58 protein-coding genes, 3 tRNA genes and 3 pseudogenes (2 of these 64 only partly in view) are annotated in these 56134 nt (G+C 51.7%); 23 read left to right on the plus strand and 41 right to left on the minus strand.

Annotation, left to right across the window (positions count from 1 at the left end):
* Positions 1–23: the 5' portion of an aspartate--tRNA ligase gene (gene aspS, locus CDA56_RS09250; protein WP_103814907.1), read on the minus strand. Its footprint begins 1765 nt before the window's first position; the window shows 23 of its 1788 coding nt (coding positions 1–23); the start codon lies at positions 21–23; the stop codon falls past the left edge of the window.
* Between the two features lie 268 nt (positions 24–291).
* Here aspS and CDA56_RS09255 point away from each other — a divergent pair, with 268 nt between their 5' ends.
* Complete coding sequence (locus CDA56_RS09255; RefSeq protein WP_049082802.1) at positions 292–858, plus strand: hydrolase; 567 nt, start codon at positions 292–294, stop codon at positions 856–858.
* A pseudogene (locus CDA56_RS09260) lies at positions 855–1349 on the plus strand (DUF72 domain-containing protein); the annotation flags it as partial. The gene CDA56_RS09255 and the pseudogene CDA56_RS09260, both read left to right, overlap by 4 nt.
* A 556-nt stretch (positions 1350–1905) precedes the next feature.
* On the opposite strand, the gene CDA56_RS09265 reads toward CDA56_RS09260, so the two are convergent.
* From CDA56_RS09265 to CDA56_RS09275, 3 genes are all read right to left on the minus strand, one after another.
* Positions 1906–2874, minus strand: a complete 969-nt coding sequence (locus CDA56_RS09265; protein ID WP_023279773.1) for an IS5 family transposase — start codon at positions 2872–2874, stop codon at positions 1906–1908.
* 99 nt (positions 2875–2973) lie between these two features.
* Positions 2974–3234, minus strand: coding sequence for a hypothetical protein (locus CDA56_RS09270; RefSeq protein ID WP_038421103.1), 261 nt, complete (start codon positions 3232–3234; stop codon positions 2974–2976).
* Entirely contained in the window at positions 3234–3809 is a 576-nt protein-coding gene (locus CDA56_RS09275; protein WP_038421102.1) for a hypothetical protein, read from the minus strand. The genes CDA56_RS09270 and CDA56_RS09275 overlap by 1 nt, the downstream gene beginning before the upstream one ends.
* 909 nt (positions 3810–4718) lie before the next feature.
* On the opposite strand from CDA56_RS09275, the gene CDA56_RS09280 reads away from it, so the two are divergent.
* Complete coding sequence (locus CDA56_RS09280) at positions 4719–5048, plus strand: hypothetical protein (RefSeq protein ID WP_004848053.1); 330 nt, start codon at positions 4719–4721, stop codon at positions 5046–5048.
* A gap of 212 nt (positions 5049–5260) precedes the next feature.
* Positions 5261–6055 (plus strand): annotated as a pseudogene (locus tag CDA56_RS31230) (Shedu immune nuclease family protein).
* A 376-nt stretch (positions 6056–6431) separates the two neighbouring features.
* On the opposite strand, the gene CDA56_RS09290 reads toward CDA56_RS31230, so the two are convergent.
* Complete coding sequence (locus CDA56_RS09290) at positions 6432–7016, minus strand: hypothetical protein (RefSeq protein ID WP_038421100.1); 585 nt, start codon at positions 7014–7016, stop codon at positions 6432–6434.
* A gap of 909 nt (positions 7017–7925) precedes the next feature.
* On the minus strand, positions 7926–8480 hold the full coding sequence (locus tag CDA56_RS09295; RefSeq protein ID WP_032667372.1) for a recombinase family protein: 555 nt from the start codon (positions 8478–8480) through the stop codon (positions 7926–7928).
* 229 nt (positions 8481–8709) lie between these two features.
* Between CDA56_RS09295 and CDA56_RS09300 the strand changes: the two genes are divergently transcribed.
* Positions 8710–9045, plus strand: coding sequence for a hypothetical protein (locus tag CDA56_RS09300; RefSeq protein ID WP_038421099.1), 336 nt, complete (start codon positions 8710–8712; stop codon positions 9043–9045).
* 291 nt (positions 9046–9336) lie between these two features.
* A complete protein-coding gene (locus tag CDA56_RS09305; RefSeq protein ID WP_024622760.1) occupies positions 9337–10260 on the plus strand; it encodes a hypothetical protein in 924 nt (307 codons plus the stop codon).
* Between the two features lie 78 nt (positions 10261–10338).
* On the opposite strand, the gene CDA56_RS09310 is transcribed toward CDA56_RS09305, so the two are convergent.
* Positions 10339–10662 (minus strand): hypothetical protein, encoded by a 324-nt coding sequence (locus CDA56_RS09310; protein WP_038421098.1) that lies wholly within the window; start codon positions 10660–10662, stop codon positions 10339–10341.
* 54 nt (positions 10663–10716) lie between these two features.
* Positions 10717–12273, minus strand: a complete 1557-nt coding sequence (locus CDA56_RS09315) for a recombinase family protein (protein WP_103814996.1) — start codon at positions 12271–12273, stop codon at positions 10717–10719.
* Positions 12274–12325: 52 nt separating this feature from the next.
* Here CDA56_RS09315 and CDA56_RS09320 point away from each other — a divergent pair.
* The 4 genes and pseudogenes from CDA56_RS09320 to cmoB form a co-directional block, all read left to right on the plus strand.
* Positions 12326–12673, plus strand: a pseudogene (locus CDA56_RS09320) (DUF72 domain-containing protein); the annotation flags it as partial.
* 53 nt (positions 12674–12726) lie between these two features.
* Positions 12727–13122: an MAPEG family protein gene (locus CDA56_RS09325; protein ID WP_025106117.1), complete on the plus strand. Its 396-nt coding sequence runs from the start codon at positions 12727–12729 to the stop codon at positions 13120–13122.
* Positions 13123–13161: 39 nt separating this feature from the next.
* Positions 13162–13905 carry a carboxy-S-adenosyl-L-methionine synthase CmoA gene (cmoA, locus tag CDA56_RS09330; protein WP_009652021.1) on the plus strand — a complete coding sequence of 248 codons (744 nt, stop codon included), beginning with the start codon at positions 13162–13164 and terminating at the stop codon, positions 13903–13905.
* A complete protein-coding gene (gene cmoB, locus CDA56_RS09335) occupies positions 13902–14924 on the plus strand; it encodes a tRNA 5-methoxyuridine(34)/uridine 5-oxyacetic acid(34) synthase CmoB (RefSeq protein WP_004852151.1) in 1023 nt (340 codons plus the stop codon). The genes cmoA and cmoB overlap by 4 nt, the downstream gene beginning before the upstream one ends.
* 223 nt (positions 14925–15147) lie before the next feature.
* Here cmoB and cutC read toward each other — a convergent pair whose 3' ends face one another.
* A complete protein-coding gene (cutC, locus tag CDA56_RS09340) occupies positions 15148–15891 on the minus strand; it encodes a copper homeostasis protein CutC (RefSeq protein WP_103814998.1) in 744 nt (247 codons plus the stop codon).
* Between the two features lie 76 nt (positions 15892–15967).
* Positions 15968–16537 (minus strand): VOC family protein, encoded by a 570-nt coding sequence (locus tag CDA56_RS09345; RefSeq protein ID WP_032720340.1) that lies wholly within the window; start codon positions 16535–16537, stop codon positions 15968–15970.
* Between the two features lie 229 nt (positions 16538–16766).
* Here CDA56_RS09345 and argS point away from each other — a divergent pair, with 229 nt between their 5' ends.
* Complete coding sequence (argS, locus tag CDA56_RS09350) at positions 16767–18500, plus strand: arginine--tRNA ligase (protein WP_025106115.1); 1734 nt, start codon at positions 16767–16769, stop codon at positions 18498–18500.
* A 120-nt stretch (positions 18501–18620) separates the two neighbouring features.
* Here the strand turns inward: argS and bglB are convergent, their stop codons facing one another.
* Both bglB and CDA56_RS09360 read right to left on the minus strand, forming a co-directional pair.
* The gene (bglB, locus tag CDA56_RS09355; RefSeq protein ID WP_014229860.1) at positions 18621–19760 is read right to left on the minus strand and encodes a beta-galactosidase BglB; all 1140 of its coding nucleotides are present in this window, start codon (positions 19758–19760) and stop codon (positions 18621–18623) included.
* Positions 19761–19764: 4 nt separating this feature from the next.
* Positions 19765–21348 carry an MFS transporter gene (locus CDA56_RS09360; protein WP_009652039.1) on the minus strand — a complete coding sequence of 528 codons (1584 nt, stop codon included), beginning with the start codon at positions 21346–21348 and terminating at the stop codon, positions 19765–19767.
* A gap of 76 nt (positions 21349–21424) precedes the next feature.
* Between CDA56_RS09360 and CDA56_RS30885 the strand changes: the two genes are divergently transcribed.
* Entirely contained in the window at positions 21425–21610 is a 186-nt protein-coding gene (locus CDA56_RS30885; protein WP_158413359.1) for a hypothetical protein, read from the plus strand.
* A gap of 102 nt (positions 21611–21712) precedes the next feature.
* Complete coding sequence (gene uspC / locus CDA56_RS09370) at positions 21713–22141, plus strand: universal stress protein UspC (protein WP_049079995.1); 429 nt, start codon at positions 21713–21715, stop codon at positions 22139–22141.
* A 26-nt stretch (positions 22142–22167) separates the two neighbouring features.
* Here uspC and otsA read toward each other — a convergent pair whose 3' ends face one another.
* The 6 genes from otsA to CDA56_RS09400 form a co-directional block, all read right to left on the minus strand.
* A complete protein-coding gene (gene otsA, locus CDA56_RS09375) occupies positions 22168–23592 on the minus strand; it encodes an alpha,alpha-trehalose-phosphate synthase (RefSeq protein ID WP_103815000.1) in 1425 nt (474 codons plus the stop codon).
* Positions 23567–24370, minus strand: coding sequence for a trehalose-phosphatase (gene otsB / locus CDA56_RS09380; protein WP_049069088.1), 804 nt, complete (start codon positions 24368–24370; stop codon positions 23567–23569). Before otsB ends, otsA begins: the two co-directional genes overlap by 26 nt.
* A 158-nt stretch (positions 24371–24528) precedes the next feature.
* Entirely contained in the window at positions 24529–25509 is a 981-nt protein-coding gene (gene araH / locus CDA56_RS09385; protein WP_025106114.1) for an L-arabinose ABC transporter permease AraH, read from the minus strand.
* Positions 25510–25523: 14 nt separating this feature from the next.
* Positions 25524–27038, minus strand: a complete 1515-nt coding sequence (araG, locus tag CDA56_RS09390; protein ID WP_025106113.1) for an L-arabinose ABC transporter ATP-binding protein AraG — start codon at positions 27036–27038, stop codon at positions 25524–25526.
* A gap of 62 nt (positions 27039–27100) precedes the next feature.
* On the minus strand, positions 27101–28081 hold the full coding sequence (locus CDA56_RS09395; protein ID WP_004852174.1) for an arabinose ABC transporter substrate-binding protein: 981 nt from the start codon (positions 28079–28081) through the stop codon (positions 27101–27103).
* A gap of 288 nt (positions 28082–28369) precedes the next feature.
* Entirely contained in the window at positions 28370–28927 is a 558-nt protein-coding gene (locus tag CDA56_RS09400) for a DJ-1/PfpI family protein (protein WP_032693589.1), read from the minus strand.
* 500 nt (positions 28928–29427) lie between these two features.
* On the opposite strand from CDA56_RS09400, the gene CDA56_RS09405 reads away from it, so the two are divergent.
* Positions 29428–29931, plus strand: a complete 504-nt coding sequence (locus CDA56_RS09405; protein ID WP_049079994.1) for a non-heme ferritin-like protein — start codon at positions 29428–29430, stop codon at positions 29929–29931.
* Between the two features lie 273 nt (positions 29932–30204).
* Positions 30205–31767, plus strand: coding sequence for an MFS transporter (locus CDA56_RS09410; protein WP_049082495.1), 1563 nt, complete (start codon positions 30205–30207; stop codon positions 31765–31767).
* Positions 31768–31813: 46 nt separating this feature from the next.
* Here the strand turns inward: CDA56_RS09410 and CDA56_RS09415 are convergent, their stop codons facing one another.
* Both CDA56_RS09415 and azuC read right to left on the minus strand, forming a co-directional pair.
* Positions 31814–32065 (minus strand): DUF2766 family protein, encoded by a 252-nt coding sequence (locus CDA56_RS09415; protein WP_014229868.1) that lies wholly within the window; start codon positions 32063–32065, stop codon positions 31814–31816.
* Positions 32066–32144: 79 nt separating this feature from the next.
* Positions 32145–32228 carry a stress response protein AzuC gene (gene azuC / locus CDA56_RS09420; RefSeq protein WP_014229869.1) on the minus strand — a complete coding sequence of 28 codons (84 nt, stop codon included), beginning with the start codon at positions 32226–32228 and terminating at the stop codon, positions 32145–32147.
* 207 nt (positions 32229–32435) lie between these two features.
* Between azuC and CDA56_RS09425 the strand changes: the two genes are divergently transcribed.
* On the plus strand, positions 32436–33857 hold the full coding sequence (locus CDA56_RS09425; protein WP_047723520.1) for an MFS transporter: 1422 nt from the start codon (positions 32436–32438) through the stop codon (positions 33855–33857).
* A 52-nt stretch (positions 33858–33909) separates the two neighbouring features.
* Here CDA56_RS09425 and CDA56_RS09430 read toward each other — a convergent pair whose 3' ends face one another.
* Positions 33910–34548, minus strand: coding sequence for an RpiB/LacA/LacB family sugar-phosphate isomerase (locus CDA56_RS09430; RefSeq protein ID WP_014229871.1), 639 nt, complete (start codon positions 34546–34548; stop codon positions 33910–33912).
* A 423-nt stretch (positions 34549–34971) separates the two neighbouring features.
* Here CDA56_RS09430 and ftnA point away from each other — a divergent pair, with 423 nt between their 5' ends.
* Positions 34972–35469, plus strand: coding sequence for a non-heme ferritin (ftnA, locus tag CDA56_RS09440; protein WP_004852185.1), 498 nt, complete (start codon positions 34972–34974; stop codon positions 35467–35469).
* Between the two features lie 42 nt (positions 35470–35511).
* On the opposite strand, the gene CDA56_RS09445 is transcribed toward ftnA, so the two are convergent.
* Positions 35512–35751: a YecH family metal-binding protein gene (locus tag CDA56_RS09445; RefSeq protein ID WP_004852186.1), complete on the minus strand. Its 240-nt coding sequence runs from the start codon at positions 35749–35751 to the stop codon at positions 35512–35514.
* Positions 35752–35945: 194 nt separating this feature from the next.
* Between CDA56_RS09445 and tyrP the strand changes: the two genes are divergently transcribed.
* Positions 35946–37157, plus strand: a complete 1212-nt coding sequence (tyrP, locus tag CDA56_RS09450; protein WP_025106109.1) for a tyrosine transporter TyrP — start codon at positions 35946–35948, stop codon at positions 37155–37157.
* Between the two features lie 28 nt (positions 37158–37185).
* Here the strand turns inward: tyrP and CDA56_RS09455 are convergent, their stop codons facing one another.
* From CDA56_RS09455 to uvrY, 8 genes are all read right to left on the minus strand, one after another.
* The gene (locus tag CDA56_RS09455) at positions 37186–37866 is read right to left on the minus strand and encodes a YecA/YgfB family protein (RefSeq protein WP_014838846.1); all 681 of its coding nucleotides are present in this window, start codon (positions 37864–37866) and stop codon (positions 37186–37188) included.
* A 54-nt stretch (positions 37867–37920) separates the two neighbouring features.
* Entirely contained in the window at positions 37921–38808 is an 888-nt protein-coding gene (locus tag CDA56_RS09460; protein ID WP_102803053.1) for a dihydrodipicolinate synthase family protein, read from the minus strand.
* A 196-nt stretch (positions 38809–39004) separates the two neighbouring features.
* Positions 39005–39091 (minus strand) — tRNA-Leu (locus CDA56_RS09465).
* Between the two features lie 13 nt (positions 39092–39104).
* Positions 39105–39178: transfer RNA gene (locus CDA56_RS09470), tRNA-Cys, on the minus strand.
* A 38-nt stretch (positions 39179–39216) separates the two neighbouring features.
* Positions 39217–39292 (minus strand) — tRNA-Gly (locus tag CDA56_RS09475).
* A gap of 151 nt (positions 39293–39443) precedes the next feature.
* The gene (pgsA, locus tag CDA56_RS09480; RefSeq protein WP_004122100.1) at positions 39444–39992 is read right to left on the minus strand and encodes a CDP-diacylglycerol--glycerol-3-phosphate 3-phosphatidyltransferase; all 549 of its coding nucleotides are present in this window, start codon (positions 39990–39992) and stop codon (positions 39444–39446) included.
* A gap of 57 nt (positions 39993–40049) precedes the next feature.
* Positions 40050–41882 (minus strand): excinuclease ABC subunit UvrC, encoded by a 1833-nt coding sequence (gene uvrC, locus CDA56_RS09485; RefSeq protein ID WP_025106107.1) that lies wholly within the window; start codon positions 41880–41882, stop codon positions 40050–40052.
* Positions 41879–42535 carry a UvrY/SirA/GacA family response regulator transcription factor gene (gene uvrY / locus CDA56_RS09490; RefSeq protein ID WP_004122102.1) on the minus strand — a complete coding sequence of 219 codons (657 nt, stop codon included), beginning with the start codon at positions 42533–42535 and terminating at the stop codon, positions 41879–41881. Before uvrY ends, uvrC begins: the two co-directional genes overlap by 4 nt.
* 463 nt (positions 42536–42998) lie before the next feature.
* Between uvrY and CDA56_RS09495 the strand changes: the two genes are divergently transcribed.
* Entirely contained in the window at positions 42999–43223 is a 225-nt protein-coding gene (locus CDA56_RS09495) for a DUF2594 family protein (protein ID WP_004122104.1), read from the plus strand.
* Between the two features lie 67 nt (positions 43224–43290).
* Here the strand turns inward: CDA56_RS09495 and sdiA are convergent, their stop codons facing one another.
* The 5 genes from sdiA to tcyJ all read right to left on the minus strand — a co-directional run bounded on the left by sdiA (position 43291) and on the right by tcyJ (position 47630).
* Positions 43291–44013, minus strand: a complete 723-nt coding sequence (gene sdiA / locus CDA56_RS09500) for a quorum-sensing transcriptional regulator SdiA (RefSeq protein WP_014229875.1) — start codon at positions 44011–44013, stop codon at positions 43291–43293.
* A gap of 301 nt (positions 44014–44314) precedes the next feature.
* Positions 44315–45067, minus strand: coding sequence for an L-cystine ABC transporter ATP-binding protein TcyN (tcyN, locus tag CDA56_RS09505; RefSeq protein WP_004852203.1), 753 nt, complete (start codon positions 45065–45067; stop codon positions 44315–44317).
* Complete coding sequence (gene tcyL / locus CDA56_RS09510) at positions 45064–45732, minus strand: cystine ABC transporter permease (protein ID WP_004103458.1); 669 nt, start codon at positions 45730–45732, stop codon at positions 45064–45066. The genes tcyN and tcyL overlap by 4 nt, the downstream gene beginning before the upstream one ends.
* A 15-nt stretch (positions 45733–45747) precedes the next feature.
* Complete coding sequence (dcyD, locus tag CDA56_RS09515) at positions 45748–46734, minus strand: D-cysteine desulfhydrase (protein ID WP_102803055.1); 987 nt, start codon at positions 46732–46734, stop codon at positions 45748–45750.
* Positions 46735–46829: 95 nt separating this feature from the next.
* A complete protein-coding gene (gene tcyJ / locus CDA56_RS09520; RefSeq protein WP_014229877.1) occupies positions 46830–47630 on the minus strand; it encodes a cystine ABC transporter substrate-binding protein in 801 nt (266 codons plus the stop codon).
* Positions 47631–47831: 201 nt separating this feature from the next.
* Between tcyJ and amyA the strand changes: the two genes are divergently transcribed.
* Positions 47832–49319 carry an alpha-amylase gene (amyA, locus tag CDA56_RS09525; RefSeq protein WP_102803056.1) on the plus strand — a complete coding sequence of 496 codons (1488 nt, stop codon included), beginning with the start codon at positions 47832–47834 and terminating at the stop codon, positions 49317–49319.
* Between the two features lie 49 nt (positions 49320–49368).
* Here amyA and yedD read toward each other — a convergent pair whose 3' ends face one another.
* Positions 49369–49785 carry a lipoprotein YedD gene (gene yedD / locus CDA56_RS09530; protein ID WP_161505342.1) on the minus strand — a complete coding sequence of 139 codons (417 nt, stop codon included), beginning with the start codon at positions 49783–49785 and terminating at the stop codon, positions 49369–49371.
* Between the two features lie 456 nt (positions 49786–50241).
* Between yedD and rcsA the strand changes: the two genes are divergently transcribed.
* Positions 50242–50865, plus strand: a complete 624-nt coding sequence (gene rcsA / locus CDA56_RS09540) for a transcriptional regulator RcsA (protein ID WP_025106103.1) — start codon at positions 50242–50244, stop codon at positions 50863–50865.
* Between the two features lie 41 nt (positions 50866–50906).
* Here the strand turns inward: rcsA and dsrB are convergent, their stop codons facing one another.
* A complete protein-coding gene (gene dsrB / locus CDA56_RS09545) occupies positions 50907–51095 on the minus strand; it encodes a protein DsrB (RefSeq protein ID WP_004136599.1) in 189 nt (62 codons plus the stop codon).
* 132 nt (positions 51096–51227) lie between these two features.
* Between dsrB and yodD the strand changes: the two genes are divergently transcribed.
* Positions 51228–51443 (plus strand): YodD family peroxide/acid resistance protein, encoded by a 216-nt coding sequence (gene yodD, locus CDA56_RS09550; protein WP_014229881.1) that lies wholly within the window; start codon positions 51228–51230, stop codon positions 51441–51443.
* Between the two features lie 329 nt (positions 51444–51772).
* Here yodD and dgcQ read toward each other — a convergent pair whose 3' ends face one another.
* The 3 genes from dgcQ to CDA56_RS09565 form a co-directional block, all read right to left on the minus strand.
* The gene (gene dgcQ, locus CDA56_RS09555) at positions 51773–53440 is read right to left on the minus strand and encodes a cellulose biosynthesis regulator diguanylate cyclase DgcQ (RefSeq protein WP_014838854.1); all 1668 of its coding nucleotides are present in this window, start codon (positions 53438–53440) and stop codon (positions 51773–51775) included.
* Positions 53441–53547: 107 nt separating this feature from the next.
* A complete protein-coding gene (locus CDA56_RS09560; protein WP_025106102.1) occupies positions 53548–53727 on the minus strand; it encodes a YodC family protein in 180 nt (59 codons plus the stop codon).
* Between the two features lie 75 nt (positions 53728–53802).
* Positions 53803–54714, minus strand: coding sequence for a DUF808 domain-containing protein (locus CDA56_RS09565; protein WP_004852222.1), 912 nt, complete (start codon positions 54712–54714; stop codon positions 53803–53805).
* A gap of 183 nt (positions 54715–54897) precedes the next feature.
* Here CDA56_RS09565 and yedA point away from each other — a divergent pair, with 183 nt between their 5' ends.
* Positions 54898–55809, plus strand: a complete 912-nt coding sequence (gene yedA, locus CDA56_RS09570) for a drug/metabolite exporter YedA (protein WP_025106101.1) — start codon at positions 54898–54900, stop codon at positions 55807–55809.
* Here yedA and CDA56_RS09575 read toward each other — a convergent pair.
* Positions 55784–56134: the 3' portion of a very short patch repair endonuclease gene (locus tag CDA56_RS09575; protein ID WP_025106100.1), read on the minus strand. It continues 144 nt past the right edge of the window; only the last 351 of its 495 coding nucleotides appear in the window; the start codon falls outside the window, past its right edge; the stop codon is at positions 55784–55786. The two genes, yedA and CDA56_RS09575, sit on opposite strands and share 26 nt — an antisense overlap.

A 56134-nucleotide genomic window follows, 5' to 3' on the forward strand; every position in this document is an offset into this window, starting at 1 on the left:
TGCCCGCAATATTCTGTACGCATGAGATATCCCTTAACTTAGCCGCAGGCGGATTGTTGCCTGTCTTGCAGGCGACGAGGTCGCAGCTTTAGCTGATGTCACAACTGAATGAAAAAAGGCGGCTATTATACTGGAAATTATGGCGCACGATAAGCCCGGCGCAGCGCGCAGCGTTGCTTTGCTGCGCGCTTATTGCTTGTACTCACAAAAATTAACAAAATTTGTTACCCTCGGGCGAGATCGGCAACGGTATTGTAGCGACCTGACAACAGAAGAAGATACGGGGATATCATGTTAGAACTCAATGCAAAAAAAACCGCGCTGGTGGTTATAGACCTGCAGGAAGGCATTTTACCGTTTGCCGGCGGCCCGCATCGGGCTGACGACGTGGTTGAGCGCGCCGCGAGTCTGGCCAAAAAGTGCCGCCAGCAGGGTTCCCCGGTGGTCATGGTTCGCGTTGGCTGGTCGGCGGATTTCGCCGAAGCGCTGAAGCAGCCGGTCGATGCCCAGGCAGGCGCCCATACGCTACCGGAAAACTGGTGGTTCTATCCGCTGGCGCTGGGAAAACAGGAGAGCGACATCGAAGTCACCAAACGCCAGTGGGGAGCCTTTTACGGCACCGACCTGGAGCTGCAGCTTCGCCGTCGCGGTATCGATACGATTATCCTGTGCGGTATCTCAACCAATATCGGCGTCGAATCGACGGCGCGCAACGCCTGGGAGCTGGGCTTCAATCTGATTCTCGTTGAAGACGCCTGCAGCGCAGCAACGGCTGAACAGCATCAGGGCAGCATGACGCACATCTTCCCGCGTATTGCCCGCGTGCGCAGTACCGAGGAGGTACTTGCCGCGTTATGATCTATATTGGGCTTCCCCAATGGGCGCACCCGAAGTGGGTGCGCCTGGGTATCACCAGCCTTGAAGAGTATGCCCGCCATTTTAACTGCGTGGAGGGCAACACGACCCTGTACGCTTTACCAAAAGCTGAGATTGTCAGCCGCTGGTATGAACAAACCCACGATGATTTTCGCTTTTGCTTCAAGTTTCCGGCCACCATTTCGCACCAGGCATCGCTGCGCAACTGCGACGACTTAAGCCACGAGTTTTTCACCCGCCTGGCGCCGCTGTCATCGCGCATTGGCCAATACTGGCTGCAGCTGCCGGCCACGTTCGGCCCTCGGGATCTTCCCGCGCTCTGGCAGTTCCTTGACAGCCTGCCGCGCGAATTCAGCTACGGCGTTGAGGTAAGGCATCCGGAGTTTTTCGCCAAAGAGGAAGCGGAACAGCAGCTCAATCGCGGGCTGCATCAGCGAAACGTCAACCGCGTGATCCTGAAGAGACCTTTCTATTGATACACTCTAAAGATGGGATTTGTAGCGGAGGATTAAGCGGCTTCAAGCAGATGGGACAGGGCAATCATTCGGATTCGTTCTGGTGAATATCCGGCTAAACGGTACTTCTTAACCAACGAGTAACTAATCTCATCCAGACGGTTAAGAGCCTTATCAGACAGCTTCACAATGATGTTATTTCGGTTATCCCCACCTTCAGAGTGAAACGGTGCTCTTGCTGCTGAAGCGGTTACCCGTACAATCTGTGGCTTTGGTTTAGGTGGCTGTCTACGTGTCTTTGAACAGTCCACACAACTACCCGATGAGACATAACGGATAAGTGAGCCGCAATGAATACACGGCTTATCAGAGTTAGTGAAAGTATTAGCCATTTAAGAGTCCTTCTAAGTAGCTGGTGATTCGTGCTTGCTGGCAACGGGGGCTGCCATCGTTTGAACGGCGAACCAGCTTATCCATTAACTGAGGGTGAATCTTACCGATAAGGTTAGCCCCGATGAGGCTTTGTTGAATAAATCAGATTTCGGGTAAGTCTCCCCCGTAGCGGGTTGTGTTTTCAGGCAATACGCACGCTTTCAGGCATACCTGCTTTCGTCATTTTGTTCAGCGCTCGTACCAGGGCCATAGCCTCCGCAACCTGACCATCGTAGTCACGCAGCGTCAGTGAACCCCCGAACAGCTGTTTTACCCGGTACATCGCCGTTTCCGCTATCGAGCGACGGTTGTAATCTGTTGTCCATTTCCACCGCGCATTACTCCCGGTCATTCGCTGATTAGCCACTGCACGGTTACGGTCTGCATATTCACCGGGCCAGTAACCCGCGCCTTTTCGGGGTGGGATAAGCGCGCTGATTTTCTTACGCCGCAGTTCATCATGACAGAGCCGGGTGTCGTAAGCGCCGTCTGCCGATGCTGCCCTGATTTTTCTGTGAGTCTGCCGGATAAGACCCGGGAAGGCTTCTGAGTCCGTCACATTGTTCAGCGACAGGTCTGCACAGATGATTTCATGTGTGTTGCTGTCAACTGCCAGATGCAACTTTCGCCATATACGACGGCGTTCTTTGCCGTGTTTTTTGACTTTCCATTCGCCTTCACCAAAGACCTTCAGCCCGGTGGAATCAATCACCAGATGCGCGATTTCACCCCGGGTGAACGTTTTGAAACTGACATTAACCGACTTTGCGCGCTTGCTGACACTGGTGTAATCCGGGCAGCGCAACGGAACATTCATCAGTGTAAAAATGGAATCAATAAAACCCTGTGCAGCCCGCAGGGTCAACCTGAACACGCGTTTAATGACCAGAACGGTGGTGATGGCGAGATCAGAATAGCGCTGAGGTCTTCCCCGTGATGAAGGCGTTGCCGACTCATACCAGGCCTGAATAGCTTCATCATCCAGCCAGAAAGTTATGGAGCCACGGTTGATGAGGGCTTTATTGTAGGTGGGCCAGTTGGTGATTTTGAACTTTTGCTTTGCCACGGAACGGTCTGCGTTGTCGGGAAGATGCGTGATCTGATCCTTCAACTCAGCAAAAGTTCGATTTATTCAACAAAGCCCCCCGATGATTAGACGCTTTTCAGAATCGTAATAATTAATCGGTGCGTTAATCGTATCTTCCATTTATCAGCCCCCGCTTACCATCTGTTTAATAGCCTCTTTCAAGGCTGCATTTCTTTGCTGTTCAATCGTCGGCTTAGGCTTCACCTTATACGTGGTGACCGCTTTAGCTGGCTTCACAGTTGGTTTAGGCTTATTACCTGAAGCAAGTAGCTTATAGGTTGATTCACTGATTTCTGTTTGACCATTGAAATATTTGAATTCCATTGAGTCAGTAAGATGATTATAACTACCACGCTTTGACAGCCCTTTCATTGGAATACTCATTATTCTGTTACCTCTTCAGAGTCAGTTACAATCACGTTCAGGTAATCAGTAAAGTCTTTTACAGCATCCAGAGCTTTACGGGCTTCAATAACAATCTTGTTTCGCTGGTGGACAGCTTCAGAGGCTTTTACCTTCAGACGTTCAATCATCTTGTCGGTAGTTGATTCAGCTTCTGCTGTAGCTTTATCTGTGATTTCCTGAAGAGGATTATCTTTAGCGTTCTTTGGCATACGGATAAAGGTAACCATTCCAACAGATACACGGTACACCATGTAGCCAGAATCGGCCATGCCTTGAATCACTTGTTGCTGGTTAGTTGGATAAACCTGCTTCACAATGAATCCGTGTCTTTCAGACGGGTTAGCAAGATATTCAGCAGCTTTCTGATTAATCAACACTGAACGAGATTCTACAGCATCCTGATATTCAGCCTCAGCCTTATGCATTCGGTCAGTGGCCTGTTGAATCCGTGGGTAATACAGCTTTTCAATATGCTGTTTCTGTTCGAACGGTAACAGATGGCTGATACTTGCAACGGGTGATTCAATTTTTACAGCTTGATTTAAAGTAGTCATTTAAATTTACTCTTAGTCTGGTTTGCTTAGATTTAAGAAAGCACAAAACCGCATCCAGCCAACTTAATGTTACGGGACACGGCTCAATGTTTTCAAATTAGGTTGTTCATCTTCTCAGAGGAATTCCCGTCACTCATTCGGGATGGATGCCTGAGAAGATAAACAAAAAGGAAACTGATGAGTCAGATAATAAACCGGTGATTGATGGATAGTGAAACATCTTTAACTGATATAATATATTGTTACATAAAATCACTTATTGTCAACGGTTATTTATTAATTCTTTCGCAGATTGCTTTGATGAGTAATAAGCGGGTAGATTTTGTCATCATTTTTTTAATATGATATTGCTTGTTGGGAGTTCGATTTAGTAAATCACCAATCTTTCTTAATTCAACATTGATAGTGTGACAGGTTTTTCTTGTAACTTTGTAGTATGTCTTCATTCATAACCGAATCCCTTTCTAAGACAAATAAAAAAAAGGCCACTCATTAGAGTAGCCCTTTACATTGCTTTCTCAAATACCTCTTGAACGACCTGTACCAGTTGATTTTGAGATTTAGCAAACCAGATAAAACAATTATCTCACGGGAATAGCATTCTGTAAAACCCAAACAGATATGTAAATCACAACCCTCATTACTTTTTTGTTTCGTCTAAAACTCGTTTGAACTACGCTAAAAAAGTTGAAAGCCCCTCATTACACAAAATCACAACATTATGATTTACAATGACTTATCCACATAAAGACATTCAGTTAACAACAAGTCTGCGTTATGTTACGTGTGATGCCGTTAGAAATGAATTGACACATCCTGTCAAAAACTGCTATCACAATCACGTACAAAAAGTACGTTCAAATGATAGACAAACCGAAACAATGTAGCACCCATATAAGGATTGTTATTATGAGTTTACAGGTTTTGAGAGATTCAGTTCAAAGACGCAAACCAATCTCATTTCATTACAACAAGCCAGGAAAAACACCGGGCGAGAGAATTGGAAACGTTCATGCAATCTTCATAATGAGAAAAAAAGATGGCACCGAATCCACTAAATTGCACATTGTCCAGACATCCGGCGTAACAGACAGCGAGCCTGATTTCCCTGAGTTCAGAATGTTTGATATAGAGTCTCTATCAAATATCACAATTCTCGAAGGTGAACCCCAATTCCCAATCAATGATAAATATAACCCTGAGTACGACGGCTATAAGAATGTAATTGCTAAGGTTTGAAAATGAGCCTGAATCACTCTTTCCTCATAGGCTCAGATGAATCAAGTGAGCTTATGCTAAACATTTCTGGTCTTGATGCTAACGCTAAAGAAGTGGATTCCTTATGTGCCAATTTCTTTGCACACTGTGCTAAGACTGGCACACCCAAATTCACATGTAAGCTGACAATACAAAATCTTCAAAATCTCTATAGCCATCTATCCAGCTATAGCATGGTATGTGATAGCACTTCTTCAAAGACTGGAAGATTCATTGAGGTCAGAGATAATTATAATGAGATAATCAGCATTCTTGAACACGCTGATAATAATTCATTAGTTATGGCCTTGCAGCACCTTGTAAGCAGTAAGTTAACCAATAATGACATCAATACAATATTAGGGAGAAAGGAATCTCTCGAGACCTACGAAAAAATGCTCACTGAGCCTGATAGTTATAAGGAGGCAGACTGGCAACGTTTTTTTGAAACCAATGAATGGATTTTTGGTTATGGCTTAAAGTATAAATTCCTAAAAATTCTTCAAAGGGAAGCTCACATATCAAGAACTGATTTAAACGGCGGAAATGATGTAATTGCTGATTTTCTTATATCTGACTCAAGATTCACCAAGATTGTGGAATTAAAAACACCAACAACAAAACTTTTCACTAAGCGATAAGGGCGCTCTGATACATGGTTCTTATCCAGTGAATTAACCGACGCTGTTAGTCAGATATTGGCGCAAAAGGCAAATTGGGAGGTTGAATCTCAGTCTAGAAATTACACTACAGATGGTGAACTTATACATGAAGATACATTTGATACAGAATGCATTTTAATTATAGGTTCATTATCTTCAATTGAGGGTAATGAGCGAGAAAAACTAATTAAAAGGAAAACCCTCGAGCTTTATAGGAGGAATCTAAAAAATATAGATATCTTGTTTTATGATGAGTTGCTTGAGAGGTCGCGCTACATTGTCAGAAGTGCTGAAGTAATAGAAGATAAGCTTCTCTCAGCATTGTAGATGTACTTGTAATAAGGAAGGATAGCATTATAACAAATAAAATAATTATCGTGGTGTTTCGAGTATTGTCATGAGCTTGATACATTCTCAGCATACTGGAACACCCTCTTTCAAATAACATTAATGTGTTTCACATAGGACATTAGAATCATACTTTCCAGAGTCTTTCTGATGGTTGCTCCAGCATTAACTGCTTTCAGTTTCACCAGTTGATTATCGGTCTTTTTAATTCGGACTGCTTTTGTCCTGTTCATTTAAATGACTCCTTTGATAATTAGAGTGATGACTTGTGGAATACTTACTTCAAAGTGTTCAGCCAGTGCCTTTAATTGCTGGTAAGCTGGCTCACCAATATGTGTTAATGTGTGATTCATTGTTATGCTGCCTTTTGAATGTGTAAATCAAGGATGTCTTCTAATTCCCTGTCAGAATCGAATCTATCGTTTTCATAGTCACTGTTAAACATTACCTGAATTTCACCTTTATCATGGCAATGTTCAATCATTGTGATTGCTAACTGTAATGCCTGAGTAATATCATTACACCAGCTTTTACTAAAGCCTGTTTCATCCTCTACAGCGGCTGCTGTAATAACGCTTAATCGCTTCATTAAATTAAAGCAGAAAAATGGGGATAGCTTATCTGGACAGCTATTAACGCAACCTGTGAATACATCCTCAACTTTTGAAGGAAGGTTACTTACTGAGTCTTTATCAATAAAATATTGCTGAAGTGTATTCTCCATAGCCTTACGGGGCGTTCCTCTTCTGCGGTAAGATTTATTGCTTGCGGGTAATGGTGTATTGAAGCTGCTGTAACCTAATTCGATGAGGGTGTTTTTAAGAGATTCGCGGTATTCGGGGGTGTCTATTAAATCGTGGTCATCTGAGAAGAAGCCTTTACCTGTGATTGGCTTTCCAGCCGGAGTCTTGACTCCATTGAATACTTTAGCTTTGTGCATTACATAGTGGATACCTCAATTCGTTATCTAATAAACCATACTAACCTAAATTTAACAAATTGTCAACATTATTAACAATTTGTGACAGGCGCTTTTAGATTTCATTAAATGAAAAAACCTTATAAATCAATTACATTGAAGTCCGGTATATATAACTGGAAGGATACTATTCAGGCGCTTGGAAAAGGTTACTTTTCAGAGGCTGCGTATGCAGGGCTGGTATAGGGTGTTTGCGGTAGGTTCTCCCGCCCAAAGGGGGAACCGTTGAACCGCGTTAGAAGGGGATTGTACAGATTGATTGAAAAGGAATTTTAAGAGGGCTAGCGCCCTGAATCACCATGATTTATTTACATCAACCGATTGTAATTGATTGTTTTTTATGCTACCCTAAAAACCTCTTAACAGATTCTTTTTGTTCTTTGTTTTTCATCTTCTTGTCTCTGAGTATCTTTTAAGAGTTCTTTAAAGAAGCCCTTCTAACCTCACCTTGCTTCGCTCATCGGTGATTCTGGTTCCACCTCGTAGCCTTGACAGTAAACCATATCGGGATCCGTGAAAGAGGCTTTGAAGCTGGTGGATGAATTTTCACAAATATTATTTTTCTAAAAAATTTCCAGACCTATTTTTATTTCAGCTTTACCGGAAACTTTCAGCATATCTAGAGCAACTTTGAAGATTTTGGATAGTCTGAATCTCTCTGCTTAGTAGCGCCCTTTTCAAAGGTTCCGTACCAATGGCAAAAAATGAACATATCTGAGCCTGCACAGCGTTCTAAGCGATTATTTAATGATGGTAACCCTAACCCACAGGATAATATAAAGACTGCTTAGAATGCGTTACAGGGCTCCTGATAAACGTCAGACATAAAAAAGCCCCAATTAAGGGGCACTATGAATCACAATCTAATTGTTACTTGTTCAGTCGATAGAAAGTCGCCTTACTAATTTGTAACTCATCCTGTACCTGCTTTGGCGACATCCCCTGTCCAATTAGTTCCTGAACCTGTTCAGCGGTTGCTTTAATCGGTCTGCCACAGTGAACCCCTTCAGACTGAGCACGTTTAATCCCTGCTGTTCTGCGCTCTGCTATCAAATCTTTCTCTAAAGAAGCCAATCCCGCCATCATAGTGAGCATAGCCTTACCAACTGGTGTAGACAGGTCGAATCCTTCACGGAGACTGATAACCTTCACACCTTTAGCCTGTAAAGTCTCAACTGTTGAGAGAACATCAATAGTGTTACGGCCTAAGCGGTCAATAGCGATAACGATTAGCGTGTCACCTTCACGGACATAGTTCAGCAGGTCACCGAACCCTTTACGCTCTGTTGCCTTAATGCCACCGGAAACAGCCTCATCAGAAAACCACTTACCAACCTGATAGCCAGCTTCTTTAATCTGCTGCTTCTGATTCTCAATAGTCTGGTCAGAAGTTGATACACGAACGTAGGCGATTACAGATGACATATGGTGATTCCCTGAAAGTTGTCTCAAAACCTAGTCTCAAAATAATACATGTATCAAAACTAAAAATCAACCTTTTGAGACGGCCTAATCACACCCTCAGAGACTCTTTTCAGGGGTATCAAAACCACTTCCTTTTGAGACTGCATCGACTGAGGGTTGATTGTAACCACATGACCAATCAATTATCTTAAAAGCCACTTGATAGCCCCCTAACATAGACGGTAAGAGCATGTTACACACTGCGGCATTGATTGCCCCAATCATCGGTTATTGTTCGTTCTGTTGCGGTATAACCTCATACTTATGGTGTAAAGGTAAAAAGTTAAGCAAGTTGGGGTGGGTGCTCACCATCTGTAACGTTGCAGCCTTTTTATATCTGAATCACATATTGCTTATTGACCTGATTCAGCGTGTTGCTGATACGTCGGATGGCTATATAAGCATCTTTGATGATGACTTTGTGTCGGATGTTTCCCGCAACACCATTCAGATTATGATTACCTATATAGCGGCCTCAACTGCTGGCGGTTACTTTGGAGCAAAGAAGAAATTTAAACAGGATTAAATTCACTGAATAATGCCTGTTCTGAATAAAGAACAGTTAATAGGCTGCAGCTATTGATAATGGTGGTTTCGATAGGTGTTTTTAAGCTATCTATGAACACTGTTTTTCACTGTTAATTTAGCCATCTAAACGGCTATTCTTCAGCGTTAGCAAGTCATTGAAGGGGTCACTATGGAAATTTCAAGAATCGAAAAGGAAATCTGGCTAACCATAGCGGCTAAATAACTGTCTCACAAACTAACTTTTCACTAAGATGATAAGGATGACACAGCATAAGGAGCTTCAAAGGAAATGAAAGAAACCATTTATAACATCTTCTGCTTTTGTCCTGATGGAGTTCACATCACACATTGCGGAATCGTTGCGCATGAAAGAGATGGTGACGATAATCAAAAACTGGAATTTTTACGCAAGCAGTTAGACACTGATTTAGCTTCTTGTAGGTCATTTCATGACATTCACCCTTCTGTGCTTGATGGTGACAAACAACTAACTCTCGCAAGATATAATTCAAATATGAGGGTAGGAAACAATTTATCCCCTTTTGAATTAGCTCTACAGGCCATGAATGCCCCCCTTCACCCTTTATCTATTGTTACGCCAGTAGTAGAAGGTAAACTTCATTATCACATCCAACTATCATTGTCTGAACAACTAAGGCATAAGCACATGCCCCATCACCACATAGAAGGTGTTAAAAACTTCCCTGATTACCTTGATGATTACATGAAAGAAGATGGTTTTCATATTAAGAAATTACTCAATGACGACCATATGAAGCCCATCAGAATGCTTTTTAATGAAAAACATTATCTGTCTAGTTTCAAACTGTTAATGTCCTTCATTGACACCATTGCTTACATTGAATATGGTAATTCCAAAAGGGTTTTCCAAAACTGGCTTGATACTTACTCAGAAATTAAAAAACTTGAAATAACATCTGATGAGTTATATGAGTTAAGAAATTCACTCTTACACATGACTAACCTGAATTCACATAAGGTGACACAAGGTAAAGAGCGCCGCCTTAGTATTGCTGTTTGCAAAAGAGGCCACCCAACTCAGTGTCACGCTGACATTGTTTATTTGAACTTTACAGACTTTCTATTTTTATTTGATGAAGCTATAGATAAATGGCTTGACACTTATCGTGACAGCAACAAACAGTTAACATTTATAGAAAGGTATGATGAAGTAGTGAGGGATAACTATTAAACCTTCAGAAGGGGCTATTTCGCCCCTATTCATTCACCGAACCAATACTTATTAAGGCATCCTTTTAAAAGGGACTAATCAGCGAATTGAGCCATCAGGATAAAGATACATTCCACCTTCAAGATAAACCGCTTCACCATCTTCAACAGCTATATCTTCATATAGTGCTGCTAATTCATTCGGCTCTTTTTCCAGTGAAAGGTATGTCTCAACATCATAATCTTGTGCCTCTAATTCTTCATTTGAAGAGACACCTAATTTTTGCTTTAAAGCTACAATATCAAAAATCCAAATCTTGCCATCCTTGACATAATAAGCACCGTCATCATAACCACGTTCATCAAGAACTTTTTCAAAGCCCATTGAAAGAGCTTTAAACGCACTATGTTTTTTGTTAGCCATAACCACCCCTGAGAATATTTTTGTTTGAGCAATAAGTTACCTTCTTTAGAGGGCTTACTCAATCATCCTGTAAGTGTCAAAATCGAACTCATCAGCCTCTAACACTGGCAAGACTTCTAAGAAGATTTCACCGTCAACCACCCTATCAAGTGGGAAGTTAAGCAGCTTCAAGCCGTTGTGTAAGAAGACATCACATTTCTTTCCAGCCGTGTTAAGCCGGATTTCTTTCACTATCCGTTTGATGATAATTTGAGCCTCTATCCGGTCTTTCTTCACGGTTAAATCAAGATGGCTTATTGTCTCAAGCTGGCTTGATTGCTCTCTCTGATGAACCTCTGAAACGGCCTTTTCAGCGTCCTTAATCTGGCTATTCAGGGCTTTCAAATCCTTAGCCATAGATTCGGTATCATCTGCCAGCATAGCCAGCTTAATGAGCCTCTCACGCTGTTTCTGAAGCTGTTCTAACTCACTTTGAAGAGAGCCTATAGCAGAGCCATTATCACGATTTAGGGCAAGACGGTTAGTATTGTAAAGCAGCCCCTGAACCAATGCGCGGTCAGTCTGCAATCTGCTGAACCCAACACTATTACAGCGCCCTTCACTCTTCATTGAGCATTTGTAAATACCAGACCTTTTAGCAGAGACACCCGCAACAACGACAATAAAGCCACACTCAGAGCACCTGAGAACCCCTTTGAAGAGATTTGTTAGCAAAGGTAGGTCAGAGGAAGGTTTACGCCCTGAACCCTGTTTAAGCTGCTGTACAGCGTAGAATTGTTCATCGGTGATTATTGAGGGGTAATAGTTTGGTATCTCTGAAACCCCCTTTACAGCCATTGATTTAGAAGGAACTTTGAAACCAATCACTGAACGGTTTGAAAGTAACTCAGTGACCGACGATTGAGACCAGCCACCTGTAACGGATTTGAACTGGTTCAGGGTTGAAAAACCTTCATCATTCATTTGTTTGGCTATCTTGACGTGAGACAAGCCCTCTAACCTTAGCTGAAAGACACGTTGAACAGCTTTCACATTCTCAGGGATGAATTCAAAGTGTGAACGGTCTTCAGAGACCTTTAACCATGCTGCACAACGCTTAGACATGATTTCACCTTTAGCAGCCCGTTCCCTCTTAGCAGCCCATACAGACCTTAAACGGGTGGATTTCATCGCTGATTCTTCATGTGCTCTTTCCATGACCAGCATTGCTTTAATCATGCTCAGTGAATCTTTCAGACTGTCTCTCGTATACCACTCGTTATCGACAAGGGTCACCACTTCAACACCAGACCTGAGAATCTTTCTAAGCTGCTCTCCTGCTGTGTCGATGTCCTGTCGTGAAACTCTGTCCAAAGATTCGACAAGTAGGACTGACCCCGATTCAATATATCCAGATTCAACAGCGGCTAAGAATTCACCGAACGCACCAGACTTAGCATTCGCTCCTGAGAAGCCGCTTATACCTAAATCCTGAAAGCGTAATGATTCGTCTAAATAGTAATCAGGATTCCTTTTTAACCAATCGTTAATGTACTTGCTTTGACGCTTAGTAGAATCACCAACTGATTGAATCTTTGTAGAAAATCGTATGTATGAGATTGCTTTTGGCATGGTGTTTATGATGAGCTATGAAGAGATTGAAGAAGTGTATCATAAGAAAGGTGTAATCCTGGATAGCCGTCCGGTTCATAGCGCCGTCGCCCGCAGCCCGGCGATGCTCGACGCGCAAAGAAAGAAGCCAAAAGTTCCCGTCCATGCGCTGGTGACGGCCCACCATCCGATGGTGCGTTTTATCGGCAGCGATGACATGGCGCAAAATCGTGAGCTGTTTAGCGTGTGGTTACGCACGCTGCCAAAATGGGCGCAGACAACCACGCCGTACCTGTTCCTCCATACCCCGGATATCGCCCAGGCGCCGGAACTGGTCGACACCCTGTGGAGCGATCTGCGCGCCGCCCTACCGGAAATAGGGGCGGCACCTTCAATTCCGCAGCAAACCTCTCTTTTCTGATATCCTGCTATCCTCAATTGAGCCACCGGAAGCGATAAAAGGGAGTTTTGAGTATGGTCAGCGCGCTGTATGCGGTTTTAGGTGCGTTATTGCTTATTAAGTTTTCCTGGGACGTTGTACGACTGAGGACGCAATATCGCGTTGGCTACGGCGACGGCGGTTTTAGCGAACTGCAGGTTGCTATACGCGTGCACGGGAACGCGGTGGAATATATTCCCATTGGCCTGATTCTGCTGCTGTTTATGGAAATGAACGGCGCGCAGACCTGGATGGTCCACGTCTGCGGTATTTTACTGATCGCCGGGCGCCTGATGCACTCCTATGGCTTTCATCATCGTCTTTACCGCTGGCGTCGTTCCGGCATGAGCGCGACGTGGTGTTCGTTGTTGCTGATGGTGCTGGCGAACTTCTGGTATATGCCCTGGGAGTTGGTTTTCTCCGTCCGTTAGCGCACAATACGCCGTTTTCGATTTTTCGGGTTTAACGTTATGTCTCACCGCGATACGCTTTTTTCCGCGCCGATTGCCAGCCTCGGCGACTGGACCTTTGATGAACGGGTTGCTGAAGTCTTCCCGGATATGATCCAGCGCTCTGTTCCCGGCTATTCCAATATCATTTCCATGATCGGCATGCTGGCGGAACGTTTCGTTCAGCCGGATACCCAGGTTTACGATCTCGGCTGCTCGCTTGGCGCAGCCACGCTGTCCGTGCGCCGCAATATTGCGCATGCCGGCTGCAAAATCATCGCCGTTGATAATTCGCCGGCCATGGTCGAACGCTGCCGTCGCCATATTGACGCCTATAAGGCGCCGACGCCGGTCGAAGTGATTGAAGGCGATATTCGCCACGTCACGATAGAAAACGCCTCGATGGTGGTGCTGAACTTCACCATCCAGTTTCTCGAACCGGGCGAACGCCAGGCCATTCTTGATAAGGTCTATCAGGGACTCAATCCGGGCGGCGCGCTGGTGCTGTCGGAAAAATTCAGCTTCGAAGATGACAACGTCGGCGAACTGCTGTTCAACATGCATCATGATTTCAAACGCGCCAACGGCTATAGCGAGCTGGAAATCAGCCAAAAGCGCAGCATGCTGGAAAACGTGATGCTCACCGATTCCGTGGAAACCCACAAAGCGCGCCTGCGCAAGGCCGGTTTCGAACATGCCGAACTGTGGTTCCAGTGCTTTAACTTCGGATCGTTAATCGCCGTAAAATCCGGGGACCAGGCATGATTGATTTCAGCAACTTTTATCAGTTGATTGCCAAAAGCCCGCTGTCGCACTGGCTGGAGACGCTGCCCGCCCAGGTGGCGGCCTGGCAGCGTGACGCGCTGCACGGGAAATACCGGGAATGGGAGCGGGCCGTCGAGTTTCTGCCCGAGTTTTCGCCCTACCGACTGGATCTGCTGCACAGCGTCACCGCGGAGAGCGAAACGCCGCTGGGCGACGGTCAGCGTCTGCGGATTGAAAACCTGCTGAAGAATCTGATGCCGTGGCGTAAAGGGCCCTGGTCGCTTTACGGCGTGAATATCGACACCGAATGGCGTTCCGACTGGAAGTGGGAACGCGTACTGCCGCACCTTTCCGACCTCACCGGACGTACCATCCTTGATGTCGGCTGCGGCAGCGGATACCACATGTGGCGGATGATTGGCGCCGGGGCTCGTCTGGCGGTAGGCATCGATCCCACCCAGCTGTTCCTTTGCCAGTTTGAAGCGGTGCGAAAACTGTTGGGCAACGATCAGCGCGCGCATCTGCTGCCGCTGGGCATTGAGCAGCTTCCGGCGCTGAACGCCTTTGATACCGTCTTTTCGATGGGCGTGCTGTACCACCGCCGCTCCCCGCTCGATCACCTGTGGCAGCTCAAAGATCAGCTGGTTCCCGGCGGCGAACTGGTGCTGGAGACGCTGGTCGTCGAGGGCGATGAAAATACCGTGCTGGTGCCGGGCGATCGCTATGCGCAGATGCGCAACGTCTACTTTATCCCTTCTGCCGCCGCGCTAAAGCAGTGGCTGGAGAAATGCGGGTTTATCGATGTACGCATCGTCGACGCGTGCGTGACGTCCACCGAAGAGCAGCGCCGCACCGAGTGGATGACCACCGAGTCGCTGGCCGACTTCCTCGATCCGCAGGACAGCAGCAAAACCCGCGAAGGCTACCCTGCCCCGCTGCGCGCGGTGCTTATTGCCACCAAACCGGAAACAGAACAGTCCCTGGCGGCGAAAAAGCGGGCCGACAAGCAGCCTGGTTAACGCGTTTTCAGGATAAAAAAAGGCCCCTGTTTAATGGGCAGGGGCCTGGTACGGGCAATCATCATATTGGGCGACATGATGTGCAGCAAAAAACGGTTTATCCCCGTCATACTTCAAGTTGCATGTGCGTTGGCTTTCCTCGCTCACCCCAGTCACTTACTTGAGTAAGTTCCTGTGGATCCCCTGCGTCGCCGCCTTCTCGCAACTCGAATTATTTAGGGTTTTAATCTCTCTGTGCGGAAATAATCTTCTTCATTTCCGCTACCGCTTCGCCATTGACGGCGTAGCGTAAGTATTCATCTGCTTCGGCATCCGTAGACATCGACAGTCCTGGATTGCGAAAGCGCATCGGGGACGGTAACCACTGGCCTGCCGAGGTATGCACCTCTTTTACCCCTGCCTGCAAAAATAGCGGCAGGTTGGCGGCGCGGACGCCTGCACCGGCCATAATAATAGGAGTATCGCTTTGGGAAATAAGTTCCCTGATTAATGAAATTCCTTTTTCGGCTGAAGACTGCTGGCCCGAAGTCAGGATACGCTGAACGCCGAGTTCAGCCAGCTCAGCGCTGGCCTGGCGCGGGTCGGCGCACATATCAAAGGCCCGATGAAAGGTGACGGCCAGGGTTCCCGCCGCCGCCATTATTTTTTTCATTCGCGCCCTGTCCACCCGACCGTCGGCGTCCAGAACGCCGATCACCATGCCGGGAAAACCGAGATCCTTCACCGCGGCCACATCATCAAGCATCGCGGCAAATTCGCCGGCGGTATAGCAAAAATCACCGCCGCGCGGGCGAATAATCGGATGAACGGGAATGGTCACCGCTTCACGCACCGATTTCAGTACCCCCAGCGAAGGCGTCAGCCCTCCCTCCCGCGGCGCGGCGCATAGCTCGATGCGATCGGCGCCCCGGCGCTGGGCCTCCAGCGCGCACTCCATGCTGTAACAACAGACTTCCAGTAAGGTCATTCTTCTCTCCGTCGATAGGGCAGGCACTACAGAATGTCACGATTTCTTCCGACAGACGCCGCGTCGCTTCACACTGTTATCGTTCAGCGTGTTCGCTGGCGACAATTTGCTCAATCGACCACGGGTGAAATTTGATCGTCACTTTGCCATCCGTTACCGCCAGGGTCGGATTCGGTAAACGCTCACGCTCTCCTTTCGGCGCGCTGGTCTTCACAAAAATGCCCGGCTGGCCCAGCCCTTCATCGGAAAGCAGCGCCAGCGCGCGGGTATTGAGCGTTTCAGGATCGCCCGGCAGAACGATTTCAATATGCTCCCAGCCTTCATGCGGATAGCGCTTTTCGCCCGGCCACGGCAGTTCAACGACGCTAAAACGCCAGTGCGCCACGACCACCGGCTCATCCAGCCTGAACAGGCAGATGGGTCGACCGTTAATGACATTTTCCGACAGCAGAGTAGCGCATTGTTCAAAGCCGCGACGCCAGCGCTCCGCCGTAGCGTTCTGGTGACAGCGCAGGGAAATATGGTCGGCGTCATGGGGCGTAATATCGAGACCGAGCCGGTGAGCAAGCGCGTTCAGCGCCTCGGTAAAGCGCGGCAGGTCCGCGGAAATATCGTTCAGTTCATCTATCTGCTGCCAGTTCGCCATCGTAAGCCTCGGTACTCGCTAAAAAGCGCTAATCTATCGCGTTTTCCGCGACCGACCAACCGGCAATCGCCGGCAGCGTCCCGCGAACGGTTATTCGTTGAGCGCGAGGCTCAGCAACCTCCGCGCGGTGCTGACGCGTGGGTGCAAATGCAGTATACTCCTGCCCTAATTTGTCCACATTCCCGCGCCGCCCCATCAGGGTGACGGCGTGTTAACGTAAGGTGTTTCGGTGAATATTCAGGCTCTTCTCTCAGAAAAAGTCAGTCAGGCCCTGATCGCGGCAGGCGCGTCTGCCGATTGCGAACCTCAGGTCCGCCAGTCAGCAAAAGTCCAGTTCGGCGACTATCAGGCCAACGGCGTGATGGCCGTTGCCAAAAAACTGGGCATGGCGCCGCGACAACTTGCAGAGCAGGTACTGTCTCATCTCGATCTGAGCGGGATTGCCAATAAGGTAGAGATCGCCGGCCCTGGCTTTATTAATATTTTCCTCGATCCGGCCTTCCTCGCGGAAAACGTCAGCAGCGCGCTGAAATCGGAACGTCTGGGTGTGGCTCAGCCGCAGGCGCAGACGGTAGTCGTCGATTACTCCGCGCCGAACGTGGCGAAAGAGATGCACGTAGGCCATCTGCGCTCCACCATTATTGGCGACGCCGCGGTGCGTACGCTGGAGTTTCTCGGCCATAAAGTGATCCGCGCTAACCACGTGGGCGACTGGGGCACCCAGTTCGGCATGCTCATCGCGTACCTGGAAAAACAGCAGCAGGAAAACGCCGGTGAAATGGCGCTGGCCGACCTCGAAGGTTTCTATCGCGAAGCGAAAAAACACTACGATGAAGATGAAGCCTTCGCCGAGCGCGCGCGCAGCTATGTCGTTAAGCTGCAGGGCGGCGACGAGTACTTCCGCGAAATGTGGCGCAAGCTGGTCGACATCACCATGTCGCAAAACCAGTTAACCTATAACCGCCTCAACGTTACCCTGACCCGCGACGACGTGATGGGTGAAAGCCTCTATAACCCGATGCTGCCGGGTATCGTTGCCGATCTGAAAGCCAAAGGTCTGGCGGTAGAAAGCGAAGGCGCGACCGTGGTATTCCTTGATGAGTACAAAAACAAGGAAGGTGAACCGATGGGCGTCATCATCCAGAAGAAGGATGGCGGCTACCTTTACACCACCACCGATATCGCCTGCGCAAAATACCGCTACGAGAATCTGCATGCGGATCGCGTGCTTTACTACATCGACTCTCGCCAGCACCAGCACCTGATGCAGGCGTGGACCATCGTGCGTAAAGCCGGCTACGTGCCGGATTCCGTCCCGCTGGAGCACCACATGTTCGGCATGATGCTCGGCAAAGATGGCAAACCGTTTAAAACCCGCGCCGGCGGTACCGTGAAGCTCGCCGACCTGCTGGACGAAGCGCTGGAGCGCGCACGCCGTCTGGTGGCGGAGAAAAACCCGGAGATGCCCGCCGATGAGCTGGAAAAACTGGCGAACGCGGTCGGGATCGGCGCGGTGAAATATGCCGACTTGTCTAAAAACCGCACCACCGACTACATCTTTGACTGGGACAACATGCTGGCCTTTGAGGGCAATACCGCGCCTTATATGCAGTATGCCTATACCCGCGTGCTCTCCGTGTTCCGCAAAGCGGATATCGATGAAAGCGCGCTGGCGGCGGCGCCGGTGGTCATCACCGAAGAGCGCGAAGCCCAGCTGGCGGCCCGTCTGCTGCAGTTTGAAGAAACCCTGACGGTCGTCGCGCGTGAAGGCACGCCGCACGTGATGTGTTCTTACCTGTACGATCTGGCGGGTCTGTTCTCCGGCTTCTACGAGCACTGCCCGATCCTGAGCGCCGAAAGCGAAGAGACGCGCAACAGCCGCCTGAAGCTGGCGCTGCTGACGGCGAAAACGCTGAAGCTGGGTCTGGATACCCTGGGTATCGAAACCGTAGAACGGATGTAAAACCAAACCCGGCGAAAGCCGGGTTTGGTTTATAACGCCTGATGGCGCCACGCTCATCAGACCTGCAGCATCATTGTATCCCCGGTAAGCGTAAGCGCCACCGGGGAAATTCCGCCCTTCTCAGAAATACTTCCGCAGATACTCCGTCAGGCACAGGATCGCCATCGCCTGGCCATACGGCATCGACGTCAGCGGAATGTCGCGATAAAAATCCAGATTCGAACCCATGCCGGTACCGAACGACGTTTGCAGCAGCTCCCCTTGCGCTGAGATATTCTGCACGATGCCGCGAATCGCTTTTTCCGCAACCTCCGCATACGCCTGGCTCACGTAGCGCTTGCGCACCGCTTTGAGGATCCCATAAGCAAAACCGGCGGTCGCCGACGCTTCCAGATAGGAGTCAGGATCGTCAAGCAGCGTATGCCACAGGCCGCTATCGTCCTGACAGCGGGCCAGCGCCGCAATCTGCGCATTCAGCACCTGCACCAGATAACGCCGTACCGCGCTGTTCTCGGGTAAATCCACCAGCTCCAGGAAATCCGGAATAACGATAGTCAGCCAGCTATTGCCGCGGGCCCAGCGAGCGTGGGCGAAATTATGCCGCCCCTCGTAGCTCCAGCCGTGAAACCACAGGCCGGTCTCACGGTCCATCAGATTCTGCACGTGCAGCAGAAACTGATATACCGCCTCCTCTACGTATTGCGGACGATTAAGCAGCTTGCCGATTTTCGCCAGCGGCAGAACCGTCATCATCAGCGTGTCGTCCCACATCTGCTGATGATTCTCTTCCGCCAGGGTGATGTGCTGCATGCCGCCAGACTCAGTGCGCGGCATTTCGTTCATCGCCCACTCCGCCCAGCTATCGAGCCAGGGCAGATACGCGGGGTTGCCCGTCTCTTCGTAGCGGTAAGCCAGGGTGAGAAACGGCGCCATGGTGTTGACGTTTTTGGTGGTCGCGCCTTCGGCAAAGCGGTCGGCAAACCAGCCATCAATAATGTCGCGCATCGCCGTATCGCCGGTCTGCTGGTAATACTGATAAATACCGTACAGGCCGACGCCGTGAGTCCACTCCCAGCCGTTCCACCCTTTGGTGTCGATAACGCGTCCGTCGTCCAGCCGCAGTAAAAATTGCCCGCTTTCGTCCTTAATGTTGACCAGATTGTGCGTCACCTTCTGAATCAGCGCCTGCAGTTCATTGCGGGCGATAAAACGCTCCGGCTGGCGCAGTAGTGGGCTATGTTTGACAGGCCAAACTTTCATATCCTTAACCTCTGTTATATGTCGAATTCATGGCTGAACGCGGCTTCAGCGCTGGCGCGGCGGGTTTATTCCGATTCAGATAACCAATATTGTTGTTTCCCCACAGGGCGTCGTACGGCATCCCGGCCAGCATCTCCACCACCTCACGATCCCCGGCGCTGGCCAGTTCTGGCTGAGCGCGACCGGATTCACGCATTTTCAGCGTTTCCGCGCGCAGGACGCTGTGGGTTTGCAGATTGAGCTTAAAGCGCAGGGAAACGAGGAAACCGCAGGCCAGCACCAGTAAGGTGCCCACGCTGAGGATCAGCAGAATGGTATGGCTCACTTCATAGGGCTGCGTTTTCTGTCCGGAGACAAAGCCCGACATCTGCATGATGATCCCCACCAGCATCACCGCTCCGGCCTGGGAAGCTTTACGCGTCAGGGTCATGATCCCGGCAAAGATGCCTTCGCGGCGCTGGCCGGTGATCACTTCGTCCACGTCGGCAATATAGGTGTAGGTGTTCCACGGAACGTAGTTGATGCCGCCGCGGCCCAGGCCCGCCACTGCGGATATCAGCAGCAGCAGCGAATAGACATCGCTGAGGCCAGCGTAGTACAGCACCGCGTAAGAGAGCGAACTCAGGCCGAACAGCACCACCACCATGCGATACGATGGCGCCGGCCCGAAGCGAATACACAGCGGGATCATGGCGATAACCGCAATAAACTGGAAGATCGCCATGGTTCCGAGCAGGTTAGAAGCCATTGAGGCTTCCTGCATCAGGACAAACACCACATAGTAGGTAAAGACCGCATTGAAGACATCCTGGGCGATATAGCCGCCCAGATACATCCCCAGATGCTGACGGAAAATTTTAATGCGCAGGGTCGAACTTAACTCAATGAACAGGCGGTTAAGACTCTGCGACAGGCTCAGGTTCTGTTTCTCCTCTTCGGCGCGCAGCGCGGCCTCCGTCCACTCTTCACGCGGGCGTTCCCAGGTAAAGAACCAGACGAAGGTCAGCATCATGGCGCACAGCACCGAGAACACCAGGCTGGCATAGAAGAAAGAAACGGCGTTGTCCTTACCAAAGATAGTCAGCAGAACGCCCGGCAGGAAGGAAGCCAGAATCGCCGACATCTGCGCCATAGAAATACGCGCGCCGGAGAATTTGGTTTTCTGTTTAAAATCATCGGTCATTTCCGGTACCAGCGTTTCATACGGCACCAGAATCATGGTGTAGACAATATCAAAAAGAAGATAGGTCAGCAGGTAGTACCAGAACCCCATATCCCCTACCCACATGATGGAGTAGCTAAACACGCAGGGGATGCCGAGCAGGATGAAGAACTTACGCCTGCCAAAACGTTTCCCCAGCCAGGTTGAGCCAAAGTTATCCGTCAGAAAGCCCATCAGCGGACTGATTACCGCATCCAGAACCCTGGCGGTGGCAAAAATAAGCGTCGCCTCGATAGGGGAAAGACCGCAAAAGGTGGTGTAGAAGTAGAGCAGCCATGCTGCTGTGAGTGCGGTCGTTCCCGCACCAAGGAAATCGCCCGATCCATAGGCAAGGTAGTTAACCAAACCGATTTTACGTGTTTTCATCGCCGTAAATCCTGTGTCTTTTTTTAGAGAACTCCGAACCGCGTTTTGGCCCATTCAGCCAAAAGGGGGTTGATACATGGCTACATTAAGAACATGGGAACGGCGTTACCTTTTCATTTTTGCCAGCCAAAAGCGTTCAATGGCAAAAACACAAAGAGTCGATGAACGCGCCTCACTGATTTATAAAACAGCGTTTCTTTTAATACAAAAGATCGGACCAAAAATTGCGAAGCGACCACCAAAATGGCGCACGGCGGAGTGAAATCTGGGCGCGTTATTTCGCTGCGGATAAACCTTGCGAAAGCTAAGGAATGGGAGTAAAGACAATAGAAAAGGGTTGTTTCGCGTATCTCAAGGAGGCTTGATGCCCTACTCACATCTGCTGGTCGCCGTGGCGCCAACCCCGGAAAGCCGGGTCCTCATTCAGAAAGCCGTCTCCATCGCCCGTCCGGTCAATGCGAAGGTCAGCCTGATTACCCTGGCAACGGACCCGGAGCTGTATAACCAGTTTGCGGCGCCAATGATGGAAAATTTACGTGAAGTGATGCAGGAGGAGACGCGCGGCTTTCTGGCCGAGCTCGCCCGCCACGCCGACTACCCGATAGAGAAAATGACTATCGCCAGCGGCGGGATTGCCCACCATGTGAAGGATTTTTGCCAGCGGCACCGCGTTGACCTGGTGATTTGCGGCAACCACAACCAGAGCCTGTTTTCTCGCGCCACCTGTTCGGCGAAAGATATCGTGTGCAGCAGCGGCGTTGACGTGCTGCTGGTGTGTCTGGAAAAAGGTTAGCGCCGAAAGCGCTAACCGCGATCGTCTCAGGCGAGCTTGGGGAAGGTCGCGACCTTGCGCGCTAAGTGGCTCTCCTCACTTCCTGGCTCAATCTCCTTTAGATCGGCAATAAACCGCTCCTGCCAGCGATGAATATCGTTATCTTTAATCACCGCCAGCATGGCCGAATGGCGGGCAATACGCTCGGCCAGCGGCATGGTTAACGCCTGGTCCAGCGCAGCCGCGACCTCGTCGCGATCGTAAGGATTGACGATTAAGGCCGTCGGCAGCTCGTTCGCCGCGCCGGCAAACTGCGACAGCACCAGCACGCCAGGATTTTGCGGGTCCTGCGCGGCCACATACTCTTTCGCCACCAGATTCATCCCATCGCGCAGCGGCGTAACCAGACCGACGTCCGAGTAGCGGAAGATTTTCATCAGCAGCTTGCGTTCAAAGTGCTGGTTCAGGTAATAAAGCGGCGTCCAGCCCAGCTGGCCATATCGGCCATTAATGCGGCCGGCCGCGGTTTCAAGCTGATGACGAATATCCTGGTAGGCCTGAACATCGCCGCGCGACGTCGGCGCAATCTGGGTATAGCGAATCTTGCCGTGATGCTGCGGATAGTTCTCCAGCAGCGCCTCGTAGGCCAGAAAACGCTCCGGCAGCCCCTTGGAATAGTCCAGCCGCTCAACGGAAAAGATATTCTGCACGCTTTTCAGTTCGCTCTTCAGCTGCGCCAGCTTCGGCGGCAGCGGCCCTTTTGCGCTCCGCGCAATCTCTTCCGGATCGATACCGATCGGATAGACTTCGGTGTGGAAAGGTTTCCCCCAGGCCACATGCTTTTTGCCGTCGCGCGTCGTCAGGCGAGTCTGCATAGATACGCAATCGAGAAACGCCAGGCGATCGCTCTCGGTCTGGAAACCCAGTAAATCGTAATCGCACAGCTGTTCAAGCAGCTCCGCGTGCGGCGGGAGCGCGTTAAAGACTTCCGGCGTCGGGAACGGAATATGTAAAAAGAAGCCGATGCGATTATTGACCCCGCGCTGGCGGAGTTCGCTGGCCAGCGGCAGCAGGTGGTAATCGTGGATCCAGACGATATCGTCAGGTTCGATCAGCGGCAGCAGTTTATCCGCCAGCGTTGCGTTGACGCGCTGATAGCCTTCCCAGGCTTCACGCTGAAAATCGACCAGATCGAGACGATAGTGGAAGGCGGGCCATAAAACGGCATTGGAAAAGCGGTTGTAATATTCGTCGTGATCCTGCTCGCTAAGGTTAAAGGAAGCCCAGGTGATATTCCCCTGCTTCACTTTTTTTAACGGCTGCTGGTCGTCACCGATTTCCCCACTCCAGCCGAACCACAGTCCTCCGGCTGCTTTTAATGCCCCCATAATCCCCACGGCAAGGCCACCGGCGCTGGCCTTTTTGTCATCCAGCGGGGCAATACGATTAGATACTACGACTAAGCGACTCATAGCCATCTCTCCTGTCGGTTAGCGCATCTGGTTGTTGCCCATGATTCGCGATGTTACTAATCCAAAGATGAACAGCGGCGACATCCGGCAGGCGCCAGTGCGCCTGGGTCTCACCGCCGCCCACTTTGACCGATACGCCACTCAGTTGATTGACGACGCTAAAACCCGCTTCATCGGTTAAGTCATCACCGACAAACACCGGCCTGCGCCCGCTGAATGGAGCTTCCTGCATAAAAGCGGCTATCGCTTCACCTTTATTCACTCCGCGCGGTTTGATCTCCACCACGCACTTACCCGGCTGTAACGCCAGAATGGGATGGCGCTGCACGACGGCCTGCGCCAGCTCCAGCACCGCGTGCTGATGCTCCGGCGCCTGTCGGTAGTGCAGAGCAAAGGCCATCCCCTTACTTTCCAGTTCGCATCCCGGCAAGTCATCCAGCGCCGCGGTCAGTTCCGCAGAGAGCGCCTTCTGGAGAGAATCCGGTAAAGAGACAATATGCGTTTTACCATTGATATCACGGCGTTCAGCCCCGTGGACACCGGCAAGCGGCAGCCGGTAAGGACGGGTAAGCTCATCCAGCTCAACCATTGAGCGCCCTGAAATCAATGCCACCGCGCCGTTGTGCTGCTGCACGAGCTGGCGCAGCGACTGCAAAACATCGGCAGGAATGACCACCTGATCGGGATGGGGTTTGATACCGGCAAGGGTACCGTCGAGGTCAAAGAAAAAAGCGCAGTTTCCGGTTAACGCAGGCGGTACATAAATCTGGTCAGCCACCCTGTTTCCTCCTTATCATGGCCAGCAACATGCTGGGTGTTAAATAATTGTAGCCATGTAAGTATAGACAGTGTGACCAGCCTCGCCATTTTTGATAGTCATTGCCAGCGCAACGAGCGCTGGCAATGGATTAGGATTAAACTGAAAAGTTGGACGAATCAAACGGCTCGTTTCGCTTTCTGTTTGTAGCGGTCGAAGATCACCGCCGCCAGTAAAATCACGCCGCGTACGACATACTGCGAGAATGGCGAGATATTGAGCAGGTTCATCGCATTCTCTACCGTTCCCAGGATCAGGATCCCGGCCACCACGTAGGAGATCTTACCGATCCCGCCTTTCAACGATACGCCCCCCAGCACGCAGGCCGAGATGACAATCAGCTCATAGCCAATCGAGGTCATCGGCTGTCCGCTGGTCATTCGTGAAGCCAGGATAATGCCTGCCGCCGCGGAAACCAGGCCGGAAAGGACGAAAATGATGATCTTGGTGCGCACTACCGGCACGCCCGCCAGACGCGCCGCTTCTTCGTTACCGCCAATCGCCAGGGTATTGCGGCCAAAGGTGGTTTTATTCAACAACAGGCCGAAGACAATCAGGCAGGCAACGGTCAGCCAGATAGGCGCTGGCAGGCCAAACCAGTTGGCGTAGCCGAGGGTAAAGAAACGCTCGTCTTCAATCCCAACCGCTTTACCGTCAGAGATGATATAGGCCAGACCGCGGACGATCTGCATGGTGGCCAGGGTGGTGATCAGGGCGTTAATCTTCAGGCGGGCAATCACAAAACCATTGACCAGGCCGCTCAGCGCGCCGAGCAGCAGACCGGCGCCGATCCCCACCCACATGCTCTCCGTCAGGTTAATCACCACCGCCGTGGTCACACCGGCACAGGCGATAACCGAGGCGACCGACAGATCGAAATCCCCCGATGCCAGGCAAAACAGCATTCCGCAGGCCACCATTCCGGACATAGAAATAGCCAGCCCCAGGCCTTTCATATTAATAAACGAGGCAAAATTAGGCACAAAAATCACGCAGCCAATAAACAGCACCGCGAAAACAACCAGCATGCCGAACTGATCCCAAATGCGGGAGAAGCTAAAAGCCGACCGGGTAGTACCTGAAGTGGTAACTGATGACATCATAGACTCCTTACTCAGGCGACAGCCTGGCTCACTTTTGGCATGGCAAGGCTCAATGCCTGCTGTTCATTCGCATGTTCATGCAGCAGCTCTCCGGCGATCTCACCCTCGCGCATCACAACAATGCGATCGGCGACGCCGAGAACTTCCGGTAAATCGCTGGAGGCAAAGACCACCGCGACGCCCGATGCCGCTAATGCGTAGATAACGTTGTAAATTTCATGTTTAGCACCCACGTCAATACCGCGCGTTGGCTCGTCAAGCAGGATGACTTTCATCTCTTCCGACAGCCAGCGGCCGAGGATCGCCTTCTGCTGATTGCCGCCGGAGAGGTTCATAATCAGCTGCTCGGCGCCGGGCGTTTTGATATTCAGCGATTTGATATGCTGGTCGGCGTTCTGCGCTTCCCAGGCGTTGTTGATAACGCAGCCGGCGAGAATATGCTTGCGGCGAGCGCTGATATTGATGTTGTCGCGCACCGAGTGGACCGGAATAATCCCCTCCGCTTTGCGGTCTTCCGGGCAGAGCATCATCCCGGCCTGAATCGCCTGAGCCGGCTTGCGAATATCAATGGCCTCCCCGTCGATATAAACCTGGCCGCCGGTTATTCTGCTGCCGCCGAATAAGCCTTTCATGAGCTCGCTGCGCCCGGCGCCAACCAGCCCAAACAGGCCGACGATTTCTCCACTGCGCACCGAAAGGCTGACGGGCTGCCGCACGCCTGGCGCCTTCACCTGTTCAAGACGCAAACGCTCTTTGCCATATTCACGCGGCTGCCAGCCGTAGATATCGCCCAGCTCGCGCCCCACCATCGCCTGTACCAGCGCGTCGTGGTTAACCTCTTGCATATTGTCGAAGGTGCGCACGTAGCGACCATCTTTGAATACCGTAATCGCGTCGCTTAACGCGAAGATCTCTTCCATGCGGTGGGAAACGTAAATAATGACCCGTCCTTCCTGGCGCAGCTCGCGGATAACCCGAAACAGGTTTTCGATTTCCCGCGCAGACAGGGAGCTGGTCGGCTCATCAAAGGCGATAATTTTTGCGTTACGCGCCAGCGCCTTGGCGATCTCCACCATCTGCCACTGGCCGATAGAGAGATACTTGAGCGGCGTTTCCGGATCGATATCCAGCCCCAGATGCTTCAGCTGCAGGCCGGCTTCATAATTCAGCAGCGACCGGTTCACAATCCCGCCTTTATGCGGCAGCTGCCCGAGGTAGATATTTTCCGCCACGGTCATTTCCGGGATCAGATGCAGCTCCTGATAGATAATGGCCACCCCGGCGTTCAGCGCCTCGGTGGTGTGGGTAAACGTCATCTGCTGGCCGCGGATTTGCAGGTTGCCGGCGGTCGGTATGTAGTTGCCGCTGAGAATTTTCAGCAGCGTGGATTTCCCGGCGCCGTTTTCTCCCATCAGGGCGTGCACCTGTCCGGCATAGCAGCCAAAGCTAATATCGGACAGCGCTTTAACGCCCGGGAATGTCATGGTGATGCCGTGGAATGAGAGATAAGGGGTAGACTGTTGCATAACGACTCCGCTTTTCTGTACAGAGCCTCTCGCGCCAAGGCAAGAGGCCCGGTCAACTGGCCTTACAGCCCTTTTTTCGCCAGCTCTTCTTTAAAGTTGTCGCGGGTAATCAGCACCACGTCGGTTACCGCGGTGAATTTCGGCGGTTCAACGTCTTTTGTCACCCAGTTGTAAAGCATTTCGCTGGTTTTATAGCCGTGAATATCCGGGCTTGGCAGTAAAGAGCCATAGAAACCGGTGGCCTGCGCTTTAGAAAGTTCGTTCACCGCATCGACGCCGTTGATACCGATCCCGATAACGTCAGGCGCTTTAAAGCCCTGGCCTTCGGTGGCGCGCACGCCGCCCAGCACGGTGTTGTCGTTCATGCCGACGATCAGCCAGTGCTTAACATTAGGATGTTGAACCAGCATGGAGTTACCGGCGTCAAACGCGCCGGGGATGTCGTTAGATTTGGTTGGCACGCGATAGATTTGTTGCTCCGGGAAACCGGCGGCTTTCAGAGCGTCCATTGAGCCGGTAGTGCGGCGGCGGGCGGTATCCAGCTCGTCGGAAGTAATGGCCATAACCGCGGTATCCTTCACGTCCCAACCGCGTTTCTGCATCTCTTTATAGAGCTCCTGCCCCTGGCGCGCGCCGATTTCGCTGGCCGCCATCATCACCAGCGGTACGCTGTCCATCGGTTTGCCTTTGGCGTTGACGAACTGGTCATCAACGGTAATCACTTTCATATCATAGCCGCGCGCTTTGGCGACAATGGCCGCCCCGAGCTTCGGATCCGGGGTGCAAATGACGAAGCCTTTGGCTCCGCTAGCCGCCAGGCTATCTATCGCGTTCAGGGTTTTCTCGCCGTCGGGCACAGCAATTTTAATGACATCGAAACCTAAATCTTTACCGGCCTTATCGGCAAATTTCCACTCGGTTTGAAACCATGGCTCTTCAGGCTGTTTCACCAGAAAACCCAGCTTAAGCGTCTCAGCCATAGCTGATTGTGACATAACCGCGGCAAGACCGATTGCCGCCAGCGCTTTAGTAAATTTGTGCATGGTAAACTCCAGCTTTAATTCGCTTTTATGTAGGGAATAATAAGTCTTAAATTTTTAATCGGACGAAAAACAAGGCATTAGAAAAATCTCAACGCTGAGTGCCGTTGTTTAAATAGTATTAACCGGAAATTATTTCTCCATACGAGAGCCCAATCACATCGCGGAATTACAGTAATTGCGTGCATATAAACAGCGAAAAATGACATAAAAAAAGCGCTAATTGTCAGACAATTAGCGCAGGCCGTAGCAATATTCTCTATATCATCAGCAGAGTTATCCCTGTAGAGATTACCAGCGACAATAAATGTGCTCCGCATGATTGCGAACGGGCGCCTCATCCCCCAATAAACGGGCGGCTACGGTAAATGAAAAGTCAAAAACGTGTCCCAGGCCTTTACCGCTAATCAAATTACCGTCCTCCACTACCGCCTGGTCCACGTACTCTCCGTCCGTGACGTGCTGCCATAACTCTCCCGAACAGACGTAGCGTCGCCCCTTGAGCAGCCCGTTGCCGCCGAGCACTCTCGCCGCCGCCGAACAGATCGGACAGATCAGCTTTCCCGCGGTATCGTGGGCCGAAATAAACGCCACGACGTCCCGGCTGGCGGCAAGATTGACGCTTCCCTGCGGGCCGCCGGGCAGAACCACCGCGTCGTACAGTATCCCGGCGCGCTCTGTTAGCGTGCTGTCCGCCACCATGGGGATATCGTGATAGCTCACCACCGCGCGCGAATCGGCGCAGGAGAGCAGTTCGACATCGAGGTGTAAGCGGCGAAGAATATCAATCACCACAATCGCTTCACCTTCCTCAAAACCCGGTGCCAGCAGCACCGCAACTTTTTTCATTTCCGACTCCTTCAGATAGCCTGTTAGCAATAATGTGTTTACAAAAGCAGCATCTTTTTAAATTAACCTCATCATTTTCTCACTCGCAGGCTATCACAAAATAGAATTATTAATCATTATTTTTAAAACTCAATTTCAACAAAATCATTAGAACTGCTATCAATTAATGAGGCGTGGAAATAAAAACATTTAAAATCAGCTAAATAAACTTATTTGCGTTCGTTAAAAATCAGACTTTATTCTTACAAAAGACCCTCTTTTCAAGATAAATACGGATGTTGTAACGAAATGTAAATATCACTCATTGAGAGTTTTCTTAATTCAAATATGGCGCTATTCTATATTTGTTGAGATAAGAAATTTAATTCAAACGGCTGTACAGAAATCCTGAATACTATTACTCAGGACTCTCTCTGTGCACCGTAATTTCTAAGGCGACCCTGATGTAGATGCGTCAAGATATGACGCCCGCCCCCTCCAAAGTGAATAAGGATATTTGTATGGCCGTACCAGGAATGGTTCAAAAGCTGAATAACCAGATGAATCTTGAGTTCAATACCTCAAATTTGTATCTGCATTTGAGCGAATGGTGTACTCAGCAACGGTTGAACGGTACCGCCACTTTTCTCCGTAACCGAGCGCAAGCCAGCATCACGCAGATGATGCGGGTCTTTGATTTTATGAAAAAATCAGGCGCCTGGCCCGTTGTGAAAGCAGAAGGAACCTACGGCACTGAATGTTCGTCCCTGGAAGATCTCTTTAGCAAAACCGTGGAAGATTATCAGCAGCGCAGCACGATACTTTCCAGCCTGGCGGAAGAGGCGAAGGCGCAAAGCGATGAATCAACCCTGCGTTTTCTGACGCTGCTTGCTGAAGAGCAGGATCAGGATGGCATGCTGCTGGAGACCATTCTTGAAGAAATCCGTCATGCGAAAAATGCCGGAACCAGCGTACAACAAACCGATAGCCACCTGCTGGATCTGGTCAGTCAACAGCGCGTATAACGCCATGCCGGCGGATGCTCGCCGGCGATAAATCATCAGAACTCGCCTGTTCGGGCCAGCGCTCTCTTTAATCACAGGTTCCCTGTCCCCCTTCTTTATCGGCGCTTCGGCGCCGTTTTTATTCCAGAAAAGCATTAAAAACTTTTAACCAGATCTCATTCCTGCTCCGCCGGAGGAATTAGCAGGGTATTGGTGATCTGGATCACGTTTAAAACTACGGGTTGAGAATATAAAAACACTGTTTCAAAAATTTAAAACACGGAGTTTACTTTAATGGCAAGATATACGGCTTCAGCCCCACAGGGGCTGCAGGGAAGACCGATTTTGTTACGCCATCAGTTAGCCTACGGCGGCGGGAATTTACTGGGAAGCGGCGCACTGGCGATCAGCGGCGCATGGCTGCTCTATTTTTATACAACCTTCTGTGGGCTGACGCTGATCGAAGCCTCCTTTATTTTTTCCGTCGCCAGCATTATCGACGCAATTAGTAACCCGCTGATGGGCTATCTCACCGATAACTTTGGCAAAACGCGGCTGGGTAAACGCTTTGGTCGTCGCCGTTTCTTTTTGTTGATTGGCATTCCGCTGATGATGTTCTACCCGCTGCTGTGGGTAGAAGGCCTCGGCTTTTGGTACTACCTGTGCACCTACGTCGTCTTTGAAATCATTTATACCTCGATTATGGTCCCCTATGAAACATTGGCGACCGAAATGACCGACGATTTCTCACTGCGTTCAAAGCTTACCGGTTATAAAGCGATTTTCGGCAAACTGGCCAACTTTCTCGCGGCATTTATCCCCGGGCAGTTCATCCTGCTTTATGGTAAAGAATCCGCCACCCCGTTTTTTCTCACCGGGCTGACCTACGGCGTCATTCTTGTCGTGGCCATCTCCTGCCTGTGGTACTGCAGCTGGGAGCGTCCCCGCGAAGAGGAGATAAGCAAGGGAGAGAAAAAGGGACTGTTCAATACTCTGCTCATGCTGGCGAAAGATATGCGCTCAACGTTTTACCTGCGCGTATTCCGTAAACACCTGGGCATGTATCTCTGCGGCTTCGGCGCCGAGTGGCTTTTTGCCTCGATCTTCACCTACTTTGTTATATTCGTGCTGCAGCACGATCCGGCGATGGTGGCCGGGCTTAACAGTCTGAACTCCATCCTGCAGCTGGTATCAACGGCCCTGTTTATCGGCCTGTGCGTGAAGAAAGGTTTCAGTAAGCCGTATATTCTGGCACTGGGCGTGGTTATCTTTGCCGTTCTGCTCTACACCTCGCTGTGGTTCTTCCATCTGCCGGCGCATCTGGCCACCGTCCTGATGTTTGGCATTACCGTACTCTTCGGCCTGGGCACCGGTGGCGTGTACTATATTCCCTGGACCGTTTACACCTTTTTGGCGGATGTCGATGAAATCTATACCGGCCGTCGCCGCGAAGGGATCTATGCGGGAGCCATGACTTTCTCCGGTAAAATTTTGCGCTCGATTATCGTCTTTTCCATGGGGGCGATCCTCAGCTTCTACGGCTTTCAGTCGAAAGCACATACGCAGCCAGAGAGCGCGGTCACCGCGATTGCGGTGGTGTTTTGTGCGGGTGTGATTCTGCTGGCGCTGGCAGCCATTGTGTTCAGTAAGCAGATGAAACTCGATCGCAAGGCGCATCTGGTAGTGCTGCAGGAAGTCGCGCGTATTAAAGCAGGCGGTAAGATCGCCGATATCGCACCGGACGTTCGCCTTGTCGTTGAAGATTTAGTTGGCCACCGGTACGAAGAGTGCTGGGGCAACAGCAGGCTGTTTAAAGATACGCAGGAAGGCGCCGTTCAAACCGCCGTCTCCCACTAACAGGTGATAACGCCCCGCTATCACAATGATGGCGGGGCTGACGCCGCTAGTGCGCTTCTTCCTGCGGGGTGAATTTCAGTTCAATCAGCGCGATGGCCTTTTGTACCGCCCGCAGGGTCACCGGGTCAGCCGATGCCGGGTGGCTGGCAAAATCGATGGCTTTCAGCTGGGTGGTCATTTTTTCGCGCACCTCGACGGGGGCGATGACGTCGATGACGTCAAGGATCTGTTTGATAACTAACTGGCAGGCAACCACGTCAGAGACCAGCTCGTCGTGCTCGGTAAGATGTTGAGACATTTTTCACTCCTTTTTTCAGGAGCGTAATAGTACCCTAAATCCCGGGATATAAAAAAACCTGCCGCAGCAGGTTTTTTTATCAGAACATAGCGCCAGGCGGTACGTCTTTGAAGGTTTTGCAGTAGTTTTCGAACATGCTCTTCAGGATTTTGCGCAGTTTCATGGTTGACTCCATTTTTGTTATGCAGGTGTTAATGCCCTGATGGTTATAATATGACTTACATCACAAAAATCAATATAAACGTGCGCTAAATCACCTATTTTTTACCAAAATAATTTAATTTTTAAACAAAATGGGCAGAACCGGATAGTGAATAGCCGAACGCTCCGGACCAATCTGCGCTCTCTTTGCTATGGCAGCGACACAATAATGAGTACACACACCTCCTCCAGGGACGACCGTTCTTTTTCAGCACCTGCGCTACTGGTGGCTGGCGCCTTTTTTATGGAGTTTCTCGACGGCACGGTGATAGCCACCGCCCTGCCCGACATGGCGAAAGATTTTGGCGTGACGGCGGTCGACCTCAATATCGGGATTAGCGCTTATCTTATTACCCTTGCGGTTCTGATACCGGCCAGCGGCTGGATCGCCGATCGTTTTGGCGCGCGGAAAATCTTTACTCTCGCGCTGGCGATTTTTACCCTGGCGTCGGTATTTTGCGGGCTGTCGACCAACGTCGATGTGTTCGTCGCGATGCGTATTCTTCAGGGGATAGGCGGCGCGCTGATGGTGCCCGTTGGCCGGCTGGCGGTACTACGTACCACGCCGAAGCACCAGTTGATTAAGGCGATTGCCACCCTGACCTGGCCGGCGCTGGTCGCGCCCATTATTGGCCCACCGCTGGGCGGATTTATCACCCGCTACGCCAGCTGGCACTGGATCTTCTTTATTAACGTGCCGCTCGGGCTTATCGCTATCGCCCTGTCGCTGCGTATCATTCCGAATATTCGCGAAGATGAGCAGCGCCCCTTCGACCTTTCCGGCTTTGTTGCCACCTCGGTGGCGATGGTTAGCCTGGTCGCCGCCATGGAGCTGCTCGGCGATCGCCAGCCTCTGGGCTGGCAGACGCTGGCGCTGCTGGCGTTGGGCCTGGGCTGCATGCTCTTCGCGCTGCGGCACTTCCGCCGCACCAGGTGGCCGATGGTGCGCCTTGATGCGCTCAAGATCCCCACCTTCCGGGTCACCATGTACGGCGGTTCCCTGTTCCGCGCCTCCATTAGCGCCGTGCCGTTTCTGCTGCCGCTGCTTTTCCAGGTCGGATTTGGTATGGACCCCTTCCACTCGGGGCTGCTGGTGCTGGCCGTGTTCGTCGGCAACTTAACCATCAAGCCCCTCACAACGCCGCTGATCCGCTGGCTGGGCTTTCGCCGCCTGCTGCTGATTAACGGCGCATTAAACGTTTTGTCGCTGCTGGCCTGCGCTTTTTTAACGCCGCAAACGCCGGTTTGGCTGATCTTTGTGATTCTCTATCTTGGCGGGGTCTTCCGCTCTATCCAGTTTACCGGCATCAGCACGCTCGCGTTTGCCGATGTGCCTTCCGCGCAAATGAGCTACGCCAATACCCTGTTCAGCACCGCGTCACAGCTGGCCGTGGGGCTGGGCATCACGCTCGGCGCGATAGGTATTCGTCTTGGGGAAACGTTCAGCGAATGGTTTACGCTTTCTCACCTGCCGGGCATCAGCTTCCGCCTGTCGTTTATTTTTATCGCGGTGATTTGCCTGGTCGGCATGATTGATAGCCTGCATCTGGCCAAAGAGGCGGGTAGCAGCGTATCGAACAAAAAGAAGTAGCCAAAGAAAAGGCCAGCAGCGCTGGCCTTTAGCATCTCATCATGACGGGATATTAACCGACGATCTGGCGCACAAACGCTTCGATCTCTTTATCCTGGCAGTTCTCAAAGAAGCACTGCTGGAAACGAGGGCCAGAAACGGCGGTTTTCACCAGCTCCGGATCGATCGCGCGCAGCGTATCCAGATAGTTTTCCTTAACCACCGCCGCTTTAACCGCGTTCAGGATCCCGGCGTTACGCACCTGAGGCTCTTTACGCTCCGGCGGATAACCTTCGCCGTTGCGGCCGGTAAAAGCTTTTTCAAAGATAAAGCGTACGTTCAGCTCTGCGCCCCAGCCAAAACCCTTTGCAAACGGCAGAGAAAGCGCGTTACCGTTGTTGATCTGCGCAAACAGGAAGGCATCAGCAGGGTCGATACAGTAGCCGCATACCACGCCAGGGTGAATATTCAGCGACATCAGCGCGCCCTGCCCGGTACCGCAGCCGGTCACCACAAAGTCCACCGCTTTCGAATTCAGCAGGATACTGGCCATGATCCCCAGATGAATATAGGTCAGATGATGATCGTTTTCATCGCTCATACCGACGTTGTAAACCGGGAAGCCTTTTTCTTCAGCAACGGCGTTTAACTCATTGAGGATGATGGCGTTTTTGTTCGCCTGGCTGTTTTCCATCATCAGTGCGATTTTCATGCTTTACTCTCCTGAATGCTCTGCGGGCACTCCCGCGATAGTTCGTTAGCGTTGCTATGAACAATACTACCTTACGAACATACTTTCAAATTTTATGAAAAGTTGTTTTATAAATTGCATCTCGCCTCACACTTTTGACTTCCGCCCCCGGATGGTACGGCATCCCCCCACCCTTACCCGCGTCAGGCTAATCCCGCCGCGGCCGCCGGGCGGGTCTATTTTCACCGCTAAATTAGGCGCAACGATTTTTCGCATGGAATATTAAATTAAAACCATTCTCATTATTTTTAAATCGCCAATGCGTGTTATTCCCATTTGCATTATTAATAAATGATTTTATTAATTTACTTTTTGCAAATAAATTAATAACAAATTATAGTGAGCGCACAATAATCCTTAATTCTATTTCCCCGGAGCAGCCTGATGCTAAAAACTGAAATGATCGACAAGCTGAATGCGCAGATGAATCTCGAACTTTATTCCTCTCTGCTTTATCAGCAAATGAGCGCCTGGTGCAGCTACCACAGTTTTGAAGGCGCCGCCGCGTTTCTGCGTCGCCACGCGCAGGAAGAAATGACCCATATGCAGCGCCTGTTCGACTATCTGACCGATACCGGCAGCCTGCCCTGCATCACGGCTATCGCCTCACCTTTCGCCGAATATGCGTCCCTGGATGAGCTATTTCGCGTCACCTACGAACATGAACAGCTGATTACGCAGAAAATTAACGAACTGGCCCATGCGGCAATGACCAGCCAGGATTATCCAACATTTAATTTCCTGCAGTGGTACGTTGCTGAGCAGCACGAAGAAGAGAAACTGTTTAAATCCGTTATTGATAAATTGACCCTTGCCGGTAAAAGCGGTGAAGGCCTGTACTTTATTGATAAAGAGCTGGCAACGCTCGACACACAAAATTAATAATTACGGCAGCGACGCCCGGCGTTCGCTGCCGTATGAGTATTAATGGCGGCAAATTTTACTTTCGTGCGTATTAAATCCTTCCTCAGCGGCAATAAATTTGCCTTTTTTCTGCAAAAACGCCACCAGCTCCGCCGCGCTCAGATTTTCCGCCGAGCAGGTATGGAATCGAACCTCTTTCCCAAAACGGTCGATAATCGCCGCTTCCAGCGTAGCAACAGTGTAAGACTCGCCTGATGAAATCATCATTTGCAGCACTTCGTGACCATGAATCGATGGCATAACCCCTCCCGTAAAGGCCGAAGAATAAACCAGCCAGGGCGGCGGATTCTTGCGCCAGCGCAGCTTTCGCGCAAACCCCTGGCATCGTAAAGTTATCATTACACTCCCTGTAACCCTCATTTGACGAACTCACTGATTTCACATACTCTGCGCGGCATAATTAATTGTGTATTCCGTGATGGATAGAGAAAAGCGTGAAGAACCGCACTCTGGGTAGTATTTTAATCGTTGCTGGCACCACAATCGGCGCAGGGATGTTAGCGATGCCGCTGGCCTCGGCGGGCGTGGGTTTCGGCGTAACGTTTGGTTTGCTGATAACGCTGTGGGCGCTGATGTGTTATACCGCCTTATTGCTGCTGGAAGTGTATCAGCACGTGCCGGCTGATATGGGACTGGGGTCGCTGGCCGCGCGCTATCTCGGCCGCTACGGGCAGTGGGCTACCGGGTTTTGCATGCTGTTTCTGCTGTACGCTCTCACCGCCGCCTATATTAGCGGCGCCGGCGAGCTGCTGGCCTCCAGCCTCAACCAGTGGCTGGACTGGCGACTGCCTCCTGCGGCAGGCGTCCTGATTTTTACCGGGATCGGCGGGACGGTAGTGTGTATCGGAACCTCGCTGGTCGATCTTTTTAACCGCTTTCTGTTCAGCGCAAAAATTATCTTTCTCGCCATTATGCTGGCTCTGCTGCTGCCGCATATTCACCAGGTAAATTTACTGACGCTGCCGCTACAGCAGGGACTGGCTCTGTCAGCGATTCCGGTGATTTTTACTTCGTTTGGTTTTCACGGCAGCATACCCAGTATTGTGAGCTATCTGGGCGGGGATATTCGCAAGCTGCGTCGGGTATTTGTCATCGGGAGCTTTATTCCCCTGGTCGCCTATATTTTCTGGCAGCTGGCGACGCTCGGCAGCATTGACTCTCCCGTCTTTACCGCGCTGCTGGCAAAAAATGCCGGGCTTAACGGGCTGCTGGAAGCTATCCGCGAAGTGGTCGCCTCACCGCACGTTGAGCTGGCGGTGCATCTGTTTGCCGATCTGGCGCTGGCGACGTCATTTCTCGGCGTGGCGCTTGGGTTATTCGACTATCTGGCCGATCTGTTTCAACGCCAGAACAGCGCCGGTGGACGGATACAGAGCGGCCTGATTACCTTTTTGCCCCCGCTGGCGTTCGCGCTATTTTATCCGCGTGGCTTCGTGATGGCGTTAGGCTATGCGGGCGTCGCGCTGGCCGTGCTGGCGCTCATGCTGCCTGCGCTGCTGGTCATGAAGAGCCGCAAACAGCATCCTGATGCAGCATGGCGGGTCGCGGGAGGCTCAGCGGCGCTGTGGCTCGTCCTGCTCTGCGGGATCGGCATCGTCGCGATCCAGTTTGCGATTGTCGCAGGCTTGCTGCCCGCGGTAGGGTAAAAAGAAGGGGCCATATTGGCCCCTTCTTTTATTTGGCTAAACAGCACTGCTTATATTTCTTACCGCTGCCGCACGGGCAAGGATCGTTGCGCCCCACCTTCGCCTCATTCCGGATGGGCTGCTGAACTTCCGCCGGCTGCGCGTGCTCAGTCCAGTAGTTATAAAGCGCCAGGGCGGCAGGACGAATTCGCTCAACGCTGGCGACAAACTCTTCCGCGGATAATTCATCAAGCGCCTCAAATCGCTCCTCGGTACCGTGCAGGGCAATCACGTCCAGCTCCGCCTGCAGCTCAGCCGGCAACGCGGACCAGTCGCTCAGCCCCACCCCGCGCATATAGCCGAAGCACCACTCTTCAACAATCGTGAGTTCCTGCCCTTCCTCTTCGCGGCTGCCGAACATCGGTTCGAACTGTTCGGGATAATCGCTCAAGCGCTCGGCGATATCGCTCATTTGCTGCAGCGTCAGGTTCACAAAACGATCCCGCTCGCGATCGTTGGCCCAGCGCGGCACGTTATCCGCTCCGCCCCAGATAGCAAGCAGCCACTGCGCGGGTTCAATCTCCGTCGGCCCGGAGAGAATGGCCGTCAGCAGCCCATCAAGCTCGGCAACGTCCATGATGGTGCCTTCTACCGCGTATTTCGACAGGATATCGTCCAGCCATTCAACTTCGCTTTCGTTCAGGGGTCCAGTTTTCATAAACAGGCTCATCGTCGTAAAAAATGGCGCTTACAGTAGCGGAAATAGCGAGAGAAAACCACCCGGCTACTCAAGGTTCAGGCTGCGCAGCGTCTCAGCAATCTCACGAAAGGCATCCGGCGAAAGCGGTAGCAGGGGACGCGGCAAACAATCCTCACCGCACAGACCGAGGATCGTCGCCGCTGCGGCAGTGACCCGCAGGCTTCCACCATACTTCCTGTAGAGCGTCCACAGCGGCTCCAGCCTGGCGCTTATTGCCTCCGCCCGCTGAGCCTCCCCCCGCGTCGCGGCCGCCGTCAGCTCTTTGGCGACGTGCGGGAACAGGCCGCCGCACACCGAATACCAGACTTCGCAGCCGGCGTTCAGGCCATCGGCCGCGCAGGCGTCTCCGCTAATCCCGATCGTCACCTCAGCCGGTAGCTGCCGCCGCAGGCTCTGAACGCGCCGTGCGACGTCATTTTTAGCGGGGCCCGGTATTTTAATTGAGGCGATACCCGGCAGCGCAGCGATCGCGCCTTTAAGCGTATCCGAGGTCGTCACATGCGTGGTCACGGGGTTATCGTAAACGCAGACGGGCACGGAGACTTCGCGGGTGACGGTCTGGTAAAAAGCCAAAATCTCCTCTTCCGTCAGGGGCTGATAGGCGATTGCCGGCAGGAGCAGCGCATTGGCGCCAGCCCGCTGCGCATCCTCTGCCAGACGAAGGACCCGATCGGTCCCCAACGCGCCGATCCCTGCCATAAGCGGCACCGCTCCGGCATGCGATTTGGCCTGTCGGATAACCTGCATTCTCTGCTCGCGGCTGAGCCAGGCATAGCTTCCCGTGGAACCGAGCACGCCGAGAGCATCGACGGCAGAGTCGGCGAGGCGAGTGACAATCCGGGCAAAAGCGGTTTCATCAACGCCATGCTGATGTAACGGAGTCAGAGGAAAAGCGCAGAGGCCAGTAAACATTTCATCCTCACTTATTGAGATAATGATAGATTGCCGACACAGAGTAACAACAGAAGCGGGTTTTGTCCTATGACAAAAATGAATGAGGTGGGGCTGAGGTTCAAAAGCGAGGTTATGGCAATACAAAAACAAAAAAACCACCCGTAGGTGGTTTCACGACACTGCTTATTGCTTTGATTATTCTGCTTTATCCCAATGGTACCCGGAGCGGGACTTGAACCCGCACAGCGCGAACGCCGAGGGATTTTAAATCCCTTGTGTCTACCGATTCCACCATCCGGGCTCGGGATAGAAATTGGAGGCGCGTTCCGGAGTCGAACCGGACTAGACGGATTTGCAATCCGCTACATAACCGCTTTGCTAACGCGCCTTAATGCTTGAACACCCGCTGATGCCGATGTTGTAAACTGGAGCGGGAAACGAGACTCGAACTCGCGACCCCGACCTTGGCAAGGTCGTGCTCTACCAACTGAGCTATTCCCGCATCATCAAGCTAATTTGCTAATTACTTGATTTTGTTATCGTCTGTCAGACAGTGCTGCCGTTCGATGCGTTGCATTCTACTTACCTGGCGCAATGAGTCAACGATATTTTTTAAAACCTTGTGTTGTTTGCTGAAAATTGCGCCGAAACGATCACTGATCAAGCAAATCGCCGCGCGCCGCGTTCAAATACTGCAGCATGGACCACAGCGTCAGCACCGCCGCCACGAGGAACAGACCAATCCCCGCCCATTCAACCCAGATATTTGGGCGCCACAGCATCCACACCAGCGCGGCCATTTGCGCCGTGGTTTTGACTTTGCCTATCCATGACACCGCCACGCTGCTGCGCTTGCCCAGTTCGGCCATCCACTCGCGCAGCGCGGAGATAATAATTTCACGCGCGATCATGGTGGCGGCCGGTAACGTCACCCACCAGGTATGGTAATGCTCGGCAACCAGTACCATCGCAATAGCCACCATGACTTTATCCGCGACCGGATCGAGGAAAGCGCCGAAACGCGTGCTCTGATTCCAGCGACGCGCCAGATAACCATCAAACCAGTCGGTCACCGCTGCGACGAAGAAAATTAGCGCACAGGCAAAAGGGGCCCAGGTAAACGGCAGATAAAACGCCAGTACAAAGAACGGGATAAGAATGACGCGAAACAGAGTAAGCAACGTAGGGATATTAAATTGCATAGTAACGGGTAACTATCTGTTGTAAGTAAAAATTAGCCCTATGTTGCTACAGAGCCCCTAATGTTTCAACGAGTAGAAGATCTTTTCTGCCAGACCGTGAGATATACCCGGTACTTGCGCAATTTCTTCGACGCTGGCTTTCTGCAACCCCTGCAGACCGCCCATATATTTCAGCAGCATCTGTCGGCGTTTGGGTCCGACCCCCTCAATGGTTTCCAGCGTGCTGGTGCTTTTTACTTTTGCCCGTTTCTTACGGTGGCCGGTAATGGCGTGATCGTGCGACTCGTCGCGAATATGCTGAATCACATGCAGCGCGGGGGAGTCCGGCGGCAGACTAAAGCCCTCGCCTTCCGGTTCAAAGAATAGCGTCTCCAGGCCCGCTTTACGATCGCTGCCTTTTGCCACGCCCAATAACAGAGGGTGACTTTTATCCCACGGCACGTCCAGCTCGGCAAAAACCGTCTTCGCCTGCCCAAGCTGGCCTTTACCGCCGTCGATCAGGATAACATCGGGAATTTTACTCTCTTCTATTGCCTTACCGTAGCGACGACGCAGGACCTGATTCATCGCCGCGTAATCATCTCCCGGCGTGATGCCGGTAATATTGTAACGGCGATACTCTGCGCGCAGCGGTCCGTTGCTATCAAAAACCACGCACGACGCCACCGTCTGTTCGCCCATCGTATGGCTGATGTCAAAGCATTCCATCCGATTGACGACCGGAAGCTTGAGTAATGTCGCCAGCGCCCGCAAACGTTGCGTAATCGTTGAATGCTGGGAAAGCTTGGTGGTCAGCGCCGTCGCGGCGTTCGTGCGCGCCAGCTTCAGGTAACGGGCGCGATCGCCGCGGGGTTTGGTCTGTACGTTAACCCGGCGCCCGGCCAGCTCTGAGAGCGAATCCGCCAGCAGGGTTTTGTCGCCCAGGTTAAAATCCAGCAGGATCTCGCCCGGCAGCGTCCGCATCTGGCTGCCCTGCAAATAGAACTGTCCGACAAAGGTTTCCACCACTTCACCGAGTTCGGTGCCATTCGGCACTTTGGGGAAATAGCTGCGGCTACCAAGGACTTTACCCTGGCGGATAAACAGCACGTGGACGCACGCCATGCCGGCATCAAACGAGACGCCGATAACATCCAGATCGTCACCGGTATTGGAGACGAACTGTTTCTCCGTTACCCGACGTACGGCCTGAATCTGGTCGCGGATCCGCGCTGCCTCTTCAAATTCCAGCGCCTGGCTGGCCTTTTCCATGCGGGCAATCAGCTGAGTCAGTACCTGATCGTCTTTGCCCGCCAGGAACAGGCGCACGTAGTCGACCTGCTGGGCATACTCTTCCTCGCTCACCAGTCCGGCAACGCACGGCCCCAGACAGCGGCCAATTTGATACTGCAGGCAAGGCCGCGAACGGTTGCGATAGACGCTGTTCTCACACTGGCGGATAGGGAAGATTTTTTGCAGCAGCGCTAACGTCTCGCGAACCGCGTAGCCGTTGGGGAACGGGCCAAAATATTCGCCTTTCGCATGCTTCGCCCCACGATGCGTCGCCAGGCGAGGATGCGTATCGCCGCTAAGGAAAATAAAGGGATAGGATTTATCATCGCGCAGCAGCACGTTGTAACGCGGCTGGTATAGCTTGATGTAATTATGCTCAAGCAGCAGCGCTTCCGTTTCGGTGTGGGTCACGGTAACGTCAATCTGGGCGATAAGCGCCACCAGCGCTTCGGTTTTACGCGAAGCCAGGTTGCTGCGAAAATAGCTGCTCAGCCGCTTTTTCAGGTCTTTCGCTTTGCCTACATAGATAACAGTACCGCCAGCGTCATACATACGATAGACGCCCGGCTGGCTGGTTACTGTTTTCAGGAAAGCTTTTGCATCAAAAACATCACTCACTGACTTGCTAACGACTCCGCATTGCACAGGCCATGGCGAATTGCCAGGTGCGTCAGCTCCACATCGCCGTGTATGTTCAGTTTACTGAACATACGATAGCGGTAGCTGTTCACGGTCTTGGGACTCAGATTCAACTGCTCTGAGATCTCGTTGACCTTCTGACCTTTAGTAATCATTAGCATAATCTGCAATTCTCGCTCAGACAAACTGGCAAACGGCGACTCCGCCTTCTCCGGTTCAATCTGGCTTAGCGCCATCTGCTGGGCGATATCAGAGGCGATATAACGCTGACCCGATGCCACGCAGCGAATCGCATTCACAACCTCCTGCGGCGCGGCGCCTTTACTGAGGTAGCCAGCAGCCCCGGCCTGCATGACTTTCGCCGGCAGCGGATTTTCCGTATGCACGGTCAGCATTATCACTTTGGCATCAGCAACGGAACGGGCAATTTTTCGCGTAGCCTCAAGGCCGCCGATACCCGGCATGTTCATATCCATCAGGACTACATCAACGGGATTCGCGCGGCACCATTTCACGGCATCCTCACCGCAGCAGGCCTCGCCGGCAACTTTAATCCCTTTTATATCTTCCAGAATGCGTCGTATCCCTGCGCGCACCAGTTCGTGGTCATCAACAAGAAGGACGTTGATCAAAGGAATATTCTCCAGAATTAGGGATAACGCTACTGATAGCTTATCTCCCACATATTACCGGGTTTTAACCTAATTTTGAAAGCCAAAAAATGTGCTGGGAAAGATTTCTTGCGCAATTATGGAAATTTGTCTGCACACCCGCTGGAAAGCCATACATAACATAGAGTTGTACAACAGTTACTTTTTAACATTCATCATACAGATTACGTAAAAACACAACACATTGCGTAGGCGATAAATATGTACCTGAATATGTAACAATTATTAACACGAACACGGGGCGTACGAAAAAATTAACACGCTTAGATCTCATGAATACGTATTATTCAGTCAATTAAATCATTCACCACTCGGATGAAAGAACAGAAATCAAGCACTCCTTTTTTTTCCTTTGCTTGTGGTATACTGCGCCGCCTTCACTTTTAGTCATGCGCAATTGCGCAGAAAGCAATCGAGGATATAGATGAGCACTCCAGATTTTTCCACTGCGGAAAATAACCAAGAACTGGCACAGGAAGTTTCGTGTCTGAAAGCAATGATAACGCTGATGCTGCAGGCCATGGGTCAGGCTGATGCAGGCCGCGTGATTATTAAAATGGAAAAACAAATCGCGCAGATGGAAGATGAGGCTCAGGCTGCCGTATTCTCCAGCACCGTTAAGCAAATTAAGCAGGCATATCGTCAGTAATCAATTACCGGCTGAAGGTATTACTAACAGCCGGTCTTACGTCTGGCACGCAGAACAACACATGAGATCAAATTAGGCCCGTCGCTACGGCATAGCAGGCAATTTGGGTTTTGTTTGGCGCGTTGAATTTTCGCTGCATATTTTTCTGATGGAAATTGACGGTATTTTCTGAGATAGACAGAATCATTGCCACCTCAGCCGAGGTTTTCCCTTCCGCCGTCCATTTCAAAATCTCCAGTTCACGTCGACTAAATTTCATTTCCGGCGGCATAACCATCTCGTCCTCCAGGCGCAAAAGCGTCAGCAGGCTCAATTCGGTTAGCGTTCTTAAGCGCATCTCCAGTTCATCTTCCGCAAAGGGTCCCTGGCTATGGCTGGTTCCTGAAACGGATAAGAATCCCTGAGCATGGTTCGGCAGCGTCAGGCACTGCGTGACGCCCTTGCGTAATCCATGGTCGCGCGCGCCGTCCCATAATTCCGGTGTATCATGGAATAGCTTGTCGTTCCATGGCAGATGCCCACGAAGGAAATTCTCCTTGCGCAGCACCGGGTCGATCGCGAGATAATTCTCGGCTTGATAATGCGCCATCCAGGCCTGAGGATAGGTCGATTGCAGCGTCACCCTGGGCCGAGTAAAAGGCACGGGATGCCGTACGCAGAGTGCGAAGTAGTCATATTCCAGCCCTTTTGCTTCCTGCTGCAGAAGATGATAAACCCCCTCGCCTGCAGAAACGGACTGAAATTGTTGCAGCATTTCCCGCCGCCAGCTGAAAAAATCATTGTCCCTCATAACTAACCAAATAACTCCTGAGTGATAATCATTATTATAAATACATAAAACTAACACATAAATCCTGCTTATATGTATAAAAAATGGCAGCCACCGCATTTATTAGACTACGTCCGGCGAAAGTACCGGATACGTTAAAAAAATTATGCCAATTGATGTGGCACAAAACCTTGACAGATGTATCGTCGTTGCTTATGACCACCATCCGGACATGCTTTTTTTGCTGATAAACCGGTTATTCAGCGCTGCCCGGCCGCATCCGTCAGCACAAGCCTGAGCGAATGCGGCCGGCGCGGGGCGATTACTGCATCAGGAATTTTTCGAGGAACTGGCGGGTACGCGCGTGCTGAGGATTGGCAAACAGCGCTTTTGCTTCACCCTGTTCAACGATACGCCCCTGATCCATAAAAATAGCGCGGTCCGCCACGTCGCGGGCAAAGCTCATCTCATGGGTCACGATCACCATCGTGCGCCTCTCCTGCGCCAGCTGGCGAATGGTATTGAGTACCTCCCCTACCAGTTCAGGATCTAATGCCGACGTTGGCTCATCAAACAGAATGACATCCGGACGCATCGCCAGCGCGCGAGCAATCGCCACGCGCTGCTGCTGCCCGCCGGACAAACGACGCGGGTAGCTATTTTCTTTACCGGTAAGCCCAACTTTCGTCAGCAGTTCACGCGCCCGGGCGATGGATTCATTTTTATCCTCCCCTTTAACGATGACCGGCCCTTCGATAATGTTTTCCATCACCGTACGGTGGGGGAAAAGATTAAAATTCTGAAACACAAAGCCCACGTGCTGACGCAGGCGGCGAATGGCCGTTTTTTGCTGGTTGATGCTGCGCCCGGCATCGATCGTCACGTCGCCTACGCGAATCGTGCCGCTTTCCGGCTGCTCCAGGAGATTAATACTGCGCAGCAGCGTCGTTTTCCCCGAACCGCTGGGACCGATAATCGCCACCACTTCCCCTTGTTGAACCTCAAGGTCGATACCATGAAGCACCGTCTGGCCATGGAATTTTTTCACCAGGTTTTTGACTTCAATCGCACTCATTTTGGATCTCGCTCCTGGCGGTTCAGCTGATTTTCAAAATAGTTTTGCAGCGTGGAAAGCACCGTTGCCATTACCCAGTAGATAAGCGAAGCGGCCAGGTACATGGTGAATACCTCCAGCGTCCGGGAGGTGATCAGCTGAGCCTGACGGAACAGTTCTGGCACCTGGATAGTTGCCGCCAGCGAGGTATCTTTCACCAGGCTGATAAAACTGTTGGAAAGCGGCGGTAACGCCACGCGCGCGGCCTGAGGAAGAATCGCGCGGCGCATAGCCTGCCAGCGCGTCATACCGATACTCGCCGCGGCCTCCCACTGCCCTTTATCAATGGAGGCAATCGCTGCGCGCAGCGTTTCCGCCGCGTAGGCCGCCGTGTTTAAAGACAGGCCGATCATCGCCGCGGGAATAGGATCCAGCTCAATGCCGAACTGCGGCAAGCCGTAATAGATCATAAACAGCTGCGCAATCAGCGGCGTTCCGCGAAAGATGGAGATGTACATCCGCGCCAGCCATTTAATCGGCCAGACGGGCGACATGCGCATCAGCGCCAGAATAAACCCCAGCACGAGGCCAAAAAACATGCCGCCGATGCTGAGCTGTAGCGTAAATACCGCGCCCTTCAGCAGAAAAGGCGCGGAATCAATAACCAGTTGGATACTCTCTTGCATTCTATGTGTTCTGCATTAGATATGAGGATGATAGGCGAACAGCGCAGGCGCGCCGCCGGTGTGAACAAACAGTATTGGGCCTTCATCCTTAAAGCGCTTCTGGCTGATACCATCAATCAATCCGGCCATCGCCTTCCCGGTATACACCGGATCCAGCAGGATACCTTCCAGCTGCGCCAGCAGCTTCACCGCCGCCATCCCTTCGTCGTTCGGTATTCCGTAACCCGGCGCAAAGTACTCATCCCACAGCTGAATACCGGCCTTTGCCTCCAGTTCCAGGCTATTTGCCACCGCCTGCTGCAGCGCAGCCACTTTTGGCAGCTGGTCAGCCACGCTGCGCGATACGGTCACGCCGATAAGCTCGGCATTGGGCATCAGTTGCTCCAGTCCCACGGCGAGGCCGGCATGCGTACCGGCGCTGCCGGAGGCGACGACCACGGAGGAGAGCTCGACCGCCCCTTCGCACTGCTGGGCAATTTCCAGCGCGCTCTCCACATAGCCCAGCGCGCCCAGCGCGTTCGAACCGCCAACCGGAATCACGTACGGACGATAGCCCTGAGCTTCAATGCGGATCGCCAGCGCTTCCAGCTGAGCATTAGGATCGGTCAGCGCGTCGCACATTTCGACCTGAGTATTAAACAGGTCAAGCAGCAGTCGGTTACCGTTGGTCAGGTAGTTCTCAGCCCGGGTTCCCATTGGATTCTCCAGCAGCGCCACGCAGTGCAGGCCCAGCTTAGCCGCCACCGCCGCCGTCTGGCGCACATGGTTGGACTGGATAGCTCCTGCGGTAATCAGGGTATCCGCCCCTTCTCGCAGCGCATCGGCAGCCAGAAATTCAAGCTTACGTAGCTTGTTGCCCCCCATCGCAAGCGGGGTCACATCATCGCGCTTGATAAAAATTTCGCGGCCAAGGTAATCGGACAAGCGCGGCAGATATTCCAGCGGCGTCGGCGCGCCAATCAGTTCCAGACGCGGGAATAGGGTTAAATTTTGCAGTGACATAAGACCTCCTGACTGAATTATCCTTGATTATGCACGCTGTGACGCACGAAATAAAAAAAGGCGCTATCAGGAGCGCCTTTTTTCACCGCTGGCCGTTACTTCGTGACGTCAGCGCCAAACCATTTTTCCGACAGCGCCTTCAGGCTGCCGTCTTTTTGCATATCCGCAATGGCGCCATCAACCGCTTTCAGCAGGTCTTCATTACCTTTGCGCAGCGCGACGCCGGACTCCTGGCGAGAGAAGGCTTCACCGGTGACGGCAAGGGTGTTACCGGTTTTCTTCACCAGATCCAGCGCTGCCAGACGGTCAACCAGGATGGCGTCAATTCGCCCTACGCGCAGATCCTGGTATTTCGTCGGGTCATCATCATAAGTCCGAATGTCGACGCCCTGTACGTTCTGGCGCAGCCACTCTTCGTAGTTGGTCCCCAGGCCGACGCCAACTTTCTTACCTTTCAGGTCGGCTGCAGTTTTAATCACGCCTTCGTTACCTTTTTTCACCAGCGCCTGGATCCCGGAAACGGTGTACGGCGTCGAGAAGTCATATTTTTGCTTACGCTGATCGGAAATAGTGACCTGGTTTATCACCACATCGATACGTTTAGAGTCCAGCGAAGCCAGCATGCCGTCCCATTTCGTGGGTTTAAGGTCAGCCTTCACGCCCAGATGTTTCGCCAGTTCATTAGCAAAATCCACCTCGAAGCCGGTCAGCTTACCGTCATCTCCCTGATAGCTGAATGGCGGATATGTCCCTTCCAGACCCACGCGTAGCGTGCCGCGTTCTTTAACCTGATTAAGCAGATTTTCAGCAGCAAAGGTTTTTACGCTGACGCCGGTCATTAATACGACGGCCATTGCGCCCATCAGCGCCTGACGACCCAGAAGTGCTAATTTCATAGATACCCCTAAAACAGTGATATTTTGCTGTAGTGTAAGGCGTTTAACCTTAGTCACCAACATCGATACGCTACATCTTATTCCAAATTATTATATATGATGCCTTTTAGGGCATAGTGAAAACGTATCGAAAACATCTCCATTTTGCTGGATATCTCTCATACTGCAATGGTCAGCTTGATGACGTATGGAGCATGGAAGATGAAAAACCCCACGTTACTGCAGTGCTTTCACTGGTACTACCCCACCGGCGGCGAGTTATGGCGTGAAGTCGAAGCCCTGGCGCCAAACCTCAACGAAATCGGCATTAACATGATTTGGTTGCCTCCTGCCTACAAAGGCGCCTCCGGCGGCTACTCTGTCGGTTATGATTGCTACGATCTGTTTGACCTCGGCGAATTCGACCAGAAGGGGTCTGTCGCCACAAAATATGGCGATAAAGCCCAGCTTCTGGCCGCCATATCCGCCCTGCGCCAGCACGATATCGCCGTACTCCTTGACGTCGTGGTCAACCATAAAATGGGCGCGGATGAAAAAGAGCCGGTACGTATTCAGCGGGTTGATCAAAACGACCGCACGCAAATCGCCGAGGAGATTGTGGAATGTGAAGCCTGGACGCGCTACACCTTCCCGGTACGCGCCGGCAAATACTCTGAATTCATCTGGGATTATAAGTGCTTCAGCGGCATCGACCATATTGAGAATCCTGATGAAGATGGCGTGTTTAAAATCGTCAACGACTATACCGGAGAGGGATGGAACGATCAGGTTGATGATGAAATGGGTAACTTCGACTACCTGATGGGTGAAAATATCGATTTTCGCAATCGGGCGGTAACCGAGGAGATTAAGTACTGGGCCCGCTGGGTGATGGAACAGACCGGCTGCGATGGCTTCCGCCTCGATGCGGTTAAACATATCCCCGCCTGGTTTTATAAAGAGTGGATTGACCACGTCCAGGAGGTGGCGACAAAGCCGCTGTTTATCGTGGCGGAATACTGGTCGCATGAAGTCGATAAGCTCCAGCAGTATATCGACATGGTTGACGGTAAGACGATGCTCTTTGACGCGCCGCTGCAGATGAAATTCCATGAAGCCTCGCGGCAGGGACGCGACTATGACATGAGCCAGATTTTTAGCGGCACCCTGGTGGAAGCCGACCCGTTCCACGCCGTAACCCTGGTGACCAACCATGATACCCAGCCGCTGCAGGCGCTGGAGGCGCCGGTTGAGGCCTGGTTCAAACCGCTGGCTTATGCGCTCATTTTGTTACGTGAAAACGGCGTTCCGTCCGTCTTTTATGCCGACCTGCTCGGCGCCAGCTACGAAGATACCGGCGGCGACGGCGAGACCTACGCCGTTGAGATGCCGGTTATTGAGCAATTACACGAACTGATCGATGCCCGTCAGCGTTTTGCTCACGGCGTACAAACTTTGTGGTTCGATCATCCGAACTGTATCGCTTTCAGCCGCAGCGGTACCGAAGAGGATCCGGGCTGCGTGGTGGTGCTTTCCAACGGTGACGACGGAGAAAAAACGCTTCCTCTGGGGGAAAACTACCGTAATAAACGCTGGCGTGATTTTCTCGGCAACCGCGAGGAAGTGATTGAAACCGACGATGAAGGAAACGGGGTTTTTACCTGTAACGGCGGCAGCGTCAGCGTCTGGGTTATCGAAGAGGCGCTATAAAATACAGAGAAACGCCGCGGGCTGAGAAGGGTTTCAGCCCGCAAAAAGCTTATTGCCCGCTTTTATCAGCCGAGGCCTTTTTCCATGCCTGTTCACACTCAGGGGTGAGACGATCCACCCGCTTGAGCGTCATCCGGTCGTAGCTCAGGGTATCGCCTTCGCGCTCAATCGGATAAACATCCAACGCGGAGGTGACGTTATAAACCGCATCATCACGCTTCATTAATTTACCCGGCAGGACGATAACCCGCTGCCACTGGCGACAGTCAAGGGTATTGCCCTCTTTGGTGACGATCAGGCTCGCAATCGCATCCGGGCTCATCATTTCACTCTGCGGGCCGGCCGATTGCCAGTATCCTTCCAGCCCAGCCGGCGCTGGCGCTTTAACAACCTCGCTGTAGCTATCAACCTGAACACAGCCGGCCAGGGCCAGCAGAGCGCCAGCAAACACTATCTTTTTCATCATCCATCCCACACACCGATAAAAAAACATTGTGGCATTAAAGCGTTAAGCTCGCCACCCTTCGCGATTCGGCAACAGCGAAGCAGGGCGAACGTCGGGCACACCCAATATGGTAAAAAATAGCCTTCGAATGTTAAGTTATTCTAACCCATCGAATAAAACCCATAAATCAGCAGGTGTTATTTTAACCATTCAATATAAGGATAATCCTATTTTAAAAAGCCGCTAAAATGGCAAACTTATATATGACGGGTATTTATTGTTTTTATTTCCTCCACATAGCGATTTGTAGCCTTTACTTTGAGAATATTCCTGGCAAATTATGGGGCTTATTACGGAATAGTTCAGGCTGCCTAATGGTTCCACGGCAGCAGTCGTTTTTTATTGCTAACAAAATGGACTTCATCGCGCTTGTCAGCGAGGAATAAATTATCGTTACGTGTTGATTGAGGATGGGTCATGTCAACGATTATCATGGATTTGTGCAGCTTCACCCGGCTGGGATTAACCGGGTACCTGACGGGCAGAGGGGTAAGGAAGCGCGATATCACTGAAGTACACAGTGCGCCGAGCCTGAAGGCTCTCTGCGAGACTAGCCGCCCGACGGTGGTATTTATCAACGAAGACTGCTTTATTCATCATGAAGAGAGCAACCAGCTTATCCGGCAAATCATTAGCCAGTATCCTGCGACGCTATTTGTTATCTTTATGTCGCTGGCGAATATACATTTCGATCACTACCTGCTGGTGCGCAAAAACTTACTTATCTGCTCTAAATCCCTGACCGAAAAAGACCTGGACGACATCCTTGCCATCCGCCTGAAATATGAGAACTATCGTCCCACCCGGATTAATATCCCCACGCTGTCCTTAAGCCAGACCGAATCAAATATGCTGCAGATGTGGATGGCCGGGCACGGAACCTCGCACATATCAGCGCAGATGAACATTAAGGCCAAAACCGTCTCATCGCATAAGGGCAATATTAAAAAGAAAATTCATACCCACAACAAACAGGTGATTTATCATATCGTACGACTGGCTGAAAACATCACCTCCGGAATTCACGTCAACCTGCGTTGAAAGACGCTGGCGGCCGCCGCCGCCAGTTCACTTGAGGCAAATCACTCGTCCCGCTCAACGAAAATACCGTCGGGATGACCGTTCTCATTAAAAAACCAGATCCCGAGCGGGTAATCTTCCAGCGAAACCAGATACATTACGCCTTCGCTAAACGACTCTATCGCCAGTACAACACCCGATCGACGTGGGCCACCATCGGTCTTCACCGTGACACGATCGTTTACCTGCATAACTCATCTCCTCTATTTTTGAGCCAGTGTAGAACAAAACTGCCGATCGCGCAGTGTCCTGCCCGGTAACTGCTGTTTTTGTAGACCGACTATACTTAAATAGCCCTGTCTGAGTTAAGCGAGGTACCCGCAATGAAAACCGCCAAAGAAAATCAAGGCGCAGGAAGCGTAGACGTTGACGCCCTGCTGGCGGCGATTAATGAAATCAGCGAAAGTGAAGTTCAGCGTACGCAAGACGATCCCCACCACGTCAGTATTGATGGCCGGGGTTACCACACCTGGCGCGAGCTGGCTGAGGCCTTTGAGCTCGATATCCATGATTTCAGCATCACGGAAGCCAACCGCTGAATTCTGAGCGAAAAAAATCCCGACTCGCAGGAGTCGGGATGAAGCTTGCTAATGCAAGAAGCACTTGAAAATTCGTTACACCAGGATATCCGATGCGCTACAAACATTACCCTCAATTATTTTGCATGACAACAAACATTCATGAAGCAAATTATTGAAAAATGTGGCTTACCTTCCCCCTCACGCTGGCAACGCTCGCCAGGCAAGGACTGCAGACATTTGTTCTTCCACGAACGTCCGATCGCCGCCAAACGTTTTTTAAGAATAATCTCACCAAAATAACCGTAGTGGATGATTTCAATTCAATTTATTTACATGAGGAATTAATTTTACCCTTCGGCGCAGACCCGATCGCGTCCGTTTTGCTTGGCCAGATACAGGCGATGATCGGCAACAGACTGCAAATTTTCAAAGTTATACTCACCCGAATCCTCGCTACAGCTCACCCCAAACGAAGCGGTAATACGCAAAGACGTGCTGTTACCCAGCAAAATTTCGCGGCTATTGATCCGGATACGGATCCGTTCAGCAATCGCCTTCGCTTCTTTTAACGCGGTATTCGGCAGCACAATACAAAACTCCTCCCCGCCAACTCTCCCCGCAAGATCGCCTTGCCGAATATGGCTGGCGATAGTACTCGCCACCAGCGACAGCACGCGATCGCCCGCGTGATGGCCGTACAGGTCGTTAACGCTTTTGAAATAATCCAGATCGAGCTGAATCACCGCAACGGGCCGCTTTAAACGCTCGCTCAGGCGAGTTTCTGCAGTGGCGCGTTCAAACAGCGCGCCGCGGTTTAATAGGCGGGTTAACGCATCGTGCCAGGCCTGCCACTCCAGGGAAGTCTGCAGCACGCTCATATTGCGCACCATTCGGCGGATCACCAGCCAGGAGATCATCAACATCAGCGTGAACATGAGCCACATCAGCATTAAAGCAATAGTGATGCTGCCAAAGTCACCGCGGACGCCTTCCCGGATCGTATGGATACGGATCAGTACCCCATCAAAATTGCGTAAGTTTTCCCAGCTGATATAACGCGTGACCAGGCGAATCCCTCCCTGATTCTCATGAGAAGACGCGCGGCTCAGCATCTCCTGTTCCCGCGGCGACAGCAGCGTTAGTACGTTGCCCGGCGCGGAAGAGGCAATCAAATTGAGCTGATTATCGTAAAGCTGGTACTCGCCCTCTTCGCCCGTTTTAATCGCATTGACCAGAAACGTTTTCATCTCTTGTACCGAGAAATCCATTGCCAGTACGCCGAGCCAATAGCGCTGGAAATCAAGCGGAATAGACGCCGTCACCACCTGCATTTCGCGCTGCGACGCCTCATCGGGAAAGGTTTGCCACACGATGCCGCGAGCAGGATTATTCCTCTGCGTTTGCCGGGTAAACCAGGGGGCGCTTGTCGCCCGCGAATACAGCGCCAGCGCCTGTGTCGCATTCTTCAGCGGCTCGGTGGTGGTAAAAAAGCCATTGCGCGACACGTACAGCATGCGTTTCGCAAAACCACGGTTGTTATTAGCCAGACGCAGCATATAGCCCAGCTCAAGAGTGGCCATGAGCTCATTGCCGGAAAAGGAATTATCGCGAGAGAGAAGCGCGTCGCCGTCGACAAATGCATCGGCAACGCCATAGACCGGCAGCGTCCGCCGGTTATGAATCTCAACGGACCAGAGGGGATCATGCCGCTTCTTTAAATAATCCTCTTCCGCCTTGCGCAATACGACAAAATCCAGCGGCGTTCCCAGCGCCGATTGCATCCCGTTACGAAAAAAAATCATTCTGTCGATGTTAAACTGCAGCAGGCTGTCGAACTCATGGGAAACGTTTTCAAGATTATTGCGCTGGTTTGCGACGTAGGCTTCTTCAAGGACCTTGATCTCACGCCATATCAACAACGTGGAAAAGCAGAAGACGATAAAAAAACAGAGGTTAACCACATATCCGGGGCTTAAAATCTGGCGCAATTTTTTCACCCACATCAGCTTATCCATCGTTTTCTCGCAGCACGGTTAAAGAAGCAAACGTCATCCACGCTCCCTGTTCGTAAAACAACCATTAATATGAAAGCGCCCGACGAATGCCGGGCGCTGATAACGGGTCAGGAGCGGTTCAGCTTCCCTCCCCCTCCGCGAATAAGTTCATCTTCACGAAACGCCTCGCGCTTAACGCCGTAACCGTCATACCAGCGACATTCAACCATGCCGTTGGCGAACCCGGTAACGACCATTCGGGGGCCACCGCTTTTACGCCTGACTTCATCACTGACCAACAAGACCATTTTTGCCTCCGGTATCAGGAAGAAACAGATTTAACATAGACGAAGCTGAACCACTTTGCATGACCAGGAGCACATTTACTTTGCCGGACGACGCAGAGCGGCAATCGCTTTCACTCCAGCCAGCACGATGGCGCCAATGATGAATCCCAGCACCAGGTTGGCGCCCGTTGGCAGCAGCGAGGCAATGACCCCGTTCTGTCCATGGGCCAGATTTTCAATAGCGTGGTGCAGCGGCGCAATACCGTGGACCACAATACCGCCGCCCACCAGGAACATCGCCAGAGTGCCAACGATGGACAACACTTTCATCAGACGGGGCGCGATTGCCAACAACGCCTTGCCTGTCCACTGCGCCAGCGAGCTGGTTTTCTCCACCAGCCAGTAGCCCATATCATCCAGCTTGACGATGATCCCCACCAGACCGTAGACCCCCACCGTCACCAGAAGCGCGATGCCGGATAAAATCAGGATCTGATTCAATAACGGCGCTTCCGCCACAATCCCAAGCGTGATGGCGACAATTTCAGCCGACAAAATAAAATCGGTGCGTATCGCCCCTTTCACTTTATCCCGTTCAAAAGCCATAGGGTCCTGGTTCGCCAGGGCCTCAAGCCGCCGCTGGCGAACCTGCGGATCCTCCTTGTGTTTGCGCGCCTGCAGGCTGTGCAGCACCTTCTCGACGCCTTCAAAGCACAGAAACGCGCCCCCCAGCATCAGCAGCGGCGTAATCGCCCACGGAATAAAAGCGCTGATCAACAACGCCAGCGGCACCAGGATGACTTTATTGATCAATGAGCCTTTGGCTACGCCCCAGACTACCGGCAGTTCGCGGTTGGCCCGCACGCCGGTGACCTGTTGAGCATTAAGCGAGAGATCGTCTCCCAATACGCCTGCCGTTTTTTTTGCTGCCAGTTTCCCCATGACCGAAATATCATCGAGTAACGTGGCAATATCATCCAATAAGGTTAATAGACTACTTCCCGCCAAAATTGCATTCCTTCATTTATGATTGTTCCTCCTGAAGTATGAAGCAAAAGCGCTTTTTCGCCCACCGGTGTCCATAGTCAACAAAAATTTAACCATAGCAGGCGAATTAAAGCACTCGCCAGCACGATAGTTTTCACGTTTACTATACGTCCCCTTTCTATCTCTGCACCGTCGTGAGGAAGTATGTCTACCCGTCAGCTGTTACCGCTCATCGGGGCGCTGTTTGCGCTGTATATCATCTGGGGTTCCACCTATTTCGCTATCGCCGTCGGCGTCGCCAGCTGGCCTCCGCTGATGATGGCTGGCGTGCGTTTTCTTTCCGCGGGCGCGGTGCTGACCGCCTGGCTGCTGGCAACCGGTCATAAGCTGCCTGCGCGAAAGCCGCTGCTTAACGCGGCGCTGATTGGTGTGCTGCTGCTGGCGGTAGGTAATGGCTTTGTGACGCTCGCCGAACATCAGCACGTGCCTTCAGGCATTGCGGCGGTCATGGTTGCGACGGTGCCGCTGTTCACCCTGTGTTTTAGCCGCTTTTTTGGTATTGCGACCCGTAAGCTTGAGTGGTTGGGTATCGCTATTGGCCTCGCGGGGATCGTACTGCTCAACAGCGGCGGCAACCTGAACGGTAACCCCTGGGGCGCGCTGCTGATACTTATCGGTTCAATGAGCTGGGCGTTTGGTTCCGTCTACGGCTCGCGAATCGAGCTACCAACGGGGATGATGGCGGGCGCCATTGAGATGCTGGCGGCAGGCGTCGTGCTGATGATTGCCTCCGCGCTAACCGGAGAAAAATTAACCCAGATGCCGTCGTGGTCCGGTATTTTTGCCGTCGCCTATCTGGCTATCTTCGGTTCGCTTATCGCCATTAATGCATATATGTATTTGATTCGTAACGTAACACCGGCGGTAGCGACCAGCTATGCCTACGTAAACCCGGTGGTCGCCGTACTGCTGGGAACCGGTTTTGCCGGAGAAAGCTTATCTGCCGTAGAGTGGCTGGCGCTCGGGATTATCATCTTCGCGGTCATTCTGGTGACGCTCGGCAAATACCTGCTCCCGGCGCGTCGTGAAATTACATCCTGTAAGGCGGAGAAGTAGCGTCCAGCACACCTATGCCCTGAGTATCGATCTGCGCGCACTGACCGCCGCCGCAGATCCACTCTTCCAGCCGTTCTCCCAGCGCGTCGTCATTGAGCTTCTTTCGCCCGCGCAGCGCGCACTCCCAGACCACCAGCACCCGCCATCCCTGCTCCGCCAGTCGCCCGATATCCCGGCGATCGCGCGCCACGTTTTTGGCTATTTTATCCAGCCAGAATGCAGTTCTTGTGGCGGGAACCTTGAACAGATAGCAATCATGATGATGCCAGAAGCAGCCGTGGGTAAAGATAACGCACTGATAGTCCGCCACGACAAAATCCGGGCG

This window comes from Klebsiella michiganensis (genome assembly GCF_002925905.1).
Taxonomy (GTDB): Bacteria; Pseudomonadota; Gammaproteobacteria; order Enterobacterales; family Enterobacteriaceae; genus Klebsiella; species Klebsiella michiganensis.

Coding starts and splice junctions, on each gene's coding strand:
- dgcQ (WP_014838854.1), bottom strand. CDS start 53,440: ATGGATAAGCTGATGTGGGTGAAAAAATTGCGCCAGATTTTAAGCCCC.
- CDA56_RS09425 (WP_047723520.1), top strand. CDS start 32,436: ATGAGTACACACACCTCCTCCAGGGACGACCGTTCTTTTTCAGCACCT.
- araG (WP_025106113.1), bottom strand. CDS start 27,038: ATGCAACAGTCTACCCCTTATCTCTCATTCCACGGCATCACCATGACA.
- yedD (WP_161505342.1), bottom strand. CDS start 49,785: ATGATGAAAAAGATAGTGTTTGCTGGCGCTCTGCTGGCCCTGGCCGGC.
- CDA56_RS09310 (WP_038421098.1), bottom strand. CDS start 10,662: ATGGCTAACAAAAAACATAGTGCGTTTAAAGCTCTTTCAATGGGCTTT.
- CDA56_RS09415 (WP_014229868.1), bottom strand. CDS start 32,065: ATGTCTCAACATCTTACCGAGCACGACGAGCTGGTCTCTGACGTGGTT.
- tcyJ (WP_014229877.1), bottom strand. CDS start 47,630: ATGAAATTAGCACTTCTGGGTCGTCAGGCGCTGATGGGCGCAATGGCC.
- bglB (WP_014229860.1), bottom strand. CDS start 19,760: ATGAAAGTTTGGCCTGTCAAACATAGCCCACTACTGCGCCAGCCGGAG.
- CDA56_RS09410 (WP_049082495.1), top strand. CDS start 30,205: ATGGCAAGATATACGGCTTCAGCCCCACAGGGGCTGCAGGGAAGACCG.
- amyA (WP_102803056.1), top strand. CDS start 47,832: ATGAAAAACCCCACGTTACTGCAGTGCTTTCACTGGTACTACCCCACC.
- CDA56_RS09305 (WP_024622760.1), top strand. CDS start 9,337: ATGAAAGAAACCATTTATAACATCTTCTGCTTTTGTCCTGATGGAGTT.
- CDA56_RS09325 (WP_025106117.1), top strand. CDS start 12,727: ATGGTCAGCGCGCTGTATGCGGTTTTAGGTGCGTTATTGCTTATTAAG.
- CDA56_RS09455 (WP_014838846.1), bottom strand. CDS start 37,866: ATGAGCCTGTTTATGAAAACTGGACCCCTGAACGAAAGCGAAGTTGAA.
- pgsA (WP_004122100.1), bottom strand. CDS start 39,992: ATGCAATTTAATATCCCTACGTTGCTTACTCTGTTTCGCGTCATTCTT.
- CDA56_RS09315 (WP_103814996.1), bottom strand. CDS start 12,273: ATGCCAAAAGCAATCTCATACATACGATTTTCTACAAAGATTCAATCA.
- CDA56_RS09255 (WP_049082802.1), top strand. CDS start 292: ATGTTAGAACTCAATGCAAAAAAAACCGCGCTGGTGGTTATAGACCTG.
- CDA56_RS09430 (WP_014229871.1), bottom strand. CDS start 34,548: ATGAAAATCGCACTGATGATGGAAAACAGCCAGGCGAACAAAAACGCC.
- CDA56_RS09395 (WP_004852174.1), bottom strand. CDS start 28,081: ATGCACAAATTTACTAAAGCGCTGGCGGCAATCGGTCTTGCCGCGGTT.
- ftnA (WP_004852185.1), top strand. CDS start 34,972: ATGCTAAAAACTGAAATGATCGACAAGCTGAATGCGCAGATGAATCTC.
- CDA56_RS09460 (WP_102803053.1), bottom strand. CDS start 38,808: ATGTTTACTGGCCTCTGCGCTTTTCCTCTGACTCCGTTACATCAGCAT.
- CDA56_RS09495 (WP_004122104.1), top strand. CDS start 42,999: ATGAGCACTCCAGATTTTTCCACTGCGGAAAATAACCAAGAACTGGCA.
- tcyL (WP_004103458.1), bottom strand. CDS start 45,732: ATGCAAGAGAGTATCCAACTGGTTATTGATTCCGCGCCTTTTCTGCTG.
- CDA56_RS09290 (WP_038421100.1), bottom strand. CDS start 7,016: ATGCACAAAGCTAAAGTATTCAATGGAGTCAAGACTCCGGCTGGAAAG.
- CDA56_RS09445 (WP_004852186.1), bottom strand. CDS start 35,751: ATGCCATCGATTCATGGTCACGAAGTGCTGCAAATGATGATTTCATCA.
- tcyN (WP_004852203.1), bottom strand. CDS start 45,067: ATGAGTGCGATTGAAGTCAAAAACCTGGTGAAAAAATTCCATGGCCAG.
- otsA (WP_103815000.1), bottom strand. CDS start 23,592: ATGAGTCGCTTAGTCGTAGTATCTAATCGTATTGCCCCGCTGGATGAC.
- dcyD (WP_102803055.1), bottom strand. CDS start 46,734: ATGTCACTGCAAAATTTAACCCTATTCCCGCGTCTGGAACTGATTGGC.
- CDA56_RS09300 (WP_038421099.1), top strand. CDS start 8,710: ATGTTACACACTGCGGCATTGATTGCCCCAATCATCGGTTATTGTTCG.
- CDA56_RS09400 (WP_032693589.1), bottom strand. CDS start 28,927: ATGAAAAAAGTTGCGGTGCTGCTGGCACCGGGTTTTGAGGAAGGTGAA.
- CDA56_RS09270 (WP_038421103.1), bottom strand. CDS start 3,234: ATGAGTATTCCAATGAAAGGGCTGTCAAAGCGTGGTAGTTATAATCAT.
- cmoA (WP_009652021.1), top strand. CDS start 13,162: ATGTCTCACCGCGATACGCTTTTTTCCGCGCCGATTGCCAGCCTCGGC.
- yodD (WP_014229881.1), top strand. CDS start 51,228: ATGAAAACCGCCAAAGAAAATCAAGGCGCAGGAAGCGTAGACGTTGAC.
- uspC (WP_049079995.1), top strand. CDS start 21,713: ATGCCCTACTCACATCTGCTGGTCGCCGTGGCGCCAACCCCGGAAAGC.
- yedA (WP_025106101.1), top strand. CDS start 54,898: ATGTCTACCCGTCAGCTGTTACCGCTCATCGGGGCGCTGTTTGCGCTG.
- cmoB (WP_004852151.1), top strand. CDS start 13,902: ATGATTGATTTCAGCAACTTTTATCAGTTGATTGCCAAAAGCCCGCTG.
- dsrB (WP_004136599.1), bottom strand. CDS start 51,095: ATGCAGGTAAACGATCGTGTCACGGTGAAGACCGATGGTGGCCCACGT.
- CDA56_RS09560 (WP_025106102.1), bottom strand. CDS start 53,727: ATGGTCTTGTTGGTCAGTGATGAAGTCAGGCGTAAAAGCGGTGGCCCC.
- araH (WP_025106114.1), bottom strand. CDS start 25,509: ATGTCATCAGTTACCACTTCAGGTACTACCCGGTCGGCTTTTAGCTTC.
- CDA56_RS09345 (WP_032720340.1), bottom strand. CDS start 16,537: ATGGCGAACTGGCAGCAGATAGATGAACTGAACGATATTTCCGCGGAC.
- CDA56_RS09360 (WP_009652039.1), bottom strand. CDS start 21,348: ATGAAAACACGTAAAATCGGTTTGGTTAACTACCTTGCCTATGGATCG.
- sdiA (WP_014229875.1), bottom strand. CDS start 44,013: ATGAGGGACAATGATTTTTTCAGCTGGCGGCGGGAAATGCTGCAACAA.
- CDA56_RS09275 (WP_038421102.1), bottom strand. CDS start 3,809: ATGACTACTTTAAATCAAGCTGTAAAAATTGAATCACCCGTTGCAAGT.
- CDA56_RS09280 (WP_004848053.1), top strand. CDS start 4,719: ATGAGTTTACAGGTTTTGAGAGATTCAGTTCAAAGACGCAAACCAATC.
- rcsA (WP_025106103.1), top strand. CDS start 50,242: ATGTCAACGATTATCATGGATTTGTGCAGCTTCACCCGGCTGGGATTA.
- CDA56_RS09295 (WP_032667372.1), bottom strand. CDS start 8,480: ATGTCATCTGTAATCGCCTACGTTCGTGTATCAACTTCTGACCAGACT.
- CDA56_RS09405 (WP_049079994.1), top strand. CDS start 29,428: ATGGCCGTACCAGGAATGGTTCAAAAGCTGAATAACCAGATGAATCTT.
- CDA56_RS30885 (WP_158413359.1), top strand. CDS start 21,425: ATGGCTACATTAAGAACATGGGAACGGCGTTACCTTTTCATTTTTGCC.
- cutC (WP_103814998.1), bottom strand. CDS start 15,891: ATGACCTTACTGGAAGTCTGTTGTTACAGCATGGAGTGCGCGCTGGAG.
- azuC (WP_014229869.1), bottom strand. CDS start 32,228: ATGAAACTGCGCAAAATCCTGAAGAGCATGTTCGAAAACTACTGCAAA.